Origin of the sequence: Microcoleus sp. D3_18a_C4 (genome assembly GCF_036702415.1) — a bacterium.
Lineage (GTDB): Bacteria > Cyanobacteriota > Cyanobacteriia > Cyanobacteriales > Microcoleaceae > Microcoleus.
On sequence record NZ_JAUBTI010000028.1, the window covers coordinates 22,137 to 71,499 of the forward strand.

General features: G+C 44.8%; 42 protein-coding genes. 25 read left to right on the forward strand and 17 right to left on the reverse strand.

Features of this window, described 5'->3' with window-relative positions; genetic code table 11:
* The first annotated feature begins 376 nt into the window (after positions 1–376).
* Positions 377–874 carry a hypothetical protein gene (locus QUB16_RS14960; RefSeq protein ID WP_333317166.1) on the forward strand — a complete coding sequence of 166 codons (498 nt, stop codon included), beginning with the start codon at positions 377–379 and terminating at the stop codon, positions 872–874.
* 65 nt (positions 875–939) lie between these two features.
* On the opposite strand, the gene QUB16_RS14965 is transcribed toward QUB16_RS14960, so the two are convergent.
* Entirely contained in the window at positions 940–1,305 is a 366-nt protein-coding gene (locus tag QUB16_RS14965) for a response regulator transcription factor (RefSeq protein WP_039886668.1), read from the reverse strand.
* A gap of 201 nt (positions 1,306–1,506) precedes the next feature.
* Between QUB16_RS14965 and QUB16_RS14970 the strand changes: the two genes are divergently transcribed.
* Entirely contained in the window at positions 1,507–1,779 is a 273-nt protein-coding gene (locus tag QUB16_RS14970) for a hypothetical protein (protein ID WP_333317168.1), read from the forward strand.
* Between the two features lie 75 nt (positions 1,780–1,854).
* Here QUB16_RS14970 and QUB16_RS14975 read toward each other — a convergent pair whose 3' ends face one another.
* Complete coding sequence (locus QUB16_RS14975) at positions 1,855–4,191, reverse strand: polysaccharide biosynthesis tyrosine autokinase (protein ID WP_333317170.1); 2,337 nt, start codon at positions 4,189–4,191, stop codon at positions 1,855–1,857.
* A 135-nt stretch (positions 4,192–4,326) separates the two neighbouring features.
* Positions 4,327–5,745 (reverse strand): polysaccharide biosynthesis/export family protein, encoded by a 1,419-nt coding sequence (locus QUB16_RS14980; protein ID WP_333317172.1) that lies wholly within the window; start codon positions 5,743–5,745, stop codon positions 4,327–4,329.
* Between the two features lie 391 nt (positions 5,746–6,136).
* Between QUB16_RS14980 and QUB16_RS14985 the strand changes: the two genes are divergently transcribed.
* The gene (locus QUB16_RS14985) at positions 6,137–7,426 is read left to right on the forward strand and encodes an O-antigen ligase family protein (protein WP_333317236.1); all 1,290 of its coding nucleotides are present in this window, start codon (positions 6,137–6,139) and stop codon (positions 7,424–7,426) included.
* A 629-nt stretch (positions 7,427–8,055) separates the two neighbouring features.
* Here QUB16_RS14985 and QUB16_RS14990 read toward each other — a convergent pair.
* Both QUB16_RS14990 and QUB16_RS14995 read right to left on the reverse strand, forming a co-directional pair.
* Positions 8,056–9,018, reverse strand: coding sequence for a polysaccharide pyruvyl transferase family protein (locus tag QUB16_RS14990; protein WP_333317173.1), 963 nt, complete (start codon positions 9,016–9,018; stop codon positions 8,056–8,058).
* A gap of 70 nt (positions 9,019–9,088) precedes the next feature.
* Positions 9,089–10,012 carry a glycosyltransferase family 2 protein gene (locus tag QUB16_RS14995; protein ID WP_333317174.1) on the reverse strand — a complete coding sequence of 308 codons (924 nt, stop codon included), beginning with the start codon at positions 10,010–10,012 and terminating at the stop codon, positions 9,089–9,091.
* 449 nt (positions 10,013–10,461) lie between these two features.
* Here QUB16_RS14995 and QUB16_RS15000 point away from each other — a divergent pair, with 449 nt between their 5' ends.
* The 9 genes from QUB16_RS15000 to QUB16_RS15040 all read left to right on the forward strand — a co-directional run bounded on the left by QUB16_RS15000 (position 10,462) and on the right by QUB16_RS15040 (position 20,806).
* Complete coding sequence (locus QUB16_RS15000) at positions 10,462–11,799, forward strand: flippase (protein WP_333317177.1); 1,338 nt, start codon at positions 10,462–10,464, stop codon at positions 11,797–11,799.
* Positions 11,796–13,022 (forward strand): hypothetical protein, encoded by a 1,227-nt coding sequence (locus QUB16_RS15005; protein ID WP_333317179.1) that lies wholly within the window; start codon positions 11,796–11,798, stop codon positions 13,020–13,022. Before QUB16_RS15000 ends, QUB16_RS15005 begins: the two co-directional genes overlap by 4 nt.
* A 10-nt stretch (positions 13,023–13,032) precedes the next feature.
* A complete protein-coding gene (locus QUB16_RS15010; protein WP_333317181.1) occupies positions 13,033–13,974 on the forward strand; it encodes a glycosyltransferase family 2 protein in 942 nt (313 codons plus the stop codon).
* A 24-nt stretch (positions 13,975–13,998) separates the two neighbouring features.
* Complete coding sequence (locus tag QUB16_RS15015) at positions 13,999–15,252, forward strand: glycosyltransferase family 4 protein (protein ID WP_333317183.1); 1,254 nt, start codon at positions 13,999–14,001, stop codon at positions 15,250–15,252.
* Positions 15,253–15,314: 62 nt separating this feature from the next.
* A complete protein-coding gene (locus QUB16_RS15020; RefSeq protein ID WP_333317185.1) occupies positions 15,315–16,223 on the forward strand; it encodes a glycosyltransferase family 2 protein in 909 nt (302 codons plus the stop codon).
* 1 nt (position 16,224) lies between these two features.
* Positions 16,225–17,385, forward strand: a complete 1,161-nt coding sequence (locus QUB16_RS15025; RefSeq protein WP_333317187.1) for a glycosyltransferase family 4 protein — start codon at positions 16,225–16,227, stop codon at positions 17,383–17,385.
* Between the two features lie 125 nt (positions 17,386–17,510).
* The gene (locus QUB16_RS15030) at positions 17,511–18,740 is read left to right on the forward strand and encodes a glycosyltransferase (protein WP_333317189.1); all 1,230 of its coding nucleotides are present in this window, start codon (positions 17,511–17,513) and stop codon (positions 18,738–18,740) included.
* A 59-nt stretch (positions 18,741–18,799) separates the two neighbouring features.
* Positions 18,800–19,882 carry an NAD-dependent epimerase/dehydratase family protein gene (locus QUB16_RS15035; RefSeq protein ID WP_333317191.1) on the forward strand — a complete coding sequence of 361 codons (1,083 nt, stop codon included), beginning with the start codon at positions 18,800–18,802 and terminating at the stop codon, positions 19,880–19,882.
* 78 nt (positions 19,883–19,960) lie between these two features.
* Entirely contained in the window at positions 19,961–20,806 is an 846-nt protein-coding gene (locus QUB16_RS15040) for a WecB/TagA/CpsF family glycosyltransferase (protein WP_333317193.1), read from the forward strand.
* A gap of 609 nt (positions 20,807–21,415) precedes the next feature.
* Here the strand turns inward: QUB16_RS15040 and QUB16_RS15045 are convergent.
* The gene (locus QUB16_RS15045) at positions 21,416–22,570 is read right to left on the reverse strand and encodes a transposase (protein WP_333317195.1); all 1,155 of its coding nucleotides are present in this window, start codon (positions 22,568–22,570) and stop codon (positions 21,416–21,418) included.
* A 42-nt stretch (positions 22,571–22,612) separates the two neighbouring features.
* On the opposite strand from QUB16_RS15045, the gene QUB16_RS15050 reads away from it, so the two are divergent.
* Positions 22,613–22,759, forward strand: coding sequence for a hypothetical protein (locus QUB16_RS15050; RefSeq protein WP_333317197.1), 147 nt, complete (start codon positions 22,613–22,615; stop codon positions 22,757–22,759).
* Positions 22,760–22,835: 76 nt separating this feature from the next.
* On the opposite strand, the gene QUB16_RS15055 is transcribed toward QUB16_RS15050, so the two are convergent.
* The 6 genes from QUB16_RS15055 to QUB16_RS15080 form a co-directional block, all read right to left on the reverse strand.
* The gene (locus QUB16_RS15055) at positions 22,836–23,774 is read right to left on the reverse strand and encodes a class I SAM-dependent methyltransferase (RefSeq protein ID WP_333317199.1); all 939 of its coding nucleotides are present in this window, start codon (positions 23,772–23,774) and stop codon (positions 22,836–22,838) included.
* A 633-nt stretch (positions 23,775–24,407) separates the two neighbouring features.
* Positions 24,408–25,367: a DUF362 domain-containing protein gene (locus tag QUB16_RS15060; RefSeq protein ID WP_333317201.1), complete on the reverse strand. Its 960-nt coding sequence runs from the start codon at positions 25,365–25,367 to the stop codon at positions 24,408–24,410.
* A gap of 280 nt (positions 25,368–25,647) precedes the next feature.
* On the reverse strand, positions 25,648–25,974 hold the full coding sequence (locus QUB16_RS15065) for a hypothetical protein (protein WP_333150188.1): 327 nt from the start codon (positions 25,972–25,974) through the stop codon (positions 25,648–25,650).
* A gap of 174 nt (positions 25,975–26,148) precedes the next feature.
* Entirely contained in the window at positions 26,149–27,573 is a 1,425-nt protein-coding gene (locus QUB16_RS15070) for an aspartate ammonia-lyase (protein WP_333317203.1), read from the reverse strand.
* Positions 27,574–28,399: 826 nt separating this feature from the next.
* Positions 28,400–28,606: a hypothetical protein gene (locus tag QUB16_RS15075; RefSeq protein ID WP_006631417.1), complete on the reverse strand. Its 207-nt coding sequence runs from the start codon at positions 28,604–28,606 to the stop codon at positions 28,400–28,402.
* Between the two features lie 5 nt (positions 28,607–28,611).
* Positions 28,612–29,031 (reverse strand): GIY-YIG nuclease family protein, encoded by a 420-nt coding sequence (locus QUB16_RS15080; protein WP_333317205.1) that lies wholly within the window; start codon positions 29,029–29,031, stop codon positions 28,612–28,614.
* Positions 29,032–29,235: 204 nt separating this feature from the next.
* Here QUB16_RS15080 and QUB16_RS15085 point away from each other — a divergent pair, with 204 nt between their 5' ends.
* The 4 genes from QUB16_RS15085 to QUB16_RS15100 all read left to right on the forward strand — a co-directional run bounded on the left by QUB16_RS15085 (position 29,236) and on the right by QUB16_RS15100 (position 33,433).
* Entirely contained in the window at positions 29,236–31,467 is a 2,232-nt protein-coding gene (locus QUB16_RS15085) for a WD40 domain-containing protein (RefSeq protein ID WP_333317206.1), read from the forward strand.
* Positions 31,468–31,571: 104 nt separating this feature from the next.
* A complete protein-coding gene (locus QUB16_RS15090; RefSeq protein WP_333317208.1) occupies positions 31,572–31,991 on the forward strand; it encodes a hypothetical protein in 420 nt (139 codons plus the stop codon).
* Positions 31,966–32,103, forward strand: coding sequence for a hypothetical protein (locus tag QUB16_RS15095; RefSeq protein ID WP_333317210.1), 138 nt, complete (start codon positions 31,966–31,968; stop codon positions 32,101–32,103). The genes QUB16_RS15090 and QUB16_RS15095 overlap by 26 nt, the downstream gene beginning before the upstream one ends.
* Positions 32,104–32,287: 184 nt before the next feature.
* A complete protein-coding gene (locus tag QUB16_RS15100) occupies positions 32,288–33,433 on the forward strand; it encodes an iron-containing alcohol dehydrogenase family protein (RefSeq protein ID WP_333317212.1) in 1,146 nt (381 codons plus the stop codon).
* On the opposite strand, the gene QUB16_RS15105 is transcribed toward QUB16_RS15100, so the two are convergent.
* The gene (locus QUB16_RS15105; protein ID WP_333317214.1) at positions 33,416–34,696 is read right to left on the reverse strand and encodes a transposase; all 1,281 of its coding nucleotides are present in this window, start codon (positions 34,694–34,696) and stop codon (positions 33,416–33,418) included. The genes QUB16_RS15100 and QUB16_RS15105 overlap by 18 nt on opposite strands.
* 287 nt (positions 34,697–34,983) lie before the next feature.
* Here QUB16_RS15105 and QUB16_RS15110 point away from each other — a divergent pair, with 287 nt between their 5' ends.
* The gene (locus QUB16_RS15110; protein ID WP_333317216.1) at positions 34,984–36,168 is read left to right on the forward strand and encodes an aspartate aminotransferase; all 1,185 of its coding nucleotides are present in this window, start codon (positions 34,984–34,986) and stop codon (positions 36,166–36,168) included.
* Between the two features lie 322 nt (positions 36,169–36,490).
* On the opposite strand, the gene QUB16_RS15115 is transcribed toward QUB16_RS15110, so the two are convergent.
* On the reverse strand, positions 36,491–37,633 hold the full coding sequence (locus QUB16_RS15115; RefSeq protein ID WP_333317218.1) for a hypothetical protein: 1,143 nt from the start codon (positions 37,631–37,633) through the stop codon (positions 36,491–36,493).
* A gap of 379 nt (positions 37,634–38,012) precedes the next feature.
* Positions 38,013–38,855 (reverse strand): diaminopimelate epimerase, encoded by an 843-nt coding sequence (gene dapF, locus QUB16_RS15120; protein ID WP_333317220.1) that lies wholly within the window; start codon positions 38,853–38,855, stop codon positions 38,013–38,015.
* A 312-nt stretch (positions 38,856–39,167) separates the two neighbouring features.
* Between dapF and QUB16_RS15125 the strand changes: the two genes are divergently transcribed.
* On the forward strand, positions 39,168–39,380 hold the full coding sequence (locus tag QUB16_RS15125) for an Hfq-related RNA-binding protein (RefSeq protein ID WP_333097600.1): 213 nt from the start codon (positions 39,168–39,170) through the stop codon (positions 39,378–39,380).
* A 188-nt stretch (positions 39,381–39,568) separates the two neighbouring features.
* On the opposite strand, the gene QUB16_RS15130 is transcribed toward QUB16_RS15125, so the two are convergent.
* The gene (locus tag QUB16_RS15130; RefSeq protein WP_333317222.1) at positions 39,569–41,884 is read right to left on the reverse strand and encodes a cation:proton antiporter domain-containing protein; all 2,316 of its coding nucleotides are present in this window, start codon (positions 41,882–41,884) and stop codon (positions 39,569–39,571) included.
* Between the two features lie 116 nt (positions 41,885–42,000).
* On the opposite strand from QUB16_RS15130, the gene QUB16_RS15135 reads away from it, so the two are divergent.
* Entirely contained in the window at positions 42,001–43,098 is a 1,098-nt protein-coding gene (locus tag QUB16_RS15135) for an acyltransferase (protein ID WP_333317224.1), read from the forward strand.
* A gap of 564 nt (positions 43,099–43,662) precedes the next feature.
* Here QUB16_RS15135 and QUB16_RS15140 read toward each other — a convergent pair.
* Positions 43,663–44,787 carry a formylglycine-generating enzyme family protein gene (locus tag QUB16_RS15140; RefSeq protein ID WP_333317227.1) on the reverse strand — a complete coding sequence of 375 codons (1,125 nt, stop codon included), beginning with the start codon at positions 44,785–44,787 and terminating at the stop codon, positions 43,663–43,665.
* A gap of 108 nt (positions 44,788–44,895) precedes the next feature.
* Between QUB16_RS15140 and QUB16_RS15145 the strand changes: the two genes are divergently transcribed.
* The 5 genes from QUB16_RS15145 (at position 44,896) to QUB16_RS15165 (ending at position 48,911) form a co-directional block, all read left to right on the forward strand.
* A complete protein-coding gene (locus QUB16_RS15145) occupies positions 44,896–45,123 on the forward strand; it encodes a hypothetical protein (RefSeq protein ID WP_333317228.1) in 228 nt (75 codons plus the stop codon).
* A 62-nt stretch (positions 45,124–45,185) separates the two neighbouring features.
* On the forward strand, positions 45,186–45,683 hold the full coding sequence (locus QUB16_RS15150) for a hypothetical protein (RefSeq protein WP_333317230.1): 498 nt from the start codon (positions 45,186–45,188) through the stop codon (positions 45,681–45,683).
* Positions 45,684–45,747: 64 nt separating this feature from the next.
* Positions 45,748–46,653: a D-hexose-6-phosphate mutarotase gene (locus QUB16_RS15155; protein ID WP_333317232.1), complete on the forward strand. Its 906-nt coding sequence runs from the start codon at positions 45,748–45,750 to the stop codon at positions 46,651–46,653.
* 451 nt (positions 46,654–47,104) lie between these two features.
* Positions 47,105–48,631 carry a phosphomannomutase/phosphoglucomutase gene (locus QUB16_RS15160; RefSeq protein WP_333317234.1) on the forward strand — a complete coding sequence of 509 codons (1,527 nt, stop codon included), beginning with the start codon at positions 47,105–47,107 and terminating at the stop codon, positions 48,629–48,631.
* 52 nt (positions 48,632–48,683) lie between these two features.
* Complete coding sequence (locus QUB16_RS15165; protein ID WP_333043850.1) at positions 48,684–48,911, forward strand: hypothetical protein; 228 nt, start codon at positions 48,684–48,686, stop codon at positions 48,909–48,911.
* The last annotated feature ends 452 nt before the right edge of the window (positions 48,912–49,363 follow it).

The following is a 49,363-nucleotide window of genomic DNA, read 5'->3' on the forward strand; positions in this document are numbered from 1 at the left end:
GGTAAATGGTAAATGGTAAATGGTAAATGGTAAATGGTAAATGGTAAATGGTAAATGGTAAATGGTAAATGGTAAATGGTAAATTGGAATTGTGTTTGTAGTGGCGACTTTAATCCTCGTAAAACTCGCTCGTACTTGCCTTCCTCACCACCAATCTATAATGCTGATTTTACCGGACACGACCTGATTAACCCGACTGGATATCGACGGAATCGCTCAACTGAGAAATATAAAAATTTGTATTTTTCAAACAATTCAACTTCTGCTTGTGAGGCTTTGCTTCTAGCCCGCCTAAAATATGCAATTTATATGCCGATTAGGTGATGGGTTTGTGTTAATATGCTAAAATATCCAACAACCACGCGGTAATAATTAGGTGGACAAACTTCAGACAGATATAGAGGCAATTTACTCTCAAATTGAGGAATTGCGCCTGGAACGCCAGCAGCTTAGTATTGCCGATGTTGTCCCAGCCGGTGATTCGCCCCAAGCGATCGCCGATGCTTATCGTCGTCACGCGAGGGAAACAGCACAAGTGTCGGCAGAAGTCAAGGGGATAGATGACGCGATCGCGGCTCTGTCTGCTCAACTGGGTCAGAAACAGCAGCAGTCAGTAAAGTTGCAAAGAATAACTCCGATGGAGGAGCAAGTTGAAGAAGGAAGATTACTAGCTCAGGGACACGCGGAACGGATTAATGAACTGGCGGCCCAACTGGCGGCGGAAGTGAAGGGACTCAAGGCCATCGCCGACCAAATTAGTCCCAGCTACTGGCAGGTTTATTACAAGCCTTTTATTACGGGTTTTAAGAGTATTTCTGTTCCCTACGTGCGATCGGACGGGGATGTTTGGACTATTGTCAATCGAGTAGTTTAGAGAGGCTGCGGGAGCAGAAATAATCAGCGCTCAAGACATTTTTTTCCTGTCCCTATTCCTCTACCTCAACCTCGCAGCAATTGCTTAATAGTCCCGACCAATTCTTGAGGGTGAAATGGCTTGGCGATGTAAGCGTCGGCTCCTTGTTTCATTCCCCAATAGCGATCGAACTCTTCGCTTTTGCTCGAACACATTACCACGGGCAAATTTTGGGTTTTAGGGTCGCTTTTGAGCCGGCGACAAACTTCGTAGCCGTTCATCCGGGGCATCACGATATCCAGCACCACTAAATCTGGGCGGTTAGCCTTGATTTGCTCTAGAGCTTCTACGCCATCACTCGCTACGGTGACGTTGAGTCCTCTACCTTTGAGCAAGTCGGCGATCATCTCCCGCAGAGTGACGCTATCATCAACAACCATAACTGTACTCATAGAATAATCCCTACCAAGTTTCTGGGTTGAAACGTTCTCATTAACGTTTACACTAACGTTCACCTTCAAAGGTGTCTTTTCCTGATTGAGATTGCGCTCTGCTAAATGTAGTTTACCCACTTTTGCTGATTTCTCAATCATTTTCTGAGTAATTTCGGCCAAATTTAAAGTTCCGCGCAATCTCGGTTGACACAGGAGGCTATGTCCGTTAGTCTATCATTTTCTTTCTCAAATGGTACTATTATCAAAAAATCAGGGTATAGCTTGGTTGTGCGTTTCCCGTTGAGGACGGCGGCGCTCGGCCACCTGCATCAACGGGAGCATCTCAATGAAAGCAGCCCTCCGCTAGAAATTGGAGTTTTGAGGCAGAAGGCAGGAGGCAGAAGGCAGGAGGAAAGAGGAAGAAGGAAAGAGGAAGAAGGAAAGAGGAAGAAGGAAAGAGGAAGAAGGAAAGAGGAAGAAGGAAGGAGCTAGAAGGAAGGAGCTAGAAGGAAGGAGCTAGAAGAAGTTTTTTTACAAATATGAGATGCTCCCTGCATCAACATTTGTCTAATTAGGATTTTTCGTACCTAAAGCCGATAGTTTTTGGTCGTAGAGCTTGTCTAAAACGACCGGGCGCTGGCGGTAGCTGTGACCGGTGTTTTTGCAGCCGTTAGCAACGATTCCCAAGACGGAAGATCCAGAAATTTTTAATTCTTCTAAAACTTTGCTAACTTGCGATCGGTCTGTTTGCCCAATTTGGACGACCATAATCGTAGCGTCTGTGCGAGCTGCGATCAAGTGGGTGTCTGCCAAGCCTGCTACTGGCGGGCTGTCATAAATTACTAAGTCAAAAAATGCTTGAAATTGCTCCATTAGATACTGCATTTTTTTGGAAGAAAGAAGCTTGATCGGATCGGGGGGAATTTGGCCTGCGGTGAGTACGAACAAATTTTCTTGGTTCGGGGCTCGTTGAATCGCGTCGTTGAGGCTGAGATCCGTGGAGATGGCATCGCCCAGGCCACGCAGGTTTGGGAGTCCTAACTTAGCGTGCAGTTGCGGGCAGCGCAAATCTGCATCTACTAACAATACTCGCTGTCCGACTGCTGCTGCTGTGGCTGCTAGGTGCAAAGCTACTGTAGATTTGCCGTCTCCGGCTAAGGCTGAGCCGACTAAGAGCGATCGAATTGCCGTGCCTTCACTCAGCAAGTGAATGTTCGTGTATAGCGATCGAAATGCTTCTAAAAATTGATAGTCCAAGTCGCTCAAAATACTTGGGCCCCTGCTCATCGAACCAGTATGTCTAGCTTCGGCTGGTTCGACTACTTCCACTTTCGAGTTCGATCGAGCCGATGTTAGTTTCCTCGGTCTAGCTGGCGGTCGGCGCTTGACTTTCTTTGTAAACGGAATCACCCCGAGTATTGGCAATCTTGTGGCCATTCTGAGTGATTCTGGAGTGTGGAACACAGTATTTAGTACCTCTACCACCAAGCCGACTGCTATGCCCAGGAGAGCGCTTAAAATTACTGCCAGCGCTAACTGTTTTCTGGTTTGTTTGACGGTAGCTGTTATAGGGTTGCCGAATTTGTCTAGCGGAATTTGCGGAGGATTTATCAGCACCCAGGGTATTTGCTCCTGAGCCGCATCAATCCGCAAGGCTTCTCGTTTTGCCAAGAAGTCCGACAAACTCTTAGTAACTACTTGCAGTTCCCGCTGTAAATTGTCGTATTGTCGGGTTGTAACTGAAAAGTTTCTAATTTTTTGGTTGAGAGCATTTTGCAAAGCGGTCATTTCGCGATCGCGCGCTTCAATTTCTTTGATTTGGGTCTCTAAATTTCCCATCACCACTTCTTTTGCTTGTTTAGTGGCGGTTAAAATCAGTTCTTCCCGACTTTTTCGCAGCGCTAAAATTGGCAAACTGTCTTCTCTGTACTGAGCTGATTTTAATGACAATTCCGAGTCTATTCTCTGAATTTGACCTAAGAGTCCGCCGTAAGCTTGTCCTTGGGTCATCAGCAGCCCCTGCGGATTATTTTCGTTGAGTAGTTTTTGATAGCTTTGGTAGAGGTTTCGCATCCCTTTTAGCTGCACTCTAATTTCTACTTGCTTACCCCGAATGCTTTGAACTTGTTCAGACAGAGATCTTCCCTCTAGCTGGGGTTCAAACAAGTTGCTCTGCTGCCGCAGTCTTTGGACTTGCAATTGCAAAACTTCCACTCTTTCTCGGAGCTTGGGCATCTCCGCATCTATAAATTTAATACCTTGATTAATGCCCGTCAGCCGTTGCTGCAAGCTGTAGTCTAGATAAGCTTTTGAAATTTTATCCAATACGGTGTAAATTTTTTTTCGGTTTGAATCTTTGTAACGAACTTGTAAAATTTTTGTGCCTTGCTGTTTGCCATCTTTCGTGTAGCTGATGCGGTCGATCGACATTTTTGAGCTCAGTTCGCTATAGTTCATTTGGGGATACCAAGCCCGCAATTCCTCAATCACTGGCTGCATCAATTTGGGGCTACGCAAAATCCTAATTTGGGTTTCGTAGTCTAGTAGGCTAATTCCTTCTATATTAATTCTTGCTAAGTCGGCAGCTTGGGTGTTGTTTAATTGTTTGGATTGCAAACCTTCAGCCGTGGCTGGTTCTACCAACAAGGAAAAGGAGCCTTCATACTCGATCGTAATCTGTTTAGACGTGAGGACGATCGCTGTTCCTGCCAGGGCGCTCAAAGCAATTGTGGCTGCTGCCATGACCAGGAAGCGACGGCGCACGACGCCTAACAGCCAGGACAAGTCTAGCTTTTCTTCTTCTCTCTCCTCTACGAAGTGATCTCTGTAGTTGTGAGCAGATAACTCCGGGCGTTTGCCATTTGATTTGGGTGTGAAGGGTTGGTAATCTTGTCTGCTATCCATATTCAGCCTGGGTATTTTTAAGGTTGATATTTTTGAGGTTGATATTTTTGAAGCGGCCAGGTCGCGGCTGGGTAATCTTATTGTTTAGTTTATTCTAGCCTTTGCCAGGAATTATCCACCTCACCCGCCACCTTCTTACCTGAATAAAAATCGGAGAACGTTTATAAAATTTAACACTCCGGTAGCTGGCCCGACAGGTCCGATTACAGCGTTCATGCGATCGACAAAATCGACGAGACCCCTGCGAGATACGATAATCATGTCGTTGTTGCGAAGTTGAGGATTGGTTTCTTCGTTAATTCCTTGAGTTAAATTGACTTCGATCGTCCGTTTAGTAGCTGTACCGTCGTTATTGAGGCGGACTAGCTCAACTTTATCCCTTCTAGCTCTGGTATTCTCGTAGCCAAAAAATCCTCTGGAAACTAAAGCTTGATTCAGTGTGGCATTAGCTGGGAGCCTCAAGGGATCGAGGGATGTTCTGAGTTCTCCTACTACAAAAACGTTAATGCCAGTGGGAGCAAAGTTAGTGCTCGCGAGTACGCCAGCTTCAGCAGGGTTGACGATCGTAGCTTTGGGCACGACGATCGTGTCTCCCTCTTGGAGGATGGTATCTTGGGCGCCGTCGCCGGATTCTAGAAACTGCCACAGGTTGACTGGGATAATTTGTTCGCCTCTTCTGGTGACGCGCCGCACTTGGATTTGCCGGATGTCGGCATCCGAGGTGATGCCGCCAGCTAGCTGAATGGCCCGGATGACGGTGGGGAAACCTTCGCGGCTGAGGTCGTTTGTGGTGTTACCGCCGATCACGACGTAAGCCCCAGGGCGGGTGACTTGGCCAACGATTGAGATCGATCGAGGTTTTTCTGGGGGTGGTGAAAAGTTGGCTGTCGCAAATTGACGAGCTTCTGCTTGGTTGAAGTTGGCGACTGTGGGAATCACGATTGTGTCTCTGTCTTGCAAAATGATGTCTTGAGAGATGTCTCCTTCTTGCAAGAATTTCCACAGGTTGACGTTGAGCACTTGATCGGGGCCGTCTCGTTGGGGACGGCGGACGCGGATGTTGCGGATGTCGGCGACACCCGTGACGCCTTCTGCGAGTCTGATCGCTTGGGTGACGGTGGGGTACTGCACGCTGGGCGCGTCCCCCGGGCCTGGAGTCAGGGAGAGGATGAAGTTTCCGGGCCTGGTGACTTCTCCGATGACGCCGACGTTGAGGGGGCGGGCGGCGACGAGGCTGACTGTGACTATCGGGTCTTTGAGGACGCGGCGGTAGGCGTTGCGGATGATGTTGGTGGCTTCTACTAAGGTGCGGCCGCGGACGGAGACCAAGCCGATCAGGGGCAGGTTGACTGAACCGTCGGAAAGAACTTCGTAGCCGCGGCTGAGTTCGGGTACTTCGAGTATTTCTACTTGGATGCGATCGCCGCCGCCGAGTTTATAGCTTTCCGGCGATCTCGTAACGGGCGCAACGGTCTGGGCTTGCTCTGCGCCTAGCGGGATGGGAAGTTGTGCCGGGGTGCTTCTGGCGTCAGCGATGACAGTGGAAGCAAACAAGACAACACCCACAACCGACCGGGCTATCTGTCTTGGAAAATGGGTGTTAACCATACACCACCTAATTTTATTGACTATGATTTATATAAGTGTAGCCTTTTTAGTGCTCGGCAAAAAGCTCATTATTTTAAGCGATCGCCGAAAAAAGGATGCTGTATTTTTGCTTTCTCCCTAATTTCTGTCTTAGCGTGGTTGCGGGTTGACTGCTATATTTTATATCTATATAATTTGAGCTTGTTTGTGGTAAAGGAAAGCAATTATGACTCAACCAGTGTCTAAAGCGGCTATGCTGAAAGAGCTAATTTTAGGTAATTCTTTATTTATATGGATGCTAATGGCTATAATCGCCATCGCGACTTTGCTATTGTTTCAATTTTCTAGTAACAAAAAAATGGCTTTGGCTTTAGAAAAAACTTTTGCTTATTTTTATATTTTCATCTCTCCCTCTCTCACACAACCTCCTTTTAATTACTTGCATCTTACTAATTTGCAAGATACATCTGGCAGTATTTTAAGTATGCTACCTTATTTTTTTTACCCGTGGATAGTATTAATTTTATTTTCTAGGATTAAAGCTTTTGGTAGCAAGTTTATAGATTTTTTGGCCAAAGTATTGATCGTGAATCCTTTCTTTTTACTTTACATATTACTGCCATCACTGTCTACATTATGGTCTCTAGTTCCTGACGTAACGCTAAGAGCAGGCCTAGCTTTTTCAGCATTTACTGCTTTCGGATTTTACTTGGCCGCGCAATATAAATGGCATGATCTATCTCGTTTTTGGCGGTGGGGATACACGGCACTGGGTTTGGCAAGTTTTATAATGAAACCACCGGGAGCAGGCGACTTTGTAGGCCTAACGCAAGCTAAAAATTCTCTCGGTGGAATCCTAGCTTTATGTACGGCATTTTGGTATTTGCATTATTTTCAAGGAGCTAAAACTCAGAAAGAACGCTGGATTTCTTTGGGAATGATGTTCTTTTCTTTTTACCTGGTGAGAGCTAATAAGTCGGGAGCGGCTCTAGTGATTACTATCATATTAATAATTGCAGTGTCATCACTAAACTTTCTAAAAAAATTAACTTTTCAGTGGGCATTTACTGCGATTATATGTTTCCTGGTGGCCAGCATAATTATGACGGTTTTCGTAGTAGATAACCTAGAGGAGATTATTGTAGGTGGGTTAGGCAAGGACTTGACTCTAACTGGGCGGACAGAATTCTGGCCGCAGTTAATAGCTGCGGCCAATCAGCGCCCCTGGTTTGGCTACGGATACGAGGGATTTTTTCAACAAGATAAGTTAGGCCCCGCTACTCCTGCTTATTTTATTTATACTACTAATGGATTTCAACCGAAAAATCCTCACAATGGCGCGCTCGGAATATTGTTAGCCTTCGGTTGGCCGGGATTAATCTTAATGATGACTTCCTTGCTGCTCAATTTAGCTTACGCAGTTCGGTATTTGAGTCGTAGCAAGCTGGAAGACGCGGGAATCCCTATTTGTTTTCTGGTGTCTATTATTATGAGCAACATCACAGAAACTCAGATCCTGGGAATCGGAAATGCTTGGCTGAGTTATGTAATGTTGACAGTTAGACTTGCCATAGACAATACTAGTAACAATTCCAACAGTAGCAGCAGCAACCCTCAAAGGCCTTCTGTAGCTCGCACTCTCGACTGAAGTAAAGTTCTTTGGGCGGATCGAAGATGTGCCAAGCTGTGCGATAATATCATCTGACGAGTCTGATTTTGCTCGATAGCCAAGCGTTCCACAACCGCCTTTATATTTTCTAAACACTGAAAATCGGCCTTGCTGGATTGAGGTATGATAGAGAGCGATCCAGAGTAACAAAAAACATCAACCGAGAATTAAAATCAATGGAATGTCCTGAATGTAAGCTGAAGGGGTGACATGAAAGCTAAGACGTAGACCTAAAGGGGTGATAACCCGCCCAAAACCCTGACGACTGGGCAAAGATTCAGCCGAGTTATGGTAAAAAAAGATAGGCAGCAAAATGGTTACACACTTGCCTATCCCAAAAATAAATGTTACCAACATTTTACCTTGCCTCACTTGCAAAAACAACTGACGCACTTGCAAAATCGGGATGCTCCCCATTTAGACCTTGTAAATCTTCATGTAAATGGTAAGCAGCCCTCGCCGCTCCACCACTAATATCCGATGTATTAATCACTAATACTTTCATAATTAATTAAGCATCTAAATAGGTTATTGGGTGACAGTGAAATCCTTGCAGTGTAAGCGTCCTCGCTTGCTAGAATATACAGTTTAAATGCGTAACAGGTTAGCTAATAATTATTGACCGTCGCTAAAAATTGCTTTTTCCACTCATTAATGGCTGTTAAAGGGATTTTTACTAAAGTTTCTTCTTTAGCATTAATCCAATTAGCCACACTGTTTAAATCATCTCTTTGTACGACTGGCAAATTAGTATCTTTGGAAATTTCTGTAGCGCGATTATCAACTGACAGAATTAAAGTTCTCCTTTTATATTGTAAAGCCCTAATCCCAGCGTGTAATCGTGTCCCTACATAATCAACCGGATACTGAGACAAAGCCATATCTAAAGCTGATAAGCTAGGATTAAGATAAATTGCTCCCTCGCCACATATATCTTTCATGTGCTGATAATCTTTGGGCTGTTGCGTCCAGTAATAAATTAACTTATATTCCTGTTTCAGTAATTCCACTAACTGCTTATCTAAACTAGGATTTTGATTATACTCAGTAAAAGTAACTAATACTGACTCTGCTTTACCTTGAGGAATTTGGACACAATGTTCCTCTGTTAATTTCCACATAGTAGGACAAGCAGTATTAATTACATTATTAATCCCGATCGATTTTAGCTGTTTTTCTGTGTAACTGTCTCTGACTGAGTGCAGATATTTTTTACTTAATAGCCGTTCATACAAAAATTTAGTATATAAATTAGGCTGATTTTGGTATTGCCACCATCCCACACCCATTAGCGTAATATCTGTAATAAATAGAGAGTCCATTAAACTGACCTTCCATTGATTATATGAGTTCATGTTAGAGGACAATAAATTAGTCCCACCGACAAAAATTAAACTGCTTTTACTCATCAAGCGGTAAGAATCGCTCGATATGACATCATGGGTAGGAAAATTAATAAATAGTCGATCGGGAAACATCTCATATAAAATGCTATTCACTGCATCCATAATGATCTGGTCTCCTAAATTAGAGCTACAGATTGAGGTATCCAAGACTGAGATAGTTTTCATAGCCTATTTTTCATTAAGTTGAGTAAGTTGACAGGGACATTTCGTATCATTTCATTGGGATTGGCAAAAATCATTTTAACCAGAGTTTATCGGGAATTTTTTTTAAGTGTTTGATCACCTTATTAATCAAACTTTCATGGCTGATAAATAATTTTTCAAACATTAATCGATCGTACTCTCGATCCACCATCAGATTATCATTGATTTCAAGAGGAAATCTTAAATCTAATTGTTTCATTTCTGCTATTTCCTTATTGACAGTTCCAGTATGAGTAGCCGCTAACCCAAAACCTAAATTAGCCACCAAATTGACACAAGGCACGATCGACAAGCCCCCTTCAGCCAAGCGAGCAAAACTCCATTGAAAATCCCACGTATCTACCTTACCCTGAAAAGTATTTTCCAAATCCCGCGCTCTAATTTTATACTGAGCCTCATCAGCCAGTATAGCTTTAATTTTTGCTTTCACGTCAGGATTGATCCAAGCCTGCATATTAATATCATAAAATTGCCAGGCCCTCTGCCAAGAAGCCCAGCCCCAAATACCTCCATAATAAGAAAAATGATAATTTTGCCGATCGGATTTCCATTCCTCCAAATAATTAGTCCCACTAATCATCATTACCCTAGGTTCATGTCTATATAAATCCAGCATTTCTTCACAAAATTGAAAAAAAGATGGATTTGGCAAGCAATCATCTTCGACAATAATTGCTTCTTCTACTGTATTAAATACCCAATCTAACCCACTAGCTACCCTGTGCTTACAGCCCATATTAGCCTCAGCATAATTTTTATAAACTTGACAATCCCAGTCCACTTTTTCAATTATGGCCCTTACCTCAGCACATTTTTCAGCTTCCTCTGGCTTGTCAAAGCGTGGTCCATCAACCACGAGTAGAAGTTTAGGCGGTTTAACTTCCCGAATCGCTGCAAATACCCTCTCTGTTGTATGAGGGCGATTAAATCCAAAAAAAGCCACAGGTGTTTTCATATATTAAACTCCAACTTATCATCCTTTTTGCTTTCGCTACGTCTAGACTGCTTGCTCAACATTTACCAAGTTTGGCTCTGAGTAGTTCAGTTCTGCCTTTTAATCCTGCTTTAGCATAGTGGATCATACCCAGTAAACTAGGGATTATGCTTTCACCTTTGCATTTGTAGGGATAGGAGTTGGGTTAAACCACACCTACCAATCTCCTCAGTTGTTCTAGCAAATGAGCTAAACTAACCTAAATGAGTAATAATACTCGTTTAGGTTAAACGAATCGTATGGTATTTGAAATTTTAGAATACATAGTGGGAAAAGTTGTAGCTAGGGTGATTGGTGTAAATGCTGCATAAGTGCTAGTCTTATGATAGACTATAAAGCATTACTACTCTAGCTAGATTGCAAAAAGTTCAAAAAGTGTATTTTTATTTGGTAATAATTTAAGATTGCCGATGTTAGACAAGTTGGCTGGTATAGGTCAAAAGCTTGGTCCGGGTCTGCGCCAGGTACTAAGCAACATAGCTTGGCTGTTCACTGACCAAATATTGCAGATGGGTCTAGGTCTGTTTGTAGGCCTTTGGGTGGCTCGCTATCTTGGTCCGACACAATTTGGATTGCTCAACTACGCGATCGCCTTTGTGTCGCTGTTTAGTTCGGTGGCAACGATGGGGTTGGGTACTCTGGTAGTGAGGAATATCGCTCGCGACCCAGAATGCAAAAATGAGACCCTGGGAACTGCCTTCGGAATGCAATTTACTGGTGGCTGCATCACTTTGTTGTTAACTGTCACGGTGATTGGGCTACTCAAGCCCAACGACACTCTGACTCGGTGGCTGGTAGGTATCATCGCTGCGGGAACTATCTTTAATGCTTTTGAAGCAATCAATTTTTGGTTTCAGTCCCAAATCCAGTCAAAATATACAGTGTTGGCTAAAAATTCGGTATGTTTTTTAGTTGCTGCTGTCAGGATTGGGTTAGTAACAATTAAAGCCCCCCTGCTTGCCTTCGCCTGGGTTCGATTGACAGAGGTGGCATTGGTAGGAATAGCTTATATATATTTTTATAAGCTTACGGGGAATAAAATTAAGGAGTGGCATTTTAGTTGGGAACGGTGTAAGGAACTGCTATCGGAGAGTTGGCCGATAATTTTGTCGGGATTTGCAGTTTATGTGTACTCAAAAACCGATCAGATAATGCTCGGTGCGATGAATAAAAATGCCGAACTGGGCTATTATGCTGCCGCTGTTAAAATTTCGGAAATCTGCGATTTCTTGCCGATGATCGTATCCAGCTCTATTTTTCCCAAATTAGCAAATTTGAGAAAGACAAATTATGAAGAATATCTAAATAAATTTCAAATTTACTCGGATATTATGATATTTTTATGGTTGGGAGTTGCCATACCGATATCATTACTTTCTCCCTGGATAGTGCATCTACTTTACGGTGAAAAATATGCACAGTCAGCAGCGGTGCTTGGAATCTATGTTTGGGCCCAATTTGGCAGTAACTTTGGAGTAGCACGGAGCACATATCTGAACATAGAAGGTCAGTTGCGCTACGGTCTTTACTTGACTGTAGTCGGATCTATTTTAAATGTAGGGTTGAACTTTTTGCTGATTCCTAAGTATGGAGCTTTTGGAGCAACGGCGGCTACTCTGATAACTTATTTTTACGTGATTATATTAGTCAATTTCTTGATTAAGGAATTGCGGCCTTTTGGCAATTTCATCGGGCGCTCCCTTAACTTATACAAGGCAGCTTGTAGAATCAGAGGATTAGTAAAGTGATTCAAATTAAACCGAAAATCGAACAGCGATCGAATTGCCCCTATTGCGACACGGAACTCAAGGCAAAAAAAATTTTGTGGCAAGGGATACATATTGTTTTGGACTGTAAGTGCGCGGAATGTGGTAGCGAAATAATCGACGAGTTGAGAGTAGGTCATGGAGTCAGAAACTCTGTCCAAGTTGATACAAACAAAGGTGAAGTTTTTGCCAAAGTTGCTAACACAAAAGAATGGCTAGGCAAACCATTACTCAATTCACTCCAAAATCCTCAACCAGAAAAACTTGAGATTGTAAAAGAGATTTTTAAACCCTGCAAGCGGGTAATTATCTTAAACTGTATCGATCATCTTTATGGTCATTCCCTGCTGAAGTTGCTAAATGCACAAAGGCACTTAGAATGCAACTCTGACTGCGGGTTAGTGGTGATAGTTCCTAAGTTTCTAAGGTGGATGGTCCCCGATGAAGTTGCAGAAGTCTGGACAGTACCTATTTCTTTAAAAAATGGTCAAACTTACTATCCCAGCTTCGCCGAGTTTGTGGAGGAAGAAACTAAACGCTTTGATGAAATTTATGTCAGCGAAGCCCATTCTCATCCTAGCCAGTTTGACATCACGCGGTTTACTAGAGTTCCCAAACACAAATTTGATGAACCAGAAACAAAAATTACTTTTATTTGGCGGGAAGATCGTTTATTAGTTAACAGTGGGCTGTTCCGAGTTCTGAAAAAGCTAAATCAACGAGAAAGGGCATTGCCCTTGCAAAATTTAAAAATTCAGCAGTTATTTCATAAAATCCGGTTGCAAGTACCAGAAGCAAAATTTGCAGTAGCTGGTTTGGGGACAAAAACTAAGTTTCCAGAATGGATAGAAGATTACAGAGTAGATAGTTTTAATGAAGAAATAGAAAAGGAAATATGCCGTGTTTATTCACAAAGCCGCTTAGTAATTGGTCTTCACGGCTCTAATATGTTGTTACCTTCGGCTCATGCTGGTATGACAATTGATTTGATAGATGAGCGTTGGGGGAACTTTGCCCAAGATATTTTATACCAAGAAAGCGACCCTAGAATGGCTAGTTTTCGCTATAGATTTTTGCCCTATCAGACTAGCAATGATACACTGGCATACATAGCGGCTGTAATGCTTCAGAAGTGGTTTAATTTTAAATCCGAGATGACTGCTGATATTGTTAATTCAGATGTTGAAGACTACTATAAAAATTAGAGTCGCAGAAATGTTCAATTACCAAATCCAAACACCCGTCGCTTTTATCATTTTCAAACGCCCAGATACAACGGCTAGAGTATTTGAGGCAATTCGTCAGGCCAAACCTCCCAAATTGCTAGTAATTGCTGACGGGCCACGTCCAGATAGGCCTGGAGAAGATCGAGAATGTGCTGCCGCTAGAGCTATTATTGACCAAGTAGATTGGGACTGCGAAGTTTTGAAGAATTACGCAGACGTAAATCTCGGTTGTCGCCTGCGGGTTTCTAGTGGTATGAATTGGGTGTTTGATAAAGTTGAAGAGGCAATTATTCTTGAGGATGACTGTCTCCCTCATCCTACTTTTTTCCGCTTCGCTGAAGAATTGCTGGATCGTTACCGAGACGATCGGCGGATGCTGTCAATTTCTGGTCAAAATGTTCAATTGGGGCGGAAAAGAACTGATTATAGTTACTACTTTTCTGTCTACAATCACTGCTGGAGTTGGGCGAGTTGGAGGCGAGCTTGGCAGCACTATGATTTAGATATGAACCTGTGGCCAGAAATTCGCGATGGTAATTTTTTGATGGATGTACTGGGAGACTCCCATACTGCAAAAGTTTGGACAAATACTTTTCAGCGTTGTTATGAAAAAAAATTACAGAGTTGGGCTTTTCAGTGGACATTTGCTAGTTTTATTCAAAATGGTATGAATATTCTTGCCAATGTCAATTTAGCTTCTAATATCGGACATGGTGTAGGGGGAACTAATACGGAGGATGTCAACAGTCCTTATAGTAATATGCCTGTAGAAGCTATAACATTTCCGATGAAACACCCAGCCTTTGCCATTCGGGATGTGCAAGCAGATAATTTTACTGAAAACACTTTATATGATTACGAGCCACCATTGCTAAGGAAGGTGCAAAAAAAAGTTAATAAACTTTTGAAAAACTCAGGCAAAGTCAGCTAGAAATTTAGAGGAGAGGCAGGGGAAATGAAGGTTGTACTTATCAATAGTTCTGATAGTGAAGGGGGGGCTGCCCGCGCCGCTTATCGACTGCACCAAGGTTTCCAGGGGATTGGTGTGTCTTCGCAAATGCTGGTAAAAAATAAGAGTAGTGGCGATCGCACTGTAATTTCGTCACAGAATAGTATTGCGAATAAGTTGGACAAGATTATTTCAACTTTATCTAATGCACCATTGCGGCTCTACCCTAAGAGAAACCCCGTTATATTTTCTACAGAACTGCTGCCAGATGCTCTATCGAATCGACTGGATAAACTCGCTCCTGATATTATTAATTTACACTGGGTTTGTGGGGGGTATTTACAAGTAGAAACTATTCCCAATTTTAAGCAGCCCTTAGTTTGGACGCTGCATGATATGTGGCCTTTTACAGGCGGCTGTCACTATAGTGAAGATTGCAATCGCTACGCTCAATCTTGTGGTAGTTGTCCGCAACTTCACAGTAATAAAGATTCGGATCTGTCGCGGTGGGTGTGGCAGCGGAAAGCTAAAGCTTGGGCTCAGCTTAACCTAACTTTGGTTAGCCCTAGTGTTTGGTTAGCGAAATGCGCTCATTCTAGTTCTTTATTCAAAGATTTTCGAGTGGAAATAATTCCTAATGGCATCAATACTCAAAAGTACAAACCCATAAATCGTCACTGGGCGCGAGAAATCCTGAATTTACCTCAAGATAAACAAATTGTACTCTTTGGAGGTGCAGGTGGAACGGGCGATCGCTGGAAAGGATTTAACTTGCTCGTACCCGCTTTACAAAGCCTCAGTAAATCAGGCTGGAAAGATCGGATAGAGTTGCTGGTTTTTGGATCTTCTCAACCGGAAAATCCCATTGAACTTGGTTTTAAAACTCACTATTTGGGGAAACTCGCAGATGATATTTCCCTAGCAACGGTTTATGCAGCCGCCGATATTTTTGTCGCCCCTTCCGTGATAGATAACTTGCCAAATACAGTCATGGAAGCCCATGCTTGCGGCATCCCCAGTGTCGCATTTAATATTGGGGGACTGCCCGATCTGATCGAACACTGCTCCAATGGCTATTTAGCTAAACCTTATGAAACAGAAGACTTAGCGCGAGGAATTGCTTGGGTTTTAGAAGATCCCAATCGGCACCAAAAACTTTGTATTCGCGCCCGCCAGAAAGTGGAACAAGAATTTACTTTAGACATACAAGCAAATCGCTATTTGTCTGTTTTTAACGATCTTGTGCCCAATCCAAAGTAAAAATCTGATTTTACGTAGTAAATTTTACCGGGCTATCGCTATAACCCGCACAATTGGGAACAATGAACCGTACTAAAATCGCCGCCCTTTTAACTTGCTTCAACCGCAAACAGAAAACATTAGCTTGCTTAGAGGCTCTTTTTAAGCAGGCACTTCCAGGCGAGGTTGATATTTTAGCCTATCTAGTCGATGATGCCAGTACCGATGGCACCAGTGATGCAGTTCGTCAAATCTATCCTCAAGTCAATATTTTTTCCGGCGATGGGAACTTATTTTGGAACGGGGGAATGCGTGGGGCTTTCAGCGAAGCAATGAAAGATGATCCCGACTACTACCTATGGTTAAATGATGACACTCTTATTTATCCCGAAACAGTAAGTGTATTGCTAGAAACCACTCAAAAATTATCAGAAAAAGGAGAAGCTAAAGCGATCGTTGGCGGTTCTACCTGCGACCCCGAAACGGGTCAAACAACATACGGCGGTCTTGTGCGAAATAACCCTTTGCACCCCTTCCGATATGGTATCCTAGAACCAACAAAAGAGCCTCAGATGTGCGATACTATTCACGGCAACTGCGTATTAATTCCCCGCAGTGTTGTGCAAATGGTCGGCAACCTCGATCCGGCTTTTGTCCATTATATTGGCGATTGGGATTATGGTTTACGAGCCAGACAGAAAGGATGTACAGTTTGGATTGCTCCTGGCTATTTAGGCAGTTGTTCTCTCAACCCCCAGGTGACTAAAACGGCTGCTGAGAATTTAAGTGAAGGATTGGATAAAATGAGCCAACCGAAAGGTTTATCCTTCAAAGATACTACCCTGCAACCGGCTCAAGAGTGGAAAGTATTTACTCAGCGGCATGGTGGCTGGTTGTGGCCAATTTATTGGCTGCTACCTTATCGCAGATTAGTTTGGCTTTCAGTGTTGAGTAAACTGGGATTGACTAAAAACAAAACTCAAGGTGAATAGGATGGTTGATAGAAATGAACTCCGCATTGCTTGGCTTGTCCCGGAAGTGGGACTGGGAGCCTACTGGCAGCCGGTTTTGAGAGAATTTACGAAGGTTTTTAAGAATACTGTATTTTATACTGGTGGGGTTTGGCCGGGATTCGATCCAAAAATGCCGGGTTCGTCGGTAATTCAGTTAGTAGGAAAGACCAGTTTTGTGGAGACGACAAAGATAGATACAGGCTACGATCGCGGCTTTATCGTAGTATCACCTAGTATTATCGGCTATCTGCTCGAATTTCGTCCTCAAGTCGTATTTCCCCAAGCTTTCTCTTTGTGGACTGTGATTGTAGCGCTTTTAAAACCGCTGATGCGGTGGAAAATTGCGATTATTTATGATGGTAGTTCCCCCAATACAGATTTTCGAGATTCCAGTTTTCGGACATTTGTTCGCCGGATACTTGTGCGGTTTGCTGATGCTTTTGTTTCTAATAGTAATGCGGGTAAGCAATATCTGATAGAAGTGCTTAATGTACCGGAGTATAAAATTTTTACCCGAACCTATCTGGTGCCAGATGCAGGAGCTTTAATGAAACGGCTGGAGGGCACTGAGTCGCCGAATTTGGAGTTGAAACGCCCAATGTTTCTGTATGTGGGGCGGATCACATCAAGAAAGGGAATTAAGACGCTTTTAGAAGCTTGCGCTATTCTTAAAAGTCAAGGTTATGTTGATTATTCGCTGTTGATTGTTGGCAAGGGAGATCAGCGGGAAGAACTGGAAAATTTTATTAAAGAGCGCAATTTTGAAGATCAGGTAACTTGGGCCGGATGGGTGGAATATGGAAGTTTGGGTTCTTACTTTCAGCAAGCTGATGTTTTTGTATTTCCTACTTTTGAAGATGTCTGGGGAATGGTGGTACCGGAGGCGATGGTTTTTGCCAAACCTATAGTATGCTCAAATGGTGCGGCTGCTTGTGAGTTGATTGCTGAAGGGGAAAATGGTTATATTTTCGATCCTCACGATCCCTCATGTTTAGCTGAAGCGATGCGGCGATTTCTGGAAAATCCAGATTTGATTAAGTCAATGGGAGAGCGATCGCGCGAACTAATTGCTCAAAAAACTCCCGAAACAGCCGCCCAAGCTTATGTCGAAGTAACATCCTTTTTAACGGTTAGTGGTTAGTGGTTAAGCTGTTGTGGATAGTAGCTAAAAACAGCGTTTTTCAGGAACAAAAATAACTACTAACAACAAATTAACTGCTTGCGACTAATTACTAACAACGAACCACTAACCACTACCAATTGCCGATGAAAATTCTTTTATCTGCCTTTGCCTGCGAACCCGGACAAGGATCTGAGGAAGGAGTGGGCTGGAATGCGGTGGTAGAAGCCGCCAAGCATCAAGAAGTTTGGGTACTAACTCGAACCTTTTACCGTACCGCTATTGAAGCCTTCCTCGCCACGTACCCGAACCCTAACCTGCACTTTGTCTACATTGAGCCTTTCGGCTGGAGCGAAAACTTTAAAGGTAGACAGGGAGGGCTGCAATTGCACTATTACCTGTGGCAAATTTTGGCTTATTTAGAGGCGCGCAAGCTCCACCGCCAAATTAATTTCGATATCGCCCGCCACGTCACCTACGTTAAATTTTGGTCGCCCAGCTTCATCTCGCTGCTGCCAATTCCTTTTATTTGGGGGCCTGTGGGCGGCGGTGAAGCAGCCCCGAAACCTTTTTGGGCTGATTTTAGCTCTAAAGCAAAACTTTACGAAACGGCGCGAGATTGGGGACAGCGGCTCGGCGAAAGCGATCCCTTTGCCAGGATGACGGCTAGGCGAAGTGTCTTAGCTTTTGCGACAACGGAGGACACGGCGAAGCGGGTGCGGGCGATGGGTGCTAAAAAGGTGCAGGTGCTTTCGGAGGCGTGTCTGTCGAAGGAAGAGATGGCGAGGCTGGGAGAGTGCCAGATGCCAGGGCTTTCCCCGATCAGGTTCATCAGTATGGGGCGGCTGCTGCACTGGAAGGGCTATCACCTTGCGGTGCGGGCCTTTGCCCAAGCTAACTTGCCGAATGCCGAATATTGGCTGCTGGGGGATGGCCCGGAACGCCATCGCCTTCAGTCTCTAGCGGAAGAATTGGGTATTGCCTCTCAAGTTAAGTTGTGGGGGAGGCTGCCACGCGAGGAAACTTTGGCTAAGCTAGGGGAGTCTCATGTACTTATTCACCCTAGCTTGCACGATTCAGGTGGCTGGACTTGCTTGGAGGGGATGGCGGCGGGGCGCCCCATCATCTGTTTGGATCTGGGAGGGCCTGCTACTCAAGTGACGGCGCAAACGGGGGTAAAAGTACCTGGTTACAATCCAGAACAGGCAGTGCAGGGTCTAGCTGAGGCGATCGCTAATTTAGCCGGCGATGCCGAGTTGCGATCGCGCTTGGGTGAAGCAGGTCGCACTCACGTCCGGGAAGTATATGATTGGGATGTTAAAGGCGAATTCTTTGCTCAATTGTGCGAAGATATAGTCTATCGAAAATCAGGATAACTTCTGATGGGTTCGATCGGGCAAAACACAAAAAACTATATTTTTTCAGGCGGTGAAACGTGGGCGTTGCAATCATTACTGGCTCGGCGGGATTAATTGGCTCTGAGGCGTGTAAGTTCTTTGCCAAACAAGGCTTAGATATAGTGGGCATCGACAATAATATGCGCCAGTTCTTTTTTGGTGCTGATGGTTCTACAAACTGGAACCGCCAACTGCTCGAAAAGTCTTTGGGTACCAAGTATTATCACTTAGATGTGGACATTCGCGACTATGAAGCGATTACCAATATCTTTCAGCGGTACGGCGAGTCGATCGAATTAGTAATTCACACAGCAGCCCAGCCCAGCCATGATTGGGCTTCCCGTGCTCCGAAAATAGACTTTACCGTCAATGCCAACGGCACTCTCAATCTTCTAGAAGTAACTCGCTTGTACTGTCCTAAAGCGGTTTTCATTTTCACTTCTACCAATAAAGTATACGGCGATACGCCTAACAGTTTGCCTTTAATTGAATTAGAACACAGGTGGGAAATTGCACCCGGCCATACTTACGAAACCGGCATTCGGGAAGATATGTCAATCGATCAGTGCCTGCACAGTTTGTTTGGTGCTTCTAAGGTAGCTGCTGACGTTTTAGTCCAAGAATACGGTCGATATTTTAATATGAACACCGCTTGTTTTCGCGGCGGCTGTTTGACGGGTCCCAATCACTCAGGAGCTCAATTGCACGGCTTTCTAGCCTACTTGATGAAGTGTGCTGTCACGGGAACTCCTTACACGGTGTTTGGCTACAAAGGCAAGCAAGTTCGCGATAACATTCATAGCGCTGATTTAATTTCGGCATTTTATGAATTTTATAAAGCTCCCCAAAGCGCCCAAGTTTATAATACAGGAGGAGGCAGGTACAGCAATTGTTCGATGTTAGAAGCTATCCAGATGTGCGAGGCAATTGCAGAACGCAAGTTTAATTGGACTTATGCTGAAGGGAATCGCATAGGCGATCACATTTGGTGGATTAGCGACAATTCCAAATTTTCCAGTCACTATCCCAACTGGAAAATGAAATATAACGTTAAACAAATCCTACAGGAGATTTATGAATGTAACCGCGAACGTTGGCTGAAAGAGGATTCCAATGATTGAGCGGGGCCAAAAGAATGTGCTGGGAATTTCGGTAAACGATTGAAGAATACCAGGTTAAACAAATCTTAGGGGAGATTTATGAGTGTAACCGCGAGCGTTGACTTAAAGAGGTGCTCCATGATTGATAAAGGGAAAAAGAATGTACTGGGCATATTAGTAAATGCCGTTAATTATGAAGCGGCTGTTAGCAAAATTATTGCGGCAGCCAGCGCCGGAAAACCAATGTCAGTTTCTGCTCTCGCGGTTCATGGGGTAATGACTGGGGTTCTCGACAGCACTCATCGTTATCGGATTAATCACATGGACTTAGTATTGCCAGACGGACAGCCGGTCAGGTGGGCGTTAAATTGGCTCTACCATACGGAATTGCCCGATCGAGTTTGCGGGCCGAATGCGATGTTACAAATTTGCGAACGTGCGGCAGAAGAGGGATTACCTATCTATTTGTACGGCTCTCAAGCTTCTGTACTGGAAGCTTTATCTCGCAATCTCTGCCAGCGTTTTCCCAAGTTAATTATTGCTGGATCTCAGCCTTCTAAATTTAGGCACGTTTCGCCCGAAGAGAAACAAGAAATTGCACAGCAAATTCGCAACAGCGGTGCAGCAATTACTTTTGTCGGTTTGGGGTGTCCCCGGCAAGAAGTCTGGGCTTACGAATACCGGGACGACTTATCAATGCCGCTGATTGCTGTAGGTGCTGCTTACGATTTTCATGCGGGTAATTTGGCTAAATCTCCTGACTTTTTATCTAAAATAGGTTTGGAATGGCTGTTTCGGATGATGAAGGAACCTCGGCGCCTTTGGCAGCGGTATGTTTTTTTGAATCCGCTTTATATCTGGCTGTTTTTGCTACAAGCTTTGAAAATCAAACAGTTCGACCCCACAGACGCCACGCCACCTGTAGAAGAAGTATTATATGGTTGAAATTTAAAAGTTTCTTGTGAATTATCGGTGCTCACAAGAAAAAATTTAAAAAGCAAACACATCGTAATATCAAATCCGTTAGCATCGGAATAGTAAATTCGACTTCACGGCGTTCACGGCGTTCACGCCGTTCACGGCGTTCACGCCGTCAACAGTCAACAGTCAACAGTCAACAGTCAACATCATATATGAGTATAACCGGAAATGATATAACTAATCTTTTTGAGGTGCAACTACGATCGCATATTCAAGAAAACTGATATCAAATCCGGTGGCATCGGAATTATAGTGGGAGCTTAAGAGCTCGCGATTTGGGTAGCGAGATATTAAGCTCCCACTGACACGATCCGAATATATTATTCCGATGCCACCGGAAACGATATTACGCCCGAAAACAATTTTTACCTTATCTATGTGGTAAGCTCCCGACTGCACACATTACATACAAAGTTTCTGCGTCAGTCTCGATCGAGTCAGGTGGATTGCTGGGTCAATAGCCGCATTTTGTTTGAGCGAACTCCTGGCATTGGGGATTATCGCAGGGAGCGCAAAAGTATTGTGACTGTTTGACATACTCCCCAGCCTGAAGGCGTGGGGATTCTTTACGCTTCATTGACGGACGCTACGCCCGGTAGTCTTACTCTGTCTCGACGTACATTTAGAGTCGTGCCGATGCCCCAGGCCGACTTTTTCTATATTTACCGAAGCGTTTTCATCTCGGTCGTGTTCTGTACCGCAATTTAAGCAAAGTATAGAACGCACAGACAAATCAATTTTTCCCCATTTATATCCGCAATCAGAGCAAGTTTGGCTTGTAGGTTCCCATCGACTAATAATTACGAACTCACGTCCATACTTTTCCGACTTTGCCTCAACTAAGACCCGAAATTCTCTCCATCCCTGTAGACTAATTGCCCTAGCAATTTTGCGATTTTTGACCATGCCAGACACGTTTAAATCTTCCAAGACAATGGTTTGGTTTTCACTTACAACCTTGGTAGATAGTTTGTGCAAAAAATCCTTGCGAGTATCAGCAATCTGATTGTGGAGCTTGGCAATCTGAATGCGGGTTTTGTTCCGGCGCTTTGAGTCTTTGGGCTGGCGGGCTAACTTGCGTTGCAGCTTGCGGATTTTTCGGTCTAACTTTTTGTAACTGGGACTTTGGGCTGATGTTCCATCACTCATTACCGCAAAAGTTTTAATTCCCAAATCGATGCCGATACTTTGGTTCTTGGCATCAACTCGATTGGGTTGAATTTCTACGACAAAGCTGAGTAAATAGCGGTTCGCACAGTCTTTGATTACCGTGACCGAACTGGGCTCGGAGGGTAGCTCCCTCGACCAGATTGGTTTAACAATACCGATCTTGGCTAGATAAACTCCATCTCCTTTGATTGAGAAACCTCCGCGAGTCAACCTTGCAGACTGGCTGTTTGTGCGCTTTTTGAACTTAGGATAGCCGACTTTGCGTCCTTTTCTTTTGCTCTTGCAAGACTCAAAAAAGTTTTTGAATGCTGCTTCTAAGTCGGCCACTGACTGTTGCAATGGAATTGCAGAGACTTCGCCTAACCAAGCTCTTTCCTCAGTCTTTTTTGCCTGAGTGATAACAATCTTTTGGAGTTGGGCCGATTTAGGCTTCTTTTGAGATTGTTTGCAGATTGCAAGAGCATCGTTATACACAACACGAACGCAACCGAACAACTGAGCTAAGCTCTGCTGCTGTTGGCTTGTTGGATAGAAACGGTACTGATATCTTGCTTTCATGCTTACTCCGATAACATAATAGGGTGGCAATTGGGTAGCTAAATGACCAGAGAAAGATTAAGTATTCGCATTGCCGTGAGTCGGCTAGAGAAGCTGCGGAGAATTGCCAAACAGAAAGAAAAAACAATGACCCAACTTATAGAGGGCTGGATTGATAAACTTAAAGAGGAAAAGCCGTCAAGCTTATGACGGGGCTTTAGACCCAGTTTTTCGGTAACCAAACTGGATACAAAACCAAAAGTTTATTGCCCTTACCTCGCTCTTGCTATGGCTTTTGGGCTACAATCCGGATCGAATCGTACTTGTTTTCATCAGCCGCAAAAATTGTTTTCAGCAGTAGATTCCAAGCTTGGGCCTTACTGTTTTCTTTAGGCTTTACCATCCGAGGGGATTCCATTGAATCCAACACACTCAAAATTTTTCTTTCATCATCGATCCAACTGTTGGCAAATTGGCGATAGTAGCCATTAAACTGGGTAGAAATTATCTCAAATCCCACTTTTTCACAGATAGCGCGGAAGCTCTGCGGTGTGAAAAAATACAAATGCCTTGGTACATCTAGATGCATCCATGCAATCCCTGATGACTTCAGCCCAATACAAGAGTTATTTGGTACTTCCATTACCAATTTGCCGCCATCCACGAGCAACTGCATGGCATTGCGGAGTGCAAGTAAAGGATCTCTGGTATGTTCGAGTACGTGGTTCATCACAATCATGTCGTACTGTGTAGACGTGACTTCCGGGGGCAAAGATTCAGCAGTACCATAAAATACATCAAGACCTCGCTGCTCGGCCAAAACCAAAGCTTGTCGATCGGGTTCTACACCCCAGACTTTGTGACCATCTGCTTGCAGTTCTTGCAGCAGGTACCCGTTGGCGCAACCGATTTCTAATATCGAGCAGGAAGCAGTCCCGAACTGTTGCTTCCACCATTGACTTGTGACATCTACTCCGCGATCGAAACGCCAAGCTAGATGCGTGCGTAATTTATCCAAGAAGGAAATAGAAGAGGAAGACTCGGAACCTGTAGAGTCTGTATGATGAGTATAGTAGTCGTCAATCTCGTAGAAACTGGCGATTTTGTTGACTTCGGGTAAAGGATGAATGCATCCAAGTTGTGACTTTTCGCACCAGTACAATTGAAAGGATTCTTTGTTTGCAGGTCTGCGCCAATCACCGGGTATCAATAGCCACGGTTTCATACTCTGTCCCGATATCGGACAGACGACGGTAGGACTTAAGCAATTTTGACTTGGCATTTTAGTTTTCATTATTTAGGTACTTGATGTACTAATAACCACTGATGTTGGATTTCAAATCCGGAAATAAATTATGTGCCAGTGACAATTGCCGAATCTGAAATACAGCGGATGACTGCCCCAAAATTATTAGGTTTCAGAAACAGGATTGCTGCGGCGTGGTTTTCAGCTTACATCGAACTTTAAGCTAACGCATTTAACTTGCTTTGTCACGTGTGATAAAAAACTACACATTCCGCGATCGGGCTGTGAGTAAGTTTTCCTATATTTAGGAATTCAGCAATAATTAAAGTATAAATTAAGTTATAAAACTGGGTAGCGATGTCGGCTGCGATCGATATAAATAAAAGCTTTATCACCTTTGGGCCTAAATAATATTGCTGATTTTGTTGCAAAAGCGAAGTATAAAATTTGCGATTTCATATATATCGGTGGACGCAAATGTTGCGTTCGCTATTGTTCCTTGAAGTAAAAATTTAGCTCCCAGTTGAGTTGGGAAACCAAACTTTTCTTTAATCTTCAGCACAAGAGGTGATTGACAAGCACTGATTTTTATGTGTAGGTCGCGAAGGTCTCCTATCGATCGGCGTAAGCCCCGATCCGTTCTTTGATAAACCGGATATAAAAATGCCTGAAAGTAGACTTAATCACCCGCGGCATACCAAAGTCTATTGGCATCATGCTTTCCGGCAACTTCCAATCCAAAACCTTGAGATTTTCCGGCTGCAAAAGCGGAAAATCAATCGCCTCCAAATTCGAGCAAAGTCCCAATCTCATAGCCGCAGCTACAGTGGGAACCGCCGCCGGATCGGCATTAATAATTTCAACTAAAGTTCTGTCCAAAGCAAACACATCATCAGAGGCTGCCAAAATTCCCAAAAACTTAGGTTCGCCGCCGCTTGGCCCGTTACCTTCGTGACCGATAATGCCATCCAAAATCGTCAAATTTGGGTTAATTGCCCTGGCCGTTTCTACTAGCATTTCACCGAATCTGGCGCTATCTTTGCCAGCTTCCATGTGCCACCAAGCCTTCATTTTACCGGGGACGCAGCCGAACAAATTTTTCACGCCCATTGTCACCGTTAATTGAACGTGAGATTTGAGTTTGGGCAAATTAATCACTACATCGGCTTCCATTGCTTCTTTGCAAATTCGCAGATGATTGAAATCTTCGCTGACAGTTTCGTAGCGTTTTCCTTGAAACTCAACTACTGGCAAATTCAGTTCTTGCAACAGCGGCAAATAACCGTTGGCTTTGGCTACACCCATCGCGCTGCCAAAAGCTGGACTATCGCCTAAAAATGGTTTTCCTCCCGCTTCAATGACCATTTTAGCCACACAGTAAACCAATTCCGGGCGGGTGACGCATTCTTTTGTAGGGCGAGAACCGGTAAGGAGATTGGGTTTGAGTAAAACCCGATCGCCCGATTTGACAAAAGCCGAGATTCCGCCCAAGGGTGCGAGCAAACTTTCTAAAGATGCTTGCAAGATTGGGCGATCGTATGAATTGGCACGAATTAAACTAACAGCAGACATAATTATGAATTAATTTGTAATTGGTTATCGATCGGGAATAATCTCAATGTAACGCAGGCACGGAACACCATAAGCAGGGTGATCTGCCAGGGCTGTTTCATTCTCTTGTAGGGGCAGCAAAGAGTGGCTGCCCCCATGTCCCAAACGCCTGTGAAGTCGTCTGTGGAGGGGGTAGGCATTCTTGGCACTACCCCTACAAAAGCGTGATTTTCTTGAGAATGAAACCGCCCTGGGCGATCGGCGCCTGCGTTATCAAGAATAATCTCAATACAAAGGAACCCTAACTATTCATTGGCAATCTACCAGATGCAGCCCGCTGCATGGTACTAACTCGCAGCGAGTTAGAGAATATTCCTTGACCTTGCAGTTCAGGGATAGCAGGTTTTACTTCTACTTTTACCACTCTGGCTGTGCAGATAAAAACCGTTTGATCGGCTAAATGGAAAGTCAACCAAGGTTGATTTAATAAATGCAGCACTTCCTCTTGGAATTCTTGTGCCGGTATCGGAATAGTGAAAGTTTCAGCCTGACCTTCCACATAATGAAATGTCACTTGAGTTGTGTTCTCTTTATCTTGAGTTAATTTGGCAAAAGAACCTGCGCGCATAAAATTTGCTCCCCAACTTTAGACTATAAAAAAAATTCAGAATTAAATGTAAAAAAAATGAATTCTGAATTGTTTAACTTTCACCTGTGACAGCGATCGGGCAGAACTCAGAAGGCAGAAGGCAGAATTAAATCGAGTTCAGCCTTCTAGTTTCTAGCTGATTCCTGCGAGATCCTATACGTTAGCAGAAGATGTTGGCATCGCACTCATTTTCTCTAAATCTAGAACTTTTGCCAAGTCTTCTGCACTCATTAAACCCCTTTCTAGCACAATTTGCCGCAAAGATTTGCCGGTTTCTAGAGATTCTTTGGCGACGGCGGCGGCGTTGAGATAGCCGATGTGAGTGTTGAGGGCGGTAACGAGGGCGAGACTGCCTTCTGCGTAGGCGAGACACCGATCGCCCTTAGCTTCAATTTTTTCGAGGCATTTGGTGCTCAGGGCGCTGATGGTATTGCCCAAAATTTCGATGCTGTGAATGAGATTGTAGGCGATCAGGGGCATCATCACGTTCAATTCTAATTGTCCCGCTTGGGCGGCAAGGGCGATCGCGCTATCGTAACCCATAACTTGAAAACAAACCATCGATGTCATTTCTGCCATCACAGGGTTGTATTTTCCCGGCATAATTGACGAACCAGGTTGCACAGGAGGCAGTTGAATTTCTTTCAAACCCGTTTTGGGCCCGGAGTCCATCAAACGCAAGTCATGGGACATTTTAACGCAATCCTGAGCGAGATTTCGCAGTGCACCGGAGACATTTACAAACGGTGCCATACTCTGCATAGCTGCCATTAAATGCTTTGCTGGTTTCAGGGGGTGGTCGATTAATTCGGAGAGAATTTCAGCAACTTTTTGACAATATTCAGGGTGAGTATTTAACCCGGTTCCTGCCGCACTTCCCCCCAATCCCAGGGATGTCAAATCATCGGATGCCCTGTCAATTCTCAAGGTATGTTCTTTCAGAATTTGCGCCCAAGCGCCGAAGGTGTCGCCGAGTCGAACCGGCACAGCATCTTGCATATGAGTGCGGCCGGATTTAACTATATCTTTGAATTCTTCTGCTTTGTTTTCTAGGGCGACTACGGCATCCGACAAAGCCGGAAAAAGAGTTTTTTCTAACGCCAACAATCCGCCAATCCGAATCGCCGTTGGAATCACATCATTTGTCGATTGACCGTAGTTTACATGATCGTTAGGACTAACGCGCTTGTAGTTGCCTTTTTCATCGCCCATAATTTCCAAAGCGCGATTTGAAAGAACTTCATTAACGTTCATGTGGTGAGAAGTTCCGGCCCCGGCTTGGTAGACATCAACTACAAATTGATCGCGCAAATTGCCTGCTAGGATTTCATCTGCTGCTTGGATAATTGCTTGACTGATGTCTTGGGGAATGCAGCCGAGTTCGCCATTGGCGATCGCCGTTGCTTTTTTTATTAAAACACAAGCATCAACGTAAGTTGATAAAGGCTTAATGCCGCTGATTGGGAAATTTTCAACTGCGCGCAGGGTTTGGATGCCGTAGTAGACACTAGATGGGATTTGTTTGTCTCCCATCGAGTCGCTTTCGGTGCGATACGTTGCGGTTGGCGTTTGAGTCATATCGTCTGGTTTGTGATAATTAGGAATTGTGCAAACAGAACTTACGCACAGTTGGTCAGAAACCGGGTTTGTTGTCGGGGAATCTGTTTGAAAGCGTAGTTTTTTGTCAAGAAACCCGGCTTCTGAAGGTTTTTGTGCGTCCTGGACTGGCAATTTTTTTGGTAACACGGCTGACGGGCGATCTTACTTTTGGGCGCGCGCCGGCAACTTTACAGTAATGCGTAAGTCCCGATCGTACAAAATTATCCCACATCTTAGGCTTCAATCTAAAATCTCAAATCTCAAATCGATTGACAGTTTGCAAAAGCTAAAATTAGTCAATCGGCAAGGGCGATCGCACGCACACAAGGCGAGTCAGGTATAATCATACAAGTAAATCCATTTCACTCATAGTGTTAAACTCCCACGAACAAACCAGCAAAAACTTTCAAACACCCGCTAAATATTTTGATAATCGGCTTTAAGTGCCTCTGCGATTTTTCCGGCTTCAGTAAAGGCTATATCCAGCATTGTTCCCACCGCAGCCATCCCGGAAAAACCGACGATTTTAATGGCTCACTGAACAGGGCTACAGTTATACTATTGAGGTTCAAGGTGATGGTTAGTCGGCTTTTTTCGGATTTGAATAGCTGTGTTTTTCTAGGATGTGGGAAAGGGGCGAGCGATCCCAAGAAGTTGCGGGCGATCGTTGTGTTTCACTTGTCGGCAAAGAAAAATGTAACGTTCCGGTTGAGTGGCTAGAAATAACTTTTGCATCACCACCAATATCTTTCGGTAGTCCGCTCCAACCGGGTTGTTAGGCCGCGGCCATCGCCACTTGACGCTGTTATTGTCCGCGTCCTGGTTTGCAATCTGCAAAACCTAATGCCTCCGTGTCAAGGAAACTAGCGATCGCCATCTCAATGACTGCTTCGATTGGATATTCAATTTCAGCAGCACGAGCAATTAGGGCAGCACGAATTCGTTCAGGAAAACGTCCTAAAATAACTTCGGCATCAGCGAGGGAAAGTTGCTCTTGAAGTTTGGCTTGCATGGCATTTACATCTCAGTTGGAATTTGGACGTTGTAAGGGGGTTCAGCAGCTCTTAGAATGATGGCTTCTAGCTCCAATAGTAACGCAGGGTTCTGCCAGTGAGAAATTGTCTGTACTGCAATCCGTATGTCTTCATCGCTATATTTATCGAGCCATGCCCACAAAAAAGCTTTGTGCCCACCACTGAAGCGACCTCGTAAGCTCTTGGTTTTACCGATGTAGAGCAATCCATCAGTTCTGTGCCTGATTGCATAAATGCCAGGACGCGCAGGAATGCTCTCAAACCCACGGGTCAAGGGTTGACATTGCTCAAAAGGAATGAAAGCAATCGCGTCTAGAATTCTTCGCGCTTGGATTTGTATGTCAGAATCATTCGTTGGCATGAAGGCAAGAAGGCTAATTGCACAGAAATCATAATCCCACAAATTCTGTTACAACCATCATCAACTAGGGATGGTTTTTTGCGCGATCGCACAGAGAAGGCGATCGATCCCGAGCTGATTTGAGCCTTGGCCGTGCCTGTGTTTTTCTAGGATATGGGAAACGGGCGAGCGATCGAGTTTTACCTGCCGGTAAAAAATGTAACGTTATTTCCGTAAAAAACCCGGTTTCTGCGTCCAGGAGTATCAATGATGAAATTAAATCTAAAAAGCAACAAGTGCAGAATATCTGGCAACCATCCGAATTATACCTCCCAACATCCTGCTACACTATTAATAACCGCATCCTCACCCACATTTATGCTCGCAAAAGCAATCCTCGCTATCGCTCCCTTAATCTTGGAAGTGCTGTCGCCCATCGCCAGAAATATCGGTCACAAACTAGGAGAAACCCTCGGCAATAAAGCTCAACAATGGGTAGATTTTCTGATTCCCGATCCCAATCAGATATCCTCCGATTCGACTGAGATAGAGCTAGCAAAACAGCGTTATTCCGAGGAAATGCTGGAATACGCGAAGGCGAAAGATACCAGAGACCGGGAATTGTTAAAGCTAACAGTAGCACAAACAGCACGCCGCATTGAGTTGCACCAACAGGAACAGCAGGATAGAGTGAAGCTGGCAGCCTTGCAGCGGGATTTGATGCGGGAATTGCAAGCAAAGGATATTCAGATCAAGCTGGCTGAAATCCAAACAATTTGGGATAAAGATACTTGGTTTTCTAAGTTGAATCGAGAGGAAACTAAGCAGATTTTACTTGAGCAGCAACATCGCTTCTTAATCTTACTATCACCGCCCAAAATTAGCAAGCGATGCCCGGAAACCTTCTGTGAAGATTTGCCAATTGAGATGAGAAGTGTGGGAGATTTTCTCAGACAGCATTATCCTCAACAGGATGTCTTACGCCCAGTTAAGTTTTATAGCGATTATTTCACTGAGTCGATTGGTGATATTGATGTGGAACGCTTGCAACGAATTTTATCTCCGGTTCCTACTACAATTTTATATAGCGATATCAGCGACTATGCGGTAACTTTTCGCGTCGGCTTTTGGGGATTCCTGAATAATCAGGAAGTCTCCCTGTTTTCTACCAAAGTTTTTGACTGGGAAGAGGCGAAAGATGCACTTTTAGCATCGGGAGTAACTGAGAAAAAAGCCCTCCGCATCATTCGGCAGTTGATTGTGGCGATTCACAAGTTGCTGGCTGGATTTTTAGCGGATTTGTATTATATCAATATTGACCCTAGCTATGAACCTCAGTTGTTTAATTTAAAGGATGAATTGGCTGAAGATGGGTTGGCAGAAGAATGGCTGAAACCTTATTTTGATATTCTTCAGGATATTCAGCGGCGACAGGGAGAACAATATGAACAGGAGTTGAAAAAGCTGATTGAGCAAGTAGAGGCTGAAGGTCAATCTCAAGAGACTGTCAAAGCTGAAGCAAAACGCCAACAACAAAGAGAAAAAGCTGTCAAAGCTGAAGCCCAACGCCAACAACCAAGAGAAGAACAAATCATTAGACAAGCTCACTCCTTCAAATGTGTAAAAACTCTTAATGACGTATGTTTTTCACCTGTTACGTGCATAGTTATTAGTCCTGATGGCAACACTTTTGCTAGTGACAGCAGTGGAAATTGCAGCCAACTTTGGAATCTCCATACAGGAGAACTGATTCGTACTTTTTCAGGGCATTCAGGTGCGGTTTATTGCGTTGCCATTAACCCTAATGGAACAATTTTAGCTAGTGGAAGTTCTGACAAACAAATTAAGCTGTGGAATCTGGAAACTGGACAAAAAATCAGCACTCTAAAAGGTCACTCGTTTTTAATTCGGTCTCTTGCTTTTAGTCCAGACGGAGAAACTCTTGCTAGTGGCAGTCAAGACAATATTATTAAACTGTGGAATCTGAAAAACGGGCAGGAAATTCGCACTCTCATAGGGCATTCATACTCGGTTTGGTCTGTCGCTATCAGCCCGGATGGAAATACTCTGGTTAGTGGCAGTTATGACAATACTATCAAGGTTTGGAATTTGAAAACCAGACAGGAAATTCGCACTATCATAGGGCATTCACACTCGGTTTTTTCCGTTGTCATCAGCCCGGATGGACAAATTATTGCGAGTGGTGGTGGAGACAACACTATCAAGCTTTGGAATCTGAAAACCGGACAGCAAATTCGCACTCTCACAGGGCATTCAGAGTCTGTTTTTTCCGTGGTCATCAGCCCGGATGGACAAATTATTGCGAGTGGTAGTGGAGACAACACTATCAAGCTTTGGAATCTGAAAACCGGACAGGAAATTCGCACTTTCACAGGGCATTCAGCCCAGGTTAATTCGGTTAGTTTTAGCCCGGATGGAAACACTCTGGTTAGTGGCAGTTCTGATAAAAGTATCAAGATTTGGCGGTGTGATGGGTGAAGTAAGAGGGAAAGATAAAAATTATGGTCGATTTGCCAATAGGGAACTACAAAACTTGACTGCGTGAGAAATAAACCGAGAAACACTTAAGGAAAGTAATTTAAATGTCAGAAACAATTAATTTTGAGCAAGCAGTCTTAGAGAATCTGCGACTGTTGCCAACTGAGAAACAACAAGAATTGCTCGACTTTGCACAATTCCTGGTGCAAAAAGCGGAACATAAAAAGCAGTTACCCAGCGAAACTTTTGAGCCTAACAGTTCGTCAACAACTGCACCTACTCTCAAGCTATCACTTAGAGAAATTGCTAGCCTGCCAATAGCAGAACGCCATAAAATACTAGCACCATTTATACCTGCTACAGCCGAAGATTTTTTGACTTATCCTGAATTAACCGAGTTGTCGGTACTCGATGGCGAGGAGTATTTAATTGAGAAATGTTACACTCGCAGCCACGACGCTTTTTTGAAAGGCTACGTACCCGAAGACGAAGGACTTTATGATGACTACAGTACGTTTGTCTAGATTAGATTGTTTGGAAAAGTCTTTGTTGCTAGCGAAAATCGGGCAAATTTCTCAAGCAGATGCAGCAGCAGTGAAACAAGTCTGGGAGTTGTACGTTAAGCCTCAACTTTAATCATAATTCGATCGCCCTCAACTCCCCAACTCCCCTCAACTCCCCTCTCCCATCCCCCAACCCCGCACAATACTTAATAAAAACTTTACAAAACTTACCCGATCGCCCAACATGGGTTAGAGTTATCCTAGAAAATCCAGCAATCCTGCAAAGCGTCAACCTTCTCGTCACTTATCCAGTTTCGATGACTCAAACCCAAAGCACCAAAACCGCCACCCCAACTGCAATTTATTCCTTGACAATTGCTCCCGCCTGTGTATTGCGGGGTCGATCGGCGATCGCACAAGCCGGAGATGCGATCGCCCGTTTCGGAAAGCGGCCGCTAATCGTCGGCGGCAGCAACTCGCTAGCCGCCGCCCAACCGTACCTGCAACCAATCCTCGAACAGCAGCAGTTAAAATCCGCCGAAACAGCATACGGCAAGGATTGCAGCGAAACCAGCCTCGAAACCCTCCGCGAAGCAGCCCAAACCCATCAAGCCGACTTCATCATCGGTGTCGGCGGGGGCAAAGCCTTAGATGCAGCCAAACTCGTCGCCCATCAGTGCAAAATCCCGATCGTCACAATACCGACATCAGCAGCCACCTGTGCGGCTTGGACAGCCCTTTCTAACATTTATTCAGAACAAGGTGCATTCCAATACGATGTCACATTAGCCAGATGTCCCGACTTATTAATACTCGACTACGGCTTAATTCAAACCGCACCGCAGCGGACATTAGTAGCAGGAATTGGAGATGCGATCGCCAAATGGTACGAAGCATCAGTCAGCAGCGGACACTCCGAACAAACCCTGATAATTTCCGCCGTTCAACAAGCTAGAATACTGCGCGATATTTTATTCCAAAAATCAGCCGCCGCCCTCAAAGAACCGGGTAGCGAAACCTGGCAAGAAGTCACAGATGCCGCCGTATTGCTAGCAGGAGTAATCGGCGGAATTGGTGGTGCTCAATGTCGCACCGTCGCCGCCCACGCCGTCCACAACGGCCTAACTCATCTATTAGCAAGTCACGGCACATTGCACGGCGAAAAAGTCGCCTACGGCATTTTAGTACAACTGCGACTAGAAGAAATGCTGCAAAACAATCAACTCGCCGCTAGCGCCAGACAGCAACTGCTAAAATTCTACGGCGAAATTGGATTGCCCCAAACTTTAGACAATCTAGGACTCGGAGACATTACCATAGCAGAATTGCAGCGCGCCGCCGACATAGCCTGCAATCCTAATTCCGACATCCACCGACTGCCTTTTAAAGTTGTTCCCCAACAATTAATGGCAGCGATGGTTTCTACCACCGCACCTGTGGGAGAATTAAAGATTAAGAAGTGACATCCTCCCGACGCTCACCCTCGATCGGGTAGAGCGCGGGCTTCCCAAGATCGCTCTTGAGGTTTCCTGCTTCATCGGGGTTCCCAGGCAACCTTCCTCCACAGGCAGTATCACCGTCTGTCCAACGGCTACAAGACCTCGTTGCTCCACCACTTGCGCGGCGGCTACATCTCGGTCAGTTATATATCCACATTCATCGCAATGATGCACCCGTTCACTCAGTTCCTTTTTACCAGTATGCGCCCCACATTGAGGGCAAGTTTGACTTGTCCCATTGGGGTCAACCTTGGCAAAATAAACACCCCGCTTCCAAGCCACCCATTTGAGCATTTCCAAGAAACTACCCCAAGCAGCATCCAAGCAATGCTTTGCCAACATGCCACGACTCATCATCTTGAGGTTCAAGTCCTCAGCAAAGATCATCCCAGCCAAGTCGCAAAGCGAGTGCGCCGTCAGGAAGTGGAACTCACGCCGAACATTATGAATGTGTTCATGCAAAGCGCGAATCTTGGCTTGAACTTTCCGGTAGTTGGCAGAACCCTTTTTCTTGTTTTTCAATTTGCGTTGCAGCCATCGAAGCTTGCTTTGCAAATCCACGAAAAAGCGAGGGCGCTCTATCAATTCACCTGTCGATACAGCCAAGAACTTTTCCAATCCCAAATCAATCCCGATGGGTTCACCCTGCGGCATGATTTCAGGAACGGAAACATCGGCTTGCAGAATCAGTTGAGCATACCAGCCCGATGCTTTGAAGACTACCCGAACTTGCTTGACCTGAAACCCGTCTGGGATGAGTCGGTGCAAATTGATGGGCATCGCTCCAACTTTCGGCAATTTGATCTCAAATCCGTTGACTGGATTCGATTTGAATTGCGGAAAGACAAACGAACGATACTGACCAAACTTTTTGAATCGAGGGAATCCAAACCCTCTTTCCTGCTTGAACTTAAACGACTTATCCAGTCGTTTCAAAGCATCTTGCAAGACTTGAGAGTGAACTGCCTTCAGTTCTGGAATCAACTCTTTAGCTTTGGTCAGCGCATTCTGCTGTTTGTAGTAGTCGGGATAGGGTGTGCGTGCAGTGATGATGTATTCCTGCCGGATACTGCAAGCATTGACCGGGCATTTACGCGAATTTATCCAGTCCTTGCGCTCTGCCAGGGCGTAGTTATATACGCGACGGCATTGCTCCAACCAGTCAAGCATTTGAGCTTCTTGGTCAAGTCCTGGATAGATTCGGTAGCTGTAGGTCAAGTTCAACATACCAACATTCTAACCGATTTATGTCTCCTGTTAGAACCGATAGTGTGTCGATTGTCGGGGCATCGAACCCCTCATACGCCTTCGGCGGAGCGAAGCTCTACGACGCGGGGTGTCCATGTATCCCGACGCTGAACGGAGTACCGTGGAGCGCGCGGGACTTATAGCCCCCCGAACCTCCCATTAGTTAAAACAGTTTGTAGTAAGGACTAAAGTCCTGAAAAGGCTGTGCTAGAAAGGACGGAAGTCCTGACTACAAACCAGGAAAACTGACAACTGACACAAAATAAATGACTTTGGATTGGATTAGCCCTGCTGACAGGTTGCAAAAACTACCGCCCTACGTATTTGCCCGTCTCGACGAACTCAAAGCCCGCGCCCGCGAACAAGGACTCGATTTAATAGACTTAGGAATGGGAAACCCCGACGGTGCCACTCCTCAACCAGTAGTAGATGCCGCTGTCGCAGCCATCCAAAATTCTGCCAATCACGGCTATCCACCGTTTGAAGGAACTGCCAGTTTCCGCCGTACTATTACTAAATGGTACAGCCGTCGCTACAATGTTGAACTCGATCCAGAAAGCGAAGCATTGCCTTTGTTGGGTTCTAAAGAAGGTTTAGCACATTTTGCGATCGCCTACATCAATCCAGGGGACTTAATATTAGTACCCAGTCCTGCTTATCCCGTATTATTTCGCGGCCCAATCATCGCCGGTGCAAAAGTTCACAACATCATCCTCAAACCAGAAAACGACTGGGTAATTGACTTAGCCGACATTCCCGACAGCGTAGCCGAACAAGCCAAAATACTCTATTTCAATTATCCCAGTAATCCGACTGGAGCAACTGCACCCCGCGAATTTTACAAAGATATTGTGGCTTTCGCACACAAACATCAAATTTTGCTGGTTCACGACTTGTGTTATGCGGAATTAGCCTTTGACGGCTATCAACCGACAAGTTTATTAGAAATTCCCGGCGGTAAAGAAATCGGTGTCGAATTTCACACCATGTCCAAAACCTACAATATGGCCGGCTGGCGGGTCGGTTTTGTAGTAGGAAATAGCAAAATAATCCAAGGTTTGCGGACATTAAAAACTAACCTAGATTACGGTATATTTTCCGCCTTACAAACAGCAGCAGAAACAGCACTGCAATTGCCCGACAGTTACTTGCACGAAGTGCAGAATCGTTACAGGACTCGCCGGGATTTCATGGTAGAAGGATTGGCAGAATTAGGGTGGAATATTCCCAAACCTCTGGCTGCAATGTATCTTTGGGTTCCCTGCACTCCGGGCATGAGTTCGACTGATTTTGCCCTGAATGTTTTGCAGCAAACGGGTGTTGTGGTGACTCCTGGCAATGCTTTTGGGCCGGGCGGCGAAGGATATGTGAGAATTAGTTTAATTGCAGATTGCGATCGACTGGGAGAAGCATTGCGGCGCTTAAAACAAGCAAACATTCGCTATCAATAGTCATTAGTCATTAGTCAGTAGTCATTAGTCAGTTGTTAGTTGTTATTGGTTATTTGTGGGTGGTTAGTTGTTATATCATGTCCGGTCAATTAACCATGATTCCTGTAGGGGCGGGTTCACCAAGATATTGAATAGAAACGGGAAAATCTGTAAACCCGCCCCGGCATTTAATCGCGGTCAATCGATCGGACATGATATTATTGGTTATTTGTGGGTTGTTAGTTGTTATTGGTTATTTGTTATTTGTTGGCGATCGTAACCAATTATTAACTACCAAGGACTAATGACTACTGACTACTGACTAATGACTACTGACTAATGACTATAACGTTTTAATTTGCTCAATCACCCAATCAAAAGTTTCCATAACTTGCTTGAGGCCAGATTCATCTTGCAAAGTAAACAAAGCCAGACTAGGCGACCTTCTCTCACCAGGTTCTATAGGCAGCGACAGACCGATCGCACTCAGCTTACTTCTCAATTCCAGCCAATTCTGTTCCGCATTAAACGGCGGCTGGGAACCATAATTGTCAGCAGAAATCTCCATTCTGCCAGCAATATCTACAGTGAATAACTGATAGGGTTTTCTTCCCTTTTGAGGCAATTGAGCCGCGAAACCGCCATAGGCATCCCCCGTTCCCCACTGGATCTGAACTTCGGGTTCTTGACTTTTTGCCCAAAGGTAAATTGCTTTTGCCATTTGCGCCTCGTCTGCGCCTCGTCTAGCTTTGATTTCCGCAAAAAATGAAGATTCATCCCAGCGCCTTCTTTCGCGCGTTGCGCTGGATTTTTTCTGCTGTGCTTCCGCTGTCTGACCGATCACTCTGGGAACCAGCGTTTTCAAACCGTCTTCACTTACATACTGCTTAATTTCCAGGGCGAAAACTTCAACCGGGTCCATTTGTTCGTTGAGAAATTCCACAACTCGGCGCATTTCAGCAGAAATCTCGTCAGCTACAAACACTAAGCGAACTTTACCCGCTTGCAAATTAGTTTTAACCTTCTGCCAAAATAGGTCTTCATTAGCATTTGCACCGAGAAACTCTTCAAAAATCTGTTCAGGATCGCGACCCCGATCGCGACAATTAGCTTCAAACAGAGCAATAATTGAATCGACAGGCCAGTAAACCAACGCATTAGCAGCATAGTCGATCGACTGACCCAAAACTTTTTGCCGCAGTTCGGCATTAGGAGTTCTCCGAACATCCACCAAAGTAGGAACGGCATTTTGGTCGAGAAACAAATGATCCAGCGACCACTGCACCGCTGTTTCCTCATCGCTGGGTGCGGCTTCCCGCGAAATTAACAGCCACCTGCGCGCCGTCGCCCGATCGATTTGGTCTCCCGCGATCAAATTAGGATAAGTTACTAGCAAGTCTTGTAACTGGTCTTCCGAGTCATAGGGCTGTTCCATCATTTCTACCAGCCTGTCGTCGTCCTGAATCAGATAAATACCTCCAGCCATGCAAGCCCACCTACTTAATTTTAGATTTTAGATTTTAGATTTTAGATTTTAGATTTCAGGCTTAGTTATTAGTCTTCAGTCTTCAGTCCGCAGCCAATAATATCATGTCCGATCAATTAACCATAATATCCCCGTCGGGGCGGGTTTTTGAGATTGTCAATTATTGGCAGGTATTGTTGGCTCACGGGCCCCTACAAAAATCGCGGTCGCTCAACCGGACATGATATGATTTGTGAAGGCGGAAGGCATTGGTCAGAATTCAATAAAAATTTTGAATTCAATAATTTTTATTGCTTGTTAATTAAACAAAAAATCCCTTCTGACTAATGACTGATGACTAATAACTAATGACTAATGACTAATGACTAATGACTAATGACTAATGACTAATACAACCAGTAAATACTCGCTGTGCCGGCCCGGTCATGTAAATTCGCCCAGAAACTTCCGCCCATTCGATTTCCAAAACGCCGCCGGGGAGTTCAACCGCAGTTACCCGATCGCACTTTCCTACCAACACTCCAGCTACCACAGCAGCACAAGCACCAGTCCCACAAGCTAGAGTAACACCCGCGCCTCTTTCCCACACCCGCATTTTTACGTAGTCTGAACGTACCACTTGAATAAATTCCGTATTGGTACGCTGCGGGAAGGCTTTGTTGTGCTCGAATTGAGGCCCGACAGTTTCTAAAGCAACAGCCGAAACATCCTCTACAAAAGTAATGCAGTGAGGATTGCCCATACTGACGCAGGTAACAGACCAAGATTTATCGGCAACTTCGATCGGCACATCAATAACTTTGGCATCCGCTGCAGCCAAAGTTGTCGGAATTTCCGCAGCCAGCAGCCGGGGCACTCCCATATCCACCTTCACCTGACCGTCCGATCGCAATTCCGGGCTAATCACACCAGCCAGAGTGTGGATGCGGTACTGAGTTTTCGCCTCTGACCCGTCCAAATCCGCGATAAACTTAGCCAAACAGCGAATCCCGTTGCCGCACATTTCCGGTTCCGAACCGTCGGAGTTAAAAATCCGCATCGTATAGTCAGTGTCGTTTTGACCCGGAAGAGCAAATATCACACCGTCTGCGCCAATCCCGAAATGTCGATCGCACAAATCCACAGCTTGTTCTGGCGCGATCGCGGGTTCTGACGAGTGGCGGTTGTCAATCAGAATAAAATCATTTCCCAGTCCGTGATACTTCGCAAACTCGATCGGCATAAAAACAAACCTCTTTTGGTTAAAACGGATTAGATAATTTGATGACCAAATTACCCATTTCCCAGTATTATAAAACTTTATGCAATTTATAGTCCTTTCTAGTGAAATATAAACAAATATAATATTTATAACTCCACAGGGATATCTAATTAATGCTGATGTCAATCCCTCAATGAATATCGGTCGAAAACTAGCCGCCAACTTGTTTATCCCTCATCGGGTAGACGCGCTTGTAGTTGCGGCAGTAAGGGTTAAACGGTATAAACAGAAGAATATGGTTTAAGGTAATATTTGACTATATTTTTCTGAACTATGTCTGAATTTGAAACCGGATTGCCCAGCGTTCGCTTAATACAAAGCTACATCAAAGACAAACAACAGGTGGAGATCAAACTCCTTACCGGCGACTTACTAGCGGGCAGAATTTTTTGGCAGGATAATAGCTGCATTTGCCTCCTCGATCCGTCAGAAACACAAATTCTGATCTCGCGGCCAGCAATTGCTTATCTCAAACCCAACGGCTGAGGAGAGTGGGAGAGGGGGAGAGGGGGAGAGTGGGAGAGGGGGAGAGTGGGAGAGTGGGAGATTGGGAGAGTGGGAGAGGGGAAAAATCTTCCCTCTTCCCTCGAACCTCTTCCAACTTCGGTCTTCCTGACCTCCGTTACATCCGTTACATCCGTTACATCCGTTACAGAATCCGTTGCCGAACTTCCCTAATCGCTAAACAGCTTTTCACTGACTTGGGCCTTGACCAAAGGCAGCTTGAAAGCAGGTTGCGGCACCGGCGGTGAGGCCGTCCGCTGCATCAAGCCGAGCTCGTAGAAGCCGCCGCACAGCAGCAAACGATCGCCTTCTTGCAAATTGCTACTTCCGTCCGGCCAGCGAGTAAATTTCCCTTCCCGGCGGATCGCCCGCACCTGCACCCCGTACTGGGTCAGCACATCTACCTCTGACAGTTTTTTGCCCGCCCAAGGGCTGTTTGCTGGCAGCCTCAGCCACTGGCAAGAACTGTCGCCCTGCGGAACTGCAACTTCGCCCTTCGCCAGCAACTCAAAACTGATGAGTTCTTCGGGTTCTCCCACTACAAAAAGTCGATCGCCAGACTGCAAAGCTGTCTTCCCGTTGGGATAATCAATTTCCTCGCCATTCTGGCGGACGATCGCCATCACACTGACCCCTGTCAACTGCCGCAAGTTAGTTTCTTCCAGAGTCATGCTGGCGATGGGAGAACCCGACGGCAAGTTGTACCACTCGCTGTTCATATCTCGAACCGCCACTTTCAAATCCCGCGAAACCGCCAAAGGTTCGCGCGCTGGCCGCAATTCCAGATAGCGGCTGCTGCGAATTTGCTGGACATCCCGCGCGATCGTCATTGCCGAGAGCCCCATGCCAGCCAGCAAGTGGGAAGACAGTTCTAAACTGGCTTCAAACTCCGGCTGCACGACTTCCCATGCCCCCAGTTGGTAAAGCAGTTCGATGTCTTTATCTTGGTTCGCGCACACCACAATATCCAAATCCGGGACTAATTCTAAAGCCCGCTTCAGACACAAGCGAGTGCTCATGGGATCGGGAAGGGCGATCGCCATTGCTTTTGCCCGTTCCACCCGCGCGGCTTCCAATACGTGCAAGCTGGCAGCATTCCCGTAAATGTAAGGAATTCCTTGAACTCTGCACTCTTGAATTCTACTTTCTGACTCATCGATCACCACAACAGAACAGTTACGGCTTTGCAGCATTTTGACTAAAATTCTGCCGACTCGCCCGTAGCCGCAAACCACAACATAATTTTGTTCCGGCAAAGTTTCAGCTATTGCCACAGGTTGAGATGTTTCGTCAAAATAGCGCTGCAAAGGCCCGAAATTTTCCGCCCATTTCAATAACTGCGGCACGCTTCTCAATACAAACGGAGTCAGCACGAGGGTGACGGCTGTTGTTCCTAAAATTAACAGGTAAACGTTCCGCGAAACCAGCCCCATAGCTTGGCCGGCACTAGCGAGTACAAAGGAGAATTCTCCTATTTGAGCTAAGCCCAAACCTGCGATCAATGCTGTTTTTAGCGGATAGCCAAATAGTCGGACGATCGGCGTTATTATCAAGAATTTGCCGACAAATACTATAAATACCAGTCCCAGAATTACTTCTAGATGGTTCCACAGAAACATCGGGTCAATTAACATTCCGATGGTGACAAAAAATAAGGATGCAAAAATATCTCGCAAAGGCTCGACATAAGTTAGAGTTTGGTCGGCATATTCCACCTCCGAAATCATTAAACCCGCCACAAATGCGCCCATCTCGATCGAAAAACCCAAATATTCTGTCAGCAGCGCAATCCCTAAAGCCAAAACCACAACTCCCAGCAAAAACAGTTCCCGGCTTTCTGTTTGCGCGAGGTATCGCAGCAATTGCGGTACCATCCAAATGCCGGCGACTACAGCACCGACAGCAAATAACCCGATCCGCAGCAGGGCCCACGCTACCGTCATGCCGATGGCTTCTGCTGGCTGATTGAGTGCGGGCAAAACTGCTAGCATTAGCCCCAAAGCCAAATCTTGAACTACTAATATTCCCAGCATGACTTGACCGTGGGAAGTACCGGATTCATTGCGTTCCATCAAGCATTTCAGGACGACTGCGGTCGAGGAAAGCGACAGAATCGATCCTAAAAACACGCCTTGAGCGGGCGATTCTACCCACCCTACAGCCAAGGAAATTGCAGTAGTAATGGCGATCGTCAGCACAATTTGCAAGCCCCCCCCGCCCAAACTAATGGCTTTTACTTTCTGGAGTTCGGCGAAAGAAAATTCCACTCCCAAGGCAAATAACAGAAAGGCAACCCCAAATTCAGCCAGGGTGTCTACCTGAATTAATTCTTTAATCAGCCCCAAACCTGCCGGCCCAACTACGATCCCTCCCAGCAGGTAGCCGAGAATTACCGGCTGCCGCAACAGCGATGCAAAGAGTCCTCCTGCTGCGGCAGCAGCGAGAACTAGAACTAAGTCAACGATCAGTCGGAAGTCTTCTTGCACAACTTTATGAAAAAAGTATAAAGTTATATTATAGTGTCTAATGTGTTGACTATGTTTAGCGCGTTGACTATAGTTGAGGGACAAGCGCAACAGTCACTCTTGACCAAGGTATTCTCATGATGACACAGAGTTCCACTCCTCACAAAAAGCTTAAGCTGTTGCAAGTTTATCGAGGGATTGCCGCTGTATTGGTGGTAATGTTTCACCTCAACGAAATCAGCACGGGTATATTAAATCAAGTTACTTTTTTTAATTTATTTCAGGGTGGGTGGAGCGGTGTTGATTACTTTTTTGTATTGAGCGGTTTTATCGTGGTGTATGTTCACCGATCGGCGATCGGTAAAAAAGACCAATTAAAATCTTTTTTAGTCAAGCGCGCCGTGAGAATTTATCCCATATACTGGATAATTACTCTGACAGTTTTGTGTTTTTTTCTAGTAATTCCCGGTTTTGCTAACAATCAAGATTTAGGTTTAGGATACATAATTGGCTCGCTTCTCTTGATTCCTCAAAATGAACAGCCCATTCTCTTGGTAGGTTGGACTTTAATTTACGAATTATATTTTTACTTCCTGTTCAGTATAGCTATATGGTTGAAACCAAAACATTCTGTACCGATACTTTCGACTTGGCTATTTGTCACGCTTCTACATTTTTGGAAAATTGTAACATTCCCCAACTCTTTTGTCTGGCTGGCTCTAGTATTTGGGGGTATGAATCTAGAATTTGTTTTGGGCTGCATGGCTGGGTATATTGTGATTAAATATAACAATAAGATCGGCAAGTACAGGTGGATATTGTTTGCGATAGCAAATTTAGGATATGTTATTTTAGGAATCCTCATCGCATGGAGAAACATAGAGTTCCGGCGCGTCCCTACTTTGGGAGTGCTAGCAGCTATGTTAATCATTGCTGCTACCTCGATAGACCTCAAGGATTCCCCTAAAATTCCTTATCTTTTAATTTTCTTGGGAGATGCCTCCTACTCGATATTTTTGACCCACGTGCCGCTGATTTTAGCAATGACAAAAATTTTGCAAAAGGCGAATTTAGGAAAATATTACGACGGTTTCTTTGCTCCGGCTCTACTGGCAGTGTTCGCCGTAGTTTTCGGTTGCATATTCTACTCTTTGATAGAAAAACCCTTGACAGTTTTTCTGCGTAAAAATATTGTTGAAAAAATGTTTCATCCCAAAGCAGAAGGCCGAATCTAACCATCCCAGGAGATACCCGAGAATTACCGGCTGTCGCAACAGCGATGCAAAGAGTCCTCCTGCTGCGGCAGCAGCGAGAACTAGAACTAAGTCAACGATCAGTCGGAAGTCTTCTTGCACAAGTTTATGAAAAAAGTATAAAGTTATATTATAGTATCTAATGTGTTGACTATGTTTGGCGCGTTGACTATAGTTGGGGAGCCAGGACAACTGCAACTATAGAACCAGGTATTTTCTGATACCAAAGAGTTTCACTGCTCAAAAAAAGCTTAACCTCTTGCAATTTGAGCGAGAGATTGCGCCTTTATTGGGGGTAATGTTTCACCTCAACGAGATGAGCGTGGTGAGATTAAATCAAGTTACTTTTTTTAATCTATTTCTGGCGGGGTGGAGTGATTTTAATTACCTTTTTGTAGTGAGTGGTTTTCTCAGGGTGTACGTTCACAGATATGCGATCGGTCAGAGAAATCAGTTAAAATCTTTTTTAGTCAAACGCCCTGTGAGAATTTATCCGATCTACTGGATAATTACTCTGACAGTCAAGAAGAACCCTTGCTGGAAAAACTAGGAGGGGGAAGAATACGACGACATGGCTACGCGAACACCCTCTATCAAAGAAGAGCCGATGCCTTCTTGATACGGGCTGTGACACAGGTGCAAGATGCGATTGAACCACTTGGGATCTGTATGGCCGAGAGAGTCAAGCTCCATCCTTGTTAAGAGTGAGATAATACCGCCTGTAGATTCGGGGCCTTTATCGGTATTATCCAAGCCACTATTGCCACACCACTCCGCAACCTTGCCGTGCATATCGTAAAGTCCAAAAGCATTAGGCGGAAAACTCCCCACATCCTTTATTTGGCGTTCAAAACCCTGCGGTGCATCAAAGTCGAGATGATTGCCGTCACGGTTAACTTGTTGGATAATTGACAAATAATCACCCTCAAATGGGGCTGCTGTTGCATCGGCACGACAAGCATATTCCCATTCTGCTTTACTCAGAAAACGATATTTTTTACTGGTTTTTTGCGATAGTTTTCTACAGAATCTAAATGCCTCCAGCCACGATACATTTTCAACAGGACGTTTTTCGCCTGTGAAACTCGATTGGTTGGTTCCATTTCCCATAACTGCTTCCCACTCTGCTTGGGTGATCGGGTATTTGCTTGCATAAAAAGCGGGTATTGTGACTTGAGGCTTCCCACCTTCCCCATAATCTCTATATCTATCAACTTCTGTTACTGGCGACTCTACCATCAATGTGCCACCGGGAATGTAAACCATTTCCAACACAATTCCATTTCCTAGGTCTTCGGGGAAGTAGAAAGCAAACGACTTGCTGCGGCTGCTTTCTCGTCCATTAGAATTAACAGTGATGACATCAAAATCAAAAAAATAGTTTTGTAAATGTTGTTTTATCTTCTCCTCATTTCTATCTTTCAGTAGTGAATAGACAGCTAATTTAACCTGTACTGACTCATCCTGCAATGCTCCCAGTATCAAATCTAATCCTGCATCTCCATATTTGAGCGCATCGGAGAGTGCAGCGATTCTAGCTTCGACAGAGGGCAAAGCCAATCGGCTTTTAACGCCGGCAATTCCTCCCTGTACCGCCGCACCGACAGGAATTGAATTTTGCCCCCCCTTGACTGCATCGTATTCTCTGGGTCGATCGCGATCGCTTGGCATAGCATTTTAACCTCTGTAATATCTACAACTGTGGCATTTAAATAATAAATATGTCAAATATGAAAAATTTATAATATATTTGACCTAAGAGTTTCTGTGTCATGTTAAATGCAGCGCACGGAAGTGAAATATCTCAGTATTTTCCCACAATCCCAGATGATTGGCTGCGCTCGCCCTCCACTCAGAATGACAAAATTATACCGCGATCGAAACCGTGAAACATCCTCTGATGCAGCTTTGCTACAAAGTCAGCAAATAGCGCCTTGCACTCCGCTAAATCGCGATACATTTGCTGACTTGGCGCAAGTCGTAATAGTGCGTTATCCTTGGCGGTGAGAGGGTACTAAAATTAGAATTTTTGGGTAACATTAGCCAGACAAAGATTAAGCATATCCGTCATGACAGCGACTGCGAATCGAGCCAACTGCGGACAAAGTGCGAAAATAGTTGCGGGTGCTATTTTTGGATGCAGGCTATTGAAAGCAAACATGAAGAAGGCGATTTTGAGCGGGGGAACGATCGCGAGCATTCTCAGTTTGGTATCCCCGGTACAAGCTTTGCAGGTGAAGGTGACGCCGGCAAATCCCGAACTAGGAGATACGCTGTCAGTAATGATTCAGGTAAACAGCAGCAGCGGAACTCCAACGGTTTCCCTACAGCAAAAAAACTACCCAGCTTTTCCTACGGGCAACAATCGCTTTCGGGCCCTGCTGCCGACGACGCCGCTCGATCGCCCCGGTACCCGCCAAATCCAAGTGGCGGAAGACGGAAAGGTGCCAAATTTGAGCGTGCAAGTGCGCGATCGATCGCACATCGCCTCGCGATCCGTTGGCACTCCCCATCCGTTTCTCGGACTGCATCGTTGTGTCGATCGCACCTTCCCCCGTCCAACCTAACAATCTAACCAATTTAGCAACCATAATATCGGATAATTGTAAAGCAATTCACCAAGCCAAAAGCATGAGTATTGACCAATTAAACACAGACTACGGCATTGCCGGGAACCTCACCTTCGCCACGGGAAACGGTGGTTTCCCGATGATTCACATCGACAACGGTCAAGCCAAAGCCTTAATTTCTGTGTATTCCGGTCAAGTGCTCTCCTTTCAACCAGCCACCGAAACCACAGACTTGATGTTTGTCAGCGAAAAAGCCTACTACGCCGAAGGGAAAGCCATCAAAGGCGGTATACCCATCTGTTGGCCCTGGTTTGGCCCAGATCCCGAAGCCTTGGGGCGTCCGAGTCATGGGTTTGTGCGGAATCGCCTCTGGAATGTGCTAGAAACCGCCACAACCCCAGACGGCGCAACCAAAGTCACTCTCGGACTCAAGGATACCGATGAAACTAGAGCAATTTGGCCCCAAGCCTTTGAACTGGCGATCGAGATTACGATCGGCACAACCCTCACTGTAGAATTAATCACCCGCAATCTAGGCGACAAAGCATTTCCCCTCACCCAAGCTTTCCATACCTATTTCCAAGTCGGCGATATCAACCGCGTGCAGGTTTTAGGTTTAGAAAATAGCCAGTATCTTGATAAAGCGGATGGTGGTGTGGAAAAAACTCAAGTGGGTGCAGTGGTAGTAACAGGTGAAGTCGATCGTATTTATCTTGATGTCACCAATGAATTAGTCATTGACGATAGCGCCCTCAATCGCCGTATTCGCATTAAATCATCTGGTAGTAAATCCGTCGTAGTGTGGAATCCTTGGGTGACAATTTCTGCAAATATGGCCGACCTTGATGATGCAGATTATCAGCGTTTACTCTGCGTAGAAACGACCAATGCAGCTACAGATATTGTGGAAGTTCCCGCTCATGGTGAGTTCCGCTTGCAGGCAATTTACAGCGTTGAACCCCGCTAAGGAATCACAGCTTAATCTCAGCGGTGATTGGTCAGAAATTCCCCGTAAGCTGTTCCACATTTCAATTGGATAGTTGGCGCGTTGCTCAAATCCCACCCACAAGACTGGGATTGTTTCTTTAAATACAACTTAAATGCCGATTAGCTGATTGAATTGAAAAACTCTGTCACCCTAATGACTAATAATTTCATGTCCGATCGAGTGACCGCGATTAAAAGGGCGGGTTTTTGAGATTGTCAATTATTAGCAGATATTTTTTGTGAACCCGCCCCTACCGTATTAGGTAATCGACCGGACATGATATAATACCAAATCCAAAATTTCTCCCCTGTTTATTTCTGAGTCAGCGAAAGACGTTCGGCAAAATTGAGTCGAACGGGCCGCAGAGGAAAGTTTGTATAATCGGTTTCAACCGCCGACTCCGATCTTTTTAGTTACCCTCAATATTATTATGCAAATCTTCAACTGGACAAAACTTCAAAATGGATCAGACATTCGCGGTATCGCCCTCGAAGGCGTCCCCAATGAAAAAGTCAACCTAACGCCCGAAATTGCGACAATCTTAGGTAAATCCTTTGTCAGTTGGCTGGTGCAAAAAGTCAATAAACCTGCGGCCGAATTAACGATCGCGATCGGGCGTGACAGTCGCCTATCAGGGCCAACCTTAATGCAAGCAGTCATGGAGGGAATCGCCTCAGTTGGTGCAACCGTGTACGACTTTGAAATGGCCTCAACCCCCGCCATGTTTATGAGTACCATTACCCCTGGCTTTGATTGCGACGGCGCGATTATGCTCACTGCTAGCCATTTGCCATTTAATCGAAATGGCTTAAAGTTTTTCACTGCCAAAGGTGGGTTACAAAAGCAGGATATTACAGATATCTTAACACTAGCCCAAAGCAATTACTTTCAGCCAGCCGCATCGCCCGGTAACATTACAAAGCATGATTTTATTTCTGTTTATGCTAACCAATTTGTCAAAAATATCCGGGAAGCCGTCAATCATCCAGATAATTTTGAGCAACCACTAACAGGATTAAAAATTGTTGTGGATGCGGGTAATGGTGCTGGCGGTTTTTATGTTGATAAAGTCTTAAAACCTTTAGGTGCAGACACCACCGGCAGTCAGTTTTTAGAACCTGATGGTACTTTCCCCAATCATGTGCCAAATCCCGAAGATAAACAGGCAATGCAGTCAATTTGTCAAGCGGTAATTGAACATCATGCTGATTTTGGGATTATTTTTGATACCGATGTCGATCGCAGTGCGGCCGTCGATCGAGTTGGCAAGGAACTCAATCGCAATCGCTTAATTGCCTTGATTTCTGCCATTATATTAAAAGAACACCCAGGCTCTACCATTGTTACCGATTCTATCACCTCCGATGGCTTGACACAATTCATCGAACAGGATCTAAAAGGGATTCACCACCGCTTTAAACGCGGGTACAAAAATGTGATTGACGAGTCGATTCGCCTCAATGAAGCCGGACAAGAATCATGGCTAGCGATTGAAACGTCTGGACATGGAGCTTTGAAAGAAAATTACTTTCTGGATGATGGCGCTTATTTGGTCAGCAAATTATTGATTGAATTGGCTAAGTCAAAGCTAGCAAATCAATCTTTGCCAGAGTTAATTGCGAATTTAAAAGAACCCGAAGAAAGTGCCGAATTTCGGATTAAACTTGGTGTAGATGATTTCAAGGCTCACGGCGATCGCGTTATTGAACAACTGCAACAATTTGTCTCAACGCAAGCAGACTGGAAAATAGTTCCCAATAACTATGAAGGTTTGCGAATTTCCTGCACCTCACCTAGCGAATCCGGCTGGTTTCTGTTACGCTTATCACTCCACGATCCGGTGATGCCTTTGAATGTTGAGTCTAATGTTAAGGGTGGTGTTGCTCACATAGTGCCTCGGCTTTTAGCTTTTTTCCAAACAACAGAATCCCTTGATTTTTCGGCACTATCGATCTAAGTTTTACTCGTGTCAGACTATTAGTAAACCAAACCCAAGGAGGAATTTAATCATGTGGCTTTTAATCATAAAATGTTCTGCTGAAAGCTGGGATACCCATTCCAAAGCTTTCAAAGCCATTGCTGCCAAATATCCGGCCACGCCTTCCTCTTCCAAAAAGATGAAAGGCGATGGTCAACGCATCATGGAATATCAGCTTGAGAATGTCAATGATGTAGAGGAATTTATGGAAGAATGCTTGACCTTAGATGGTTTCACCGCTGCCTTTGAATCCCTCTAATTCTAGGTGATAGATTATAGCCATTCTCAATTTTTATCTCATACCATTTTAGATGTGAGATTTTAAAATTGGGAATTAATACTATTTACTCAAAAATTAGGCTACAATAACTAGAGAGTTTTAGGAAGGTTCTCCGAAAATAAACTGCCACGAAAGAATTGATTTAAGAGCAGAGGAGTTAAAAATAATTTTGTGGTAAGCTGCTACGCATTTAAATTGAATCCAGAGACGGGCAGGATGCCCGTTCCACAATAATTATAGAAAACTTGACTGTCAAATTAGGTGTACAACAGCTTAGCGCCGTGAACTATAACTAATATTAATTATTAAAAGTTATGCAACAGTAGCTAGGACTGATAAAATATAATCCCATCCGCTTAGGAATGAGAATTAAATAACTTCCACAAGTTTGTGGGATGGGCGTCCCGCCCGTCCTTTTTGGACGGGCGGGA

Coding starts and splice junctions, on each gene's coding strand:
- QUB16_RS15040 (WP_333317193.1), top strand. CDS start 19,961: ATGAGTGTAACCGCGAGCGTTGACTTAAAGAGGTGCTCCATGATTGAT.
- QUB16_RS15065 (WP_333150188.1), bottom strand. CDS start 25,974: ATGCGCGCAGGTTCTTTTGCCAAATTAACTCAAGATAAAGAGAACACA.
- QUB16_RS15050 (WP_333317197.1), top strand. CDS start 22,613: ATGACCAGAGAAAGATTAAGTATTCGCATTGCCGTGAGTCGGCTAGAG.
- QUB16_RS15010 (WP_333317181.1), top strand. CDS start 13,033: ATGTTCAATTACCAAATCCAAACACCCGTCGCTTTTATCATTTTCAAA.
- dapF (WP_333317220.1), bottom strand. CDS start 38,855: ATGCCGATCGAGTTTGCGAAGTATCACGGACTGGGAAATGATTTTATT.
- QUB16_RS15060 (WP_333317201.1), bottom strand. CDS start 25,367: ATGTCTGCTGTTAGTTTAATTCGTGCCAATTCATACGATCGCCCAATC.
- QUB16_RS15150 (WP_333317230.1), top strand. CDS start 45,186: ATGACAGCGACTGCGAATCGAGCCAACTGCGGACAAAGTGCGAAAATA.
- QUB16_RS15020 (WP_333317185.1), top strand. CDS start 15,315: ATGAACCGTACTAAAATCGCCGCCCTTTTAACTTGCTTCAACCGCAAA.
- QUB16_RS14965 (WP_039886668.1), bottom strand. CDS start 1,305: ATGAGTACAGTTATGGTTGTTGATGATAGCGTCACTCTGCGGGAGATG.
- QUB16_RS14975 (WP_333317170.1), bottom strand. CDS start 4,191: ATGGATAGCAGACAAGATTACCAACCCTTCACACCCAAATCAAATGGC.
- QUB16_RS15000 (WP_333317177.1), top strand. CDS start 10,462: ATGTTAGACAAGTTGGCTGGTATAGGTCAAAAGCTTGGTCCGGGTCTG.
- QUB16_RS15045 (WP_333317195.1), bottom strand. CDS start 22,570: ATGAAAGCAAGATATCAGTACCGTTTCTATCCAACAAGCCAACAGCAG.
- QUB16_RS14995 (WP_333317174.1), bottom strand. CDS start 10,012: ATGAAAACACCTGTGGCTTTTTTTGGATTTAATCGCCCTCATACAACA.
- QUB16_RS15155 (WP_333317232.1), top strand. CDS start 45,748: ATGAGTATTGACCAATTAAACACAGACTACGGCATTGCCGGGAACCTC.
- QUB16_RS15015 (WP_333317183.1), top strand. CDS start 13,999: ATGAAGGTTGTACTTATCAATAGTTCTGATAGTGAAGGGGGGGCTGCC.
- QUB16_RS15125 (WP_333097600.1), top strand. CDS start 39,168: ATGTCTGAATTTGAAACCGGATTGCCCAGCGTTCGCTTAATACAAAGC.
- QUB16_RS15095 (WP_333317210.1), top strand. CDS start 31,966: ATGATGACTACAGTACGTTTGTCTAGATTAGATTGTTTGGAAAAGTCT.
- QUB16_RS15160 (WP_333317234.1), top strand. CDS start 47,105: ATGCAAATCTTCAACTGGACAAAACTTCAAAATGGATCAGACATTCGC.
- QUB16_RS15025 (WP_333317187.1), top strand. CDS start 16,225: ATGGTTGATAGAAATGAACTCCGCATTGCTTGGCTTGTCCCGGAAGTG.
- QUB16_RS15105 (WP_333317214.1), bottom strand. CDS start 34,696: ATGTTGAACTTGACCTACAGCTACCGAATCTATCCAGGACTTGACCAA.
- QUB16_RS14970 (WP_333317168.1), top strand. CDS start 1,507: ATGTCCGTTAGTCTATCATTTTCTTTCTCAAATGGTACTATTATCAAA.
- QUB16_RS15140 (WP_333317227.1), bottom strand. CDS start 44,787: ATGCCAAGCGATCGCGATCGACCCAGAGAATACGATGCAGTCAAGGGG.
- QUB16_RS15110 (WP_333317216.1), top strand. CDS start 34,984: ATGACTTTGGATTGGATTAGCCCTGCTGACAGGTTGCAAAAACTACCG.
- QUB16_RS15090 (WP_333317208.1), top strand. CDS start 31,572: ATGTCAGAAACAATTAATTTTGAGCAAGCAGTCTTAGAGAATCTGCGA.
- QUB16_RS15075 (WP_006631417.1), bottom strand. CDS start 28,606: ATGCAAGCCAAACTTCAAGAGCAACTTTCCCTCGCTGATGCCGAAGTT.
- QUB16_RS15085 (WP_333317206.1), top strand. CDS start 29,236: ATGATGAAATTAAATCTAAAAAGCAACAAGTGCAGAATATCTGGCAAC.
- QUB16_RS14985 (WP_333317236.1), top strand. CDS start 6,137: ATGGCTTTGGCTTTAGAAAAAACTTTTGCTTATTTTTATATTTTCATC.
- QUB16_RS15115 (WP_333317218.1), bottom strand. CDS start 37,633: ATGGCTGGAGGTATTTATCTGATTCAGGACGACGACAGGCTGGTAGAA.
- QUB16_RS15030 (WP_333317189.1), top strand. CDS start 17,511: ATGAAAATTCTTTTATCTGCCTTTGCCTGCGAACCCGGACAAGGATCT.
- QUB16_RS15100 (WP_333317212.1), top strand. CDS start 32,288: ATGACTCAAACCCAAAGCACCAAAACCGCCACCCCAACTGCAATTTAT.
- QUB16_RS15165 (WP_333043850.1), top strand. CDS start 48,684: ATGTGGCTTTTAATCATAAAATGTTCTGCTGAAAGCTGGGATACCCAT.
- QUB16_RS15145 (WP_333317228.1), top strand. CDS start 44,896: ATGCAGCGCACGGAAGTGAAATATCTCAGTATTTTCCCACAATCCCAG.
- QUB16_RS15070 (WP_333317203.1), bottom strand. CDS start 27,573: ATGACTCAAACGCCAACCGCAACGTATCGCACCGAAAGCGACTCGATG.
- QUB16_RS15135 (WP_333317224.1), top strand. CDS start 42,001: ATGATGACACAGAGTTCCACTCCTCACAAAAAGCTTAAGCTGTTGCAA.
- QUB16_RS15055 (WP_333317199.1), bottom strand. CDS start 23,774: ATGAAACCGTGGCTATTGATACCCGGTGATTGGCGCAGACCTGCAAAC.
- QUB16_RS14990 (WP_333317173.1), bottom strand. CDS start 9,018: ATGAAAACTATCTCAGTCTTGGATACCTCAATCTGTAGCTCTAATTTA.